Here is a 57,671-nt window from a genome sequence, read left to right on the forward strand (position 1 = left end):
AAGTGAAGAAGCCCCGCACGAAAGTGCGGGGCTTTTTTACGTCTGAATTACGCTTTATTTAGCAAAATTGTTAATGATTTTCCCGCTTCCTGCAGCGCTATCACCGGCCGGCTTTCTCTCATGATTGCCAGCAACTCGCTGATTTTTCGATAATTAGCGACATGGCTCACAAATATAATCTCGGATTACCCCGCCTTTACCTTCGGTAGACTTAAATGCTTTACTCACTCCTTTAAACGCTGTTGATCAGCAAGGAACAGAGGTAAGGCATGACACCCACCAATAATAAAACTCAGCCGGATGATACAAAGAAACGTATCTGGGCAATCGTCGGCGCGTCATCGGGCAACCTGGTTGAATGGTTCGACTTCTATGTCTATTCATTCTTCTCGCTCTACTTTGCGCACATCTTCTTCCCAAAGGGTGACACCACAACGCAGTTATTGCAGACAGCGGGCGTTTTTGCAGCAGGATTTTTAATGCGTCCGATTGGCGGCTGGTTATTTGGCTATATTGGCGACAAGCACGGCCGAAAAAATTCGATGCTGGTTTCGGTCTGCATGATGTGTTTTGGTTCGCTGGTGATCGCCTGCCTGCCCGGTTATGCAACGATTGGCGTAGCCGCTCCCGTCATTCTGCTGCTGGCGCGTATGTTTCAGGGATTATCGGTGGGTGGGGAGTATGGGACCAGCGCAACCTACATGAGTGAAGTCGCCCTGGAAGGACGCAAGGGATTCTATGCCTCTTTCCAGTACGTCACGCTGATTGGCGGTCAGTTAGCGGCGGTGCTGACCGTGGTGGTCCTGCAATTTGTGCTCACTGATGCAGAGCTGCGCAGCTGGGGCTGGCGCATTCCGTTCTTCCTCGGCGCACTGCTCGCCGTTGTCGCATTATGGCTACGACGCTCTCTGGAAGAAACGTCAGATAAAGCCAGCCGCGAACATCGTGATGCGGGTAGCGTCATCGGGTTACTGCGCAATCATACCCGTCCCTTCCTGATGGTGCTGGGTTTCACCGCGGGTGGATCCCTGAGTTTTTACACCTTCACCACCTACATGCAAAAGTATCTGGTTAACACATCAGGCATGGATCCAAAAACGGCCAGCGGGCTGATGACCGGGGCACTGCTGGTCTTCATGCTGATTCAGCCAATAATCGGTGCGCTGTCAGATAAAATCGGTCGTCGCACTTCGATGATGATCTTTGGTGCGGGGGCGGCAATCTGTACAGTACCCATTCTGACCCTGCTGCAAAACGTGCAGAGCCCTGGCGTAGCTTTCCTGTTAATCATGCTGGCCTTGTTGATTACCAGCTTCTACACCGCCATCAGCGGCATTCTTAAAGCCGAAATGTTTCCGCCGCAGGTGCGTGCTCTGGGTGTCGGGCTATCATACGCAGTCGCGAATGCGCTGTTCGGTGGGTCGGCGGAGTATGTGGCGTTGCTGATGAAGCAGCAGGGGATTGAGACCACCTTCTTCTGGTATGTTTCAGCCATGGGTGCGGTAGCCTTTCTGGTGTCGCTGTTGCTGCACAGACGCGGCAAAGGGATTACGCTTTAACAAGGCGACTGACTCAGATTCCACAGGGCAATGCCGCGGGTTGCATCCGCGGCATCCCACACGAACGCTTTCCAGCGCCAGCCGCTGCCATTCGGGCGGCTGTCATACCACTCTTTTCCCGCCTCAATATTTAATGAAAACAGGATGCCGATAGTCTGGTTTTGACGGCCAGAAAGAGGCTGGCGCTGCCCATATTTATTGCCTGCAGCAGCCAGCGCGGCAGAAGCGAAAACATGTTCCGCTTTATCCCGTCCGGTTCGCTGATCTTCCGCCATATCGACGCAGCCACTGCACAGCAGCACAGCAGCACAGCAACAGGATACTTCGCGTAATGAATGCCTCTATGGCCGCAGCGATTAAAGAATACGGCTGATCAGGCGATCGATACGTATCCGGCGCAGACGGCGAATCAGTTTCCGCACTTTAGCCGGGTAATCGGCAATACTTTCAAGCTCACGGAAATGCGTCACTATCGTCGTGTTCTGACGGATTAACGTAAGCTCTTTCTCACGCTGAGCCGCTAACTCCTGATGAGGATCGTGAATCAGCACCGCATTTTCCAGATCAAGCCGCCATGCACGCGGGTTGAGGTTATTACCGGTAATCAGCTGCCATTCGTCATCAACCCACATCCCTTTAAGGTGATAACTGTTTTCACCATCCTTCCAGAGTCTCACGACCAGTTGATCGGTCGTAACATAGTAGTGCAGACGGCTCATGAAGCGACGCAGATTGATTTCATACAGGTAAGGCAGCGCGCCGATAATTTTGAATGGCTCATCAGGCGCAATGTAGAAATCATTGGCGGTTTTATCACCGACGATGATCTCGACTTTTTTCCCCTGGCGCAGCAGATGAATGATATTACGCACCAGCAGGGCGGGCATGTTGAAGTAAGGGGTACAGATGATCAGCTTCTGTTCCGCACAGGGCATCAGATGGAAAATGGTTTTATTGAGCAGGCTATGCTTGCCCAGACCGACCAGTGGCGTGACCGTCAGTTCATCATTGCCGGCATTGCCTTCAAACTGGTAATTGAAACCCCGGAGATCCTGACGGAACTGGCGTGTCTCATTTTTGATTTCAGGACTTGAAGGGCGTTCTGCAAAATCGAGCCGGTTGACGGCTTCTGCAGGCTTAAGATTCAGCGTGATCCACTCATACATGGCATCGGTCAGCTGGGGATTCCGGATAACCTGATAGCGATCATACCGATACTTATCATGCTGATGCAGGTAGACGTCATTGATGCTGGCACCGCTATAGAGCAGCATATCATCAATAATGAAGCCTTTTAGATGAAGCACGCCCAGCGCTTCACGCGTATTAACCGGAATGCCATAAACCGGGATGGCAATATCCGGATAGCGTGTGGCCATTTCGCAATACCAGTCAGCATTGGTTACGCCTCGTGCTGCGCCAATTCGGCCACGTTGCGCGCGGTGCCAGTCGACCAGAATGGAGATATCCAGCGTTGGCCGCGCCTGCTTCGCACTATAGAGCGCATCCATAACGGCACGTCCGGCGTCATCATTTTCCAGATAAAGCGCAACAATACAGATGCGTGTCTGTGCGGTCGCTATTTTCTCCAGCAACGTCTGGCGAAACTCAGCAGGCGAATAAAGTGTCGACACATCCGCAACGGATTGTGACAGTTTAGGCAGCTGTGCGAGGTGTTGTTGGTGTTTGTTACGTTTGAATTTAGACAACATCACAGTGCACTTCTTCTCTGTTCATTGCATGGCCTTTTGCCATCAAATCAGGGTTATAACCACAAATAATAACATCAACTCCGTCAATTCGAACGTTTTTTACCTTTCTCTACAAGGTGGGTTGATCTCATTCTGTAAGGACAATTTCAGGCTGACAATACCGTCATCCAGTTGAATATCAACATGAAAGTTAAGTTTACGGGCCAGCGTAATCATGCCGCGATTATGGGGCATGGTGATACCGTTCAATTGTTGCAAGCCGTGATGTCGGGTGTAGCGGATCATCTTTTCCAGCAGACGACGGCCCATCCCTAACCCTTTCAGGTCAGAACGGACCAGCACCGAAAACTCCGCATCAATGTTATCCGCATCAGAGATAGCGCGGGTTACACCGATGATCTCAGGTCGTCCCTGATGCTGACGCACCGCTACTATCGCCATCTCACGGTCATAATCGATCTGGGTCATATTGGCGAGATCATCATGGGTGAATTCATTGATTTCACTGAAGTAGCGGTAGTAAAGGTCTTCTTTGGTCACCTGACTGATGAAATCGCGCAGCAAAGGTTCATCTTCTGGCAGGATCGGCCGGAACAGGCAGAATTGCCCATTCTTTAATTCCACCTGCTCCTCAAGATGCTGAGGATAAGGACGAATTGCCAGTCGCGCTTCGTTATCGCCATCGAACGGAGCCAGCGTCAGGGTGACATCCAGCAGGGTAAAATCATTACCCGCTGCCAGTAGCGGATGAATATCCAGTCGCTGGATCTCCGGGCAATCCACCACCAGGTTAGAGACCTGCACCAGCAACTGGCTTAAACCGGGGATATCCAGCGGATTCAGGGCGCTACGGCTGCGGATTTTTCCGCTCTTGATTGCCTGAATCACCAGATAGCGTGCCAGTGTCATATTCAGGGGAGGCAAGGCAACCGCAGCCTGTTTATCGGCCTGCCATTCAACGCCGCCTTCGCCCAGCATAATGATTGGGCCAAACAGGGCATCCTGTTCGACCACGACCCGCAATTCCTGCGCGCCCGCACGGCTGGCCATGCTCTGAACCAGCAGCCCTTCAATACGCGCCTGCGGCAGCGTCTGTCTGACCCGATCAAAAATGGCCTCAGCGGCATGCTCTACTTCGCTGGCATTGCGCAGATAGAGCATTACACCCTGAACCTCCGACTTATGGGCGATATCGGGTGAACGCAGTTTCAGCGCCACCGGATAGCCAATCTGATCGGCAATCGCCACAGCCGATGTGCTTTCGCTGGCGATCCAGGTCGGCAGTGTCGCCAGCCCGTATGCCTGCAATACTGGCTGCACTTCGTGAGTATCCAGCGCGGTAACGCCGCGCGACAGCGCCTGTGACAGCAACTGGTGAGCCTGAGCGCTATCCTGCTTCAGTGTTGTGGGCAGGGCAGGGGTTTCACGCAGCTGCTTCTGGTTACGGCGATACTCAACCTGATGCATAAAGGCGGTGACGGTGCCTTCCGGCGTGCGCCAGGTCGGGATGCCCGCCTGCGTGAAGGCACGACGTGCAGCCTGTGAAGAGAACTCGCCGCTCCAGTTGGTCAGCAGCGTCACCAGCTTACCGCGCGGGTGACGGGCAATGGTGTCGATCAGATGTGCGGCCGTTTCAGTTGCGGGCGCGACCGCGCTTGGCGCATGAATAATCATTAATGCATCAAGTTCATGACTGTTGAGCAGAATCTCCACACAGGCGGCATAACGTTCCGCTGTGGCGTCATCTTTCAAATCCAGCGGATTACCGCGACCTGCACCCGCGGGTAGCAGCGCCTCCAGTTGCTGACGTGTCTCATCGCTGAGCTGCGCCAGTTTTCCGTTACGGGCATAGAGTTCATCCAGCGCCAGCGCGGCAGGTGCGGCTCCATTGCTGATGATCATCAGCCTGTCGCCTCGCAGCGGGCGCATATGGCTTAGCGACTCAACGGCGGAGAACAGCTCATGGGTATCCTGGACCCGCAGCAACCCGGCGCGCTGAATGGCCGCATCCCAGGCGGCGTCAAGGCCGCTGTGGGTGCCAAGCAGCGCCTGGGCTTCGCGGCTGCGACCACTCTTGATGATCAATATCGGTTTATTCCGCGAGGCACTGCGGGAAGCGGAAACAAAACGACGCGCATCGCTGAGGTGCTCAAGATAGAGCAGGATGGCGCTGGTCTTGCCGTCACGCGCCAGGAAGTCGAGCAGGTCATCGACATCGGTATCCAGACTGTCACCCAGCGCAATAAACCAGGAGAAACCGAGATTACGCTGCTGCGCCCAGTCGAGAATGGTATTAGAGACGGCGGCGGACTGAGAAATAAACGCGATGCGGCCTTTCTCAATTGGCACCGGCGAGAAGCTGGCATTCAATCCCTGCCAGGGCGCCAGCAGGCCCAGACTGTTCGGTCCCAGCAGACGTATCTGCCATTTACCTGCGCAGGCTTTGAGCTCGGCCGACTGGCTGGCGGGCGCGGAGAGGATAATGCAGGCCTTGCAGCCTTTTTCGCCGAGCTGTTGCAGCAACTCGAGGTTACGTTTCGAGTGGGTACAGATCACCGCCAGGTCGGGCGCGAAAGGTAGGCTGTCGATGGTGGGCCAGGCCAGCACGCCGCTGACTGCTTTATATTTGGGCGTCACCGGCAAAACCGGCCCGCTAAAACCGCCCGCCAGCAGGTTACGCATCATAAAGTATCCGGCACGCCCGGGCATGACCGAGGCACCAATCACCGCAATTGATTTAGGTCGTAACAGCGCTTCCAGTCCGCGTTGGCTCATCTCGCCCTCCAGAGATCGGGATTTGCGTGATTGTAAACGCTTTTTGCTGGCAGTGCTTCCGGGCAGATCGCAGGCTGAAGATCAGGATCTTCGGATCGGTCAGCCCAGGCGCTCGCCTGCCGGAAGAAGAGGGATGCGGCTAAGCCTGTCCGGCGTGATGCGGTTTCCCTGCCAGGTAGGCCGCACGGAACTGATCAAAATGATGAGATAGTGCTTCTGCCGCCAGCCGATCGCCCGCCTGCGCCAGCAGCGCCGCGGCCACTTCAGCGGTACAGTGCTGACCTTCGCCGTGCGCCTCCCGCAGTGTATAGCGCGAAGGGGTGCTCACATCCAGCGACATCACCGGCAGGGCGTCGAGCCAGGGGCTTTTGCGGAACATCTTGCGTGCTTCGGTCCAGGTGCCATCCAGCATAATAAACAGCGGCGGCTTGCCACTGGTGGGTGGCGTTGTCAGCACCTCGCGACCAGGATCCGCATAGGCGGCCGGAAAGACGACAAGCGGCTGATAATCAGGATTGCGCACGGCCGCCAGCAGCAGCGGATCCGGCTCGGTGCGTGACCAGCCAAACGCCTGGGTATCCGGCAGAATATCGGCAATCAGACGCCCGGTATTGCTCGGTTTCATCGGCTCGGTATCAAACATCACCAGGCAGAAGCGGCTACGGGCAGACGCAGGCACGATCTGACTGCAAAGACAGTTGGCTTCTGGCAGCAGACAACCCTGGCAGCGAATGACACGATTTCCACGCGCAAGGAAAGGACGGGTGGCACGCGCCAGGCGTTGGGTGCGCAAGCGCAAAACAGCATTATCAGACATGAGGTTTCAGGGCAGGAAAAAACGTCAGTGTAATCGAAGCGCAGGCGAAAAGGAAAAGGCCAGACTGGCTGGCCTCTGAATATTACAGTGATTCATCCAGCCATTCGTTAAACGGTGCCTTGGGCATGGCACCATTCAGCATGTCCACCCGCTCGCCGTTCTTGAACAGCATGATGGTAGGAATACTGCGAATGTTGAAACGGGCGCTCAGGGCCGGTTCCGCTTCGGTGTTCACTTTAATAAAGCGGACTTTCCCGCTGCGCTCGCTGGCGACATCTTTAAACACGGGCGCAAAATTGACGCAGGGACCGCACCAGGGCGCCCAGAAATCGATCACCACCGGCAGATCGTCCTGCAGATATTTGTCAAAGTTAGCGCTGGTGGCATTGACCACCTCGCCATCAAACAACGCATTTCCGCAGCGGCCGCATTTCGCCGCATCGGCAAGGCGTTCTTCAGGAACGCGATTGGTTGCCTGGCAGGAAGCGCATACCGTATTCATAGGAACCTCTGAGGTTTAAAAGTGTCAGTCTGGTAATTGTTGTCCATTATGAAAGAGGGCGGATTCCTGCTCAATCTGGATTGCTCTATAGGTTCAATAGTTGATAGCTAAGCGCCAGCACATCAGGTAATCTGCGCGCTCTCAATGCAGGAGGAAGATATGAACGACGAATTTAAAGGCAAGAGCGGCAAGGTTAAGGTGATGTACGTGCGTGGCGAGGACGATAAAAGTGCGCGTGCGCCGAATCCTCGTACAGGCAAAGGTGGTCACGCTGCTGCCCGCCAGGATGATAATCGTCGTTCATCTGGCCCCCGTACAGAACGCAGTCAGGAAGGTGGTCGCTCCGCGGGGCGTCGCAGCGACGACACTGGTCGCAGCAGTTCACCGCGCCGTGACGAAGGCGGACGTGGCGCGCCACGCCGTTCAGACGAGGGTGCAGGTCGCCGCAACGATCGTGGCGATGATAGCCGTGGCGCCTATGGCAGCAGCGACTCCCCATGGCGCACCGTATCACGCGCGCCATCAGCAGACCGTGCTGCATCGCCTGAGAGTGATAAGCCCGATCATGGCGGCATCAGCGGCAAGAGCTTTGTTGATCCTGAGCAGATCCGTCGTCAGCGTAACGAAGAAACCCGCGTTTATGGTGAGAACGCCTGTCAGGCACTGTTCCAGAGTCGTCCGGAAGCGATTGTTCGCGCCTGGTTCATTCAGGAAGTGACTCCGCGTTTCCGTGAATCGCTGCGCTGGCTGGCGGCGAACCGCAAAGCCTATCACGTGGTAGAAGATGCAGAGATCACCAAAGCATCAGGCACTGAGCATCACGGTGGCGTCTGCTTCCTGATCAAAAAGCGTATGGGTATGGCGGTTTCGGAATGGCTGAGCCAGGCAACAACCAAAGATTGCGTACTGGCACTGGAAGATGTCAGTAACCCGCATAACCTGGGCGCGATTATGCGCAGCTGCGCGCACTTTGGCGTAAAAGGTTTGCTGGTAAACGATGCCTCACTGCTGGAGTCGGGTGCAGCAGTGCGCACCGCAGAAGGCGGTGCCGAGCATGTTCAGGCCATCAGCGGCGCAACTTTCAGCGAAGGTCTGGAAGCGTTCCGTAAAGCGGGTTACACCATCGTGACCACCTCCAGCCATCAGGGCACGCCGCTGGCGCAGGCTAAGCTGCCGGAGAAAATGGTGCTGGTGTTAGGTCAGGAGCGTGAAGGTCTTTCTGACACCGCGTTCAAACAGGGTGACATGAGCCTGTCGATTGGCGGCACCGGCAACGTAGAAAGTCTCAACGTTTCGGTCGCAACCGGCGTACTGCTCGCCGAATGGTGGCGTCAGAACGCATAAAAAAACGGGCCGAAAGGCCCGTTTTGCTTTGTCACGTCAGTGTGCGCCACCGCCGCCACCGCCTGCACCAAACGGCGGACGGGCAAACCAGATCAGCACCAGCAGGATCAGGAATACCCCCGCCGATGCCCAGAAAATTTCATTCGCTGAAATGATCAGTCCCTGATTGGTAATCTGCTGCGCGATATACGCAGACGCCTGCTGCTGCGTCATTCCCAGGCTCTCCAGCTGGCTATACATCTGCTGTGAATTAACGTTGTACGGGGTAATCGACTCGGTCATATAGCTATGATGCATCGACTCGCGATTCGTCCACATCGTGGTTGTAATCGACGTGCCTACCGAGCCAGCAAACGTACGCATAAAGTTCGACAGGCTGGATGCTGCGGCCATGCGCTCCGGCGGCAGTCCCGACAGCGTAATGGTCGTCAGTGGCATAAAGAAGCAGGCCACGGCAAAGCCCTGGATAAACTGCGGCCAGGCTGAGGCACCAAAGTCCATCCCCGGTTCAAATGTATACGCGCGCCAGTAGAAGCAGATGGCATACATAATGAAGCTGAATGTGACCAGCCGTCGCATGTCGAGCTTATGCGCAAAGCGACCAATAATCGGCGACAGGATCACCGGTATGATGCCTACCGGTGCCGACGCCAGGCCTGCCCAGGTTGCGGTATAACCGTAAACCTCCTGCAGCAGCTGCGGTAACAGGACTATCGAGCCGAAGTAGAGCATGTACGCCAGACTGATCGACAGACAGCCAATGGTAAAATTGCGCGACTTAAACAGGGAGAGGTCGATGATCGGGTGATCGTCCGTCAGCTCCCAGACCAGCAGGACTGTGAGCGCAATCAATGCCACGACCCCTAACACGATAATCTCGACCGAGTTAAACCAGTCGAGCTCCTTTCCGCGATCCAGCATGACCTGTAAACAGCCGATCCCCACGACCAGCAGCACCAGCCCGACCATGTCGATCCGCCGGATTTCGGTTTTAGTTTCCCGGCCACGCAGCGTTTGCAGCGTCAGTATGACCACGGCCACACCAATCGGCACGTTGATAAAGAAGATCCAGCCCCAGTGATAGTTATCGCTGATCCAGCCGCCCAGTATCGGGCCACAGATCGGCGCGACGATCACCGTCATCGCCCACAGCGACAGTGCCAGACTGCGCTTAGCGGGCGGATAGTTGTTGAGCAGCAGACTTTGCGACAGCGGGATCAATGGACCTGCAACAATCCCCTGAATGACACGGAAAAAGATCAGCATCTCCAGGCTATCTGACATACCACACGCCCAGGAGGCGATGGCAAACAGAATGGTCGACCAGGTGAACAACTTCACTTCACCAATGCGCTTTGCCAGCCAGCCGGTCAGCGGGATCGAGATCGCATTCGCGACACCAAACGAGGTGATTACCCATGTACCCTGAGAGTTCGACGCGCCCAGGTTCCCGGCAATCGTAGGGATGGCCACGTTGGCGATGGTCGAGTCCAGCACCTGCATGAACGTCGCCAGCGACAGCGCAACGGTCATCAGGACCAGCGGCATCCCTTCAAGCGGTTTTTGTGCCATTACAGCCTCCGCGTCATCATCCGGCGTTGGCGCGGACAATATCGGTGATCAGCTGATTGACCGGCGCAAGGTCAATCGCCAGGGCATTGCTGCTGTAAGCGGCCTGCTGGCGGACGCTGGTAGCCAGCACACTGCCTTCGTTGCTGGTGGTATCGATTTTGACCAGCGTGGAGAGGCCGATGCGCAGTGGATGTCTGGCGATATCTTCCTGATTCAGTTCGATACGAACCGGCAGGCGCTGAACCACTTTGATCCAGTTACCGGTAGCATTCTGTGCAGGCAGCAGAGAGAAGGCGCTGCCGGTGCCCATATCCAGTCCTGCGACTTTGCCATGATAAACGACGTCGTCACCGTAAATGTCGGCAACCACGGTGGCAGGCTGACCAATGCGTACGCCAGCCAGCTGGGTCTCTTTGAAATTGGCATCGACCCACAGATTCGTTGCAGGCACGACAGCCAGCAGCGGGGTGCTGGTGGAGATTTGTGAACCGACCTGCACGCTGCGACGTGAAACAAAACCATCCATCGGGCTGCGGATCTCGGTGCGCTGCAGTGCCAGCCAGGCATCACGCAACTCAGCTGCGCTCTGTTGCACAGCTGGCTGATTCTCCAGCGAGGTATTAAGGATCATCGCCTGATTAGCATTATATTGCTGAATCGCGACATCCAGCTGCGCTTTAGCCGTCGCGACAGCGTCCCGGGCGTGCTGCAACTCTTCACGGCCAATCAGGTTAGCTGCACCCAATGGCTCACGACGTTTCAGGTCTGCCTGTGCCTGCGCCAGCGCAGTTTGCTGCAACGTAATGCTGGCCTGGTACTGTTTGCCATTGATCATCAGCTGATGCGTCTGACGCACGCTGGTGGCCAGTGCTGTCTGCGCTTTTTCAAACGCCTGTTCAGCATCCGTCTTATCGAGTGAAACCAGCACATCGCCCTTTTTAACGAAATCGGTATCTTCAAACCAGACTTTGTTCACGCTACCGGAAACCTGTGCCATCACCTGCACCTGATTACCTGCAACGTAGGCGTCATCGGTCTCCTGAAAATGGCGCAGGACCAGGAACCAGTAAACCCCCCAGGCAATACCAATCAGCACAAAGATCAGCGCCAGCACAATGAGCACACTTTTGCGCTTCTTCTTTTTACTGGCTGACGGTTGCGGACTTTGTGCTTCTGCCGTTGCACTCATGACTTTCTCCACGTTTTCCATTTAGACGGGCAGCAGAAATCCATTTCTGCCAGCGCCCGAGTCGAAAAAGCCAGCGACTAGGCGCTGGCCAGATAAAAAAGGAAGTTAAAATAACGATTTCGACGGGTGATTGTGTCGCACTTATTGCTATTAGCGGGACAGCGAGGCGATCAGCTGATCTTCATCCATTTTATCAAGACGATTAAGCAGCTTACGGGTAATACCTTCCAGCTGGGATTTCTCATCGACTGACAGCGACGACCAGAGATACTGCAGGCTCTGATGCTGAGGGGGCAGCAACTGACGCAGGAACTCCATGCCTTTATCGGTCAGATGCAGGTGCAGGCAGCGACGGTCGTGATCGCTTTCGCGACGCTCAATCCAGCCGCGCTTCTCCAGCTCATCGGCAATGCGCGTCGCATTGGTGCGCGAAGAGCCAAGGGCTGAACTGAGTTCAGAAGGCTGAATGCTGTGGTTTTCCTGCGCATCCAGCGTAATCAACGCCATGAACAGGGTTTCATTAATCCCCTGTGCTTTCAGCATCTTATTACGGTTGTCCAGCAGTTTACCCTGCATATGCATACAGAGACGCGTCAGAATAATTTCCTGTAACGGAAAATCCTTATGGCGATTGGCACGGATGTTTAGCATCTGCTCAATGGGAGTAAACGAACTTTCCATTAAAAAAAACCTCACTAATTGCAACTTGTATAATAACTATGGTGACAGGGTAAGCGTAGTCACTTTTTGGCAGGTGATCGCTCTCAGACCCGCACTCTGTACCATCAAAGGTATTCCAGGCCACTCCCTGGCCCTGGGTCAAAAACCCGTACACCCGGCGGCAGCGCTGAGCCGGGACGTTTTCAAAAGAGGGCAAATTTAATAATATCGCGAGGAAAAATAACCGAAGTGAATAGCTTTGTTACTAACCATAACAAACCTAACCATTTGTGACCAGACCCTTGCACTGTCGGGCCAGGATTCAGTTGATTATTTCCGGCTCAAAGCGCGATCCCTTTGCCCAGATCAGCAGATTAGTCAGCGTAAGCAGTGCGCCAGCGCCACAGACGCCATGCCAGCCCCACAGATGATAAGCGGTGGCGGAGAGCAGCGAACCCGCCGCACCACCTATAAAGTAGCTGGTCATGTAACCTGCATTGAGACGGTTACGCGCCTCCGGCATCTGCGCATAGATCACGCTTTGATTGGTGATATGGACAGCCTGCACCGCCAGATCCAGCAGCAGAATGCCAATAATAAGCGGCACCAGCTGCGCTGCGCCCCATGCAATAGCGGCCCAGGAGAGCAACATGAGCAGCAGGCCGAGTCGGGTCGTCAGCTTCGCTTTACCCCTGTCAGCCAGTGAGCCCGCCTGACGAGCGGCCAGCGCCCCTGCGGCACCGACCAGCCCCAGCAGGCCGATCTCACCTTCTGAGAAGTGATAAGGCGCGCCAGAAAGCAGAAACGCCATTGAGGTCCACAGCAGGCTGAAATTGGCAAACGCGAGACAGCCGGTCCACGCGCGGGTGCGGATCACGCGATTACCTGCATACAGGCGAAAGATAGAGGCCAGCAGTTGTGGATAGCTCATTGGCACGGACTGCTTAACACGTGGCAGCGCTCGCCACAGCGCCAGCGCCATCACGACCATCAGCAAACTGGCTGTCCAGTAGACCGTACGCCAGCCGCCAAGCTGTGCGAGACCGCCTGCCACGGTGCGCGCCAGCAGAATCCCCAGCAGCAAACCGCTCATGACGGTACCAACGATTTTGCCGCGCCGCTCCGGCTCGGCCAGTGTGGCAGCCAGCGGCACCAGGATTTGCGCAGCGACCGAAAACAGGCCAGTCATGACTGTGCCCAGCAGTAAAAACAGGAAGGAGTGTGAAAGGGCGATGATGACCATGCCCGCCGCAGCCAGCAGGATCATCGTCACAATCAGGCTGCGTCGTTCAAAGCGATCGCCTAACGGCACCAGCAACAGCAATCCGCAGGCATAGCCGAGTTGCGCCGTGGTGACAATAAACCCGGCTAGGCTCACAGAGAGATCAAACTGTTGGGCGATGGTATTAAGCAGTGGCTGAACGTAGTAGTTACTGGCTACGCAGAGGCCGGTTGCTACCGACATCAGAACCACTAAAGCAGGCGTCAGACCCTGGCGAGTCGCATTCATAAACAGCATCGGTCGCTAATAATCATTTAAGGTTAATAATAACTCAAAAAACTATTTCACACGCATGTTTATTAACAGGCCATACCAGTCGGGATAGCAGGCATAAAAAAGGGCAGAAATGTTTCCGCCCTTAATCACTGTCCGACTTAAGGCGTATGCTCCCTGAGCCAGCACTTTTACCAACCACCCTGGGGTGGACATGTTTTCATGTTATTGCGCGGCGGCCTGAGCCTCGCTGATCCATTTATCGAACTCAGCCTGATGCGCTTTAATCCAGCCATCAACATGACGGTTAATCGCCTCTTCTGAGTTTTGTCCGGCATGCATCGCTGAGTTTTCAGCATTGATATCGGTAATAGGCAGCTTCATGACCGCAAACAGACGGGCCGCCGCCGGATTTTTCGCCGCCCAGGCTTTGTTGGCGACGATGTGCATGGTATTAACCGGGAAACCGTAGTTCGCGCCGTTTGGCAGCTTAGTATCCACATCCTTCTGTTCGCCAGGCAGCGACGAGAACGGCACCTGCAGCCAGACTACATCGCGGCCCGGCTTCAGCACATCGCTCAGCCAGTAGGGCGTCCAGGTATAATAAAGGATCGGCTTACCCTGTTTGTAGCGTGCCAGCGTATCCGCCACCATCGCCGAATAGTTACCCATATTAGCGGTCACGGTATCACTGAGACCAAAGGCGCTGTTCTGATGATTAATTACCGCTTCACAGCCCCAGCCTGGCGTACAGCCGGTCATATCCGCCTTGCCATCGCCGTTGGCGTCAAACAGTCTGGCGATCTTAGGATCTTTCAGCTGTTCGATATTGGTTATGTGATATTTCTCGGCGGTCTTCTTATCAATCAGATAACCCTGGGCGGCACCGGTAACGTAGGTTCCCTGTCGATACAGCTTCTGATCGCCACCGGCAGCTTTATACATGTCGTCATGCAGCGGCTGCCAGTTCACCGCGGTAAAGGTGGCGTCGCCAGCGGCGATAGAGGTGTAGCCAACGTTGTAATCCACTTCACTCGGCTTGCTGACCTGATAGCCGAGTTTTTCCAGCGCGCGGCTGACAATCAGGGTCTGAAAAGTCTCTTCAGCGATAGTGCTCTGTATAGGTTGCACCGTAATACCTTTGCCCGGCAGATCGGCAGCGGAGACGTGTGAAACGGCCAGCGTGGTTACCACGGCGGCGAGCAGAGAGGCTCTGTTGCGCATAGTCATTCCTTATTTAAGATGTCGCGTCAGGATGGGCGGCGCGCAGGCACCGCCCGACAGATTATTTTTTACGCGAAGGAGAGAAGATCAGGCCCAGCGGGCCGGTGTGATACCAGTGACGATTACCGCGGCTGCGGCTATCGCGACCAAACGATTGGGTCAGGCGATCAAGGATAATGGCAAGAATCACAATTCCCACGCCACCCACCGTAGCCAGCCCCATATCAAGACGGCCAATACCGCGCAGGACCATCTGACCGAGCCCGCCGACGGCGATCATCGAGGCGATCACCACCATTGACAGCGCCAGCATCAGGGTCTGATTGACGCCCGCCATAATGGTGGGCATCGCCAGCGGCAACTGCACTTTGAATAGCAGCTGTCTCGGACTGGCACCAAAGGATTCGCTCGCTTCGATCAGATCGGCGGGTACCTGCTTAATGCCGAGAATAGTCAGACGCACAATCGGTGGCAGGGCGAAGATAATCGTTACCACCACGCCCGGCACGTTGCCGATACCAAACAGCATCACAATCGGCACCAGGTAGACAAAGGCGGGTGTGGTCTGCATTGCATCCAGCAGAGGTCGTACAATACGCGCTGCCCGTTCGCTACGGGCCAGCCAGATCCCCAGCGGCAGGCCGATGAGAATGCAGAACATCAGCGCGGTAAGCACCAGCGCCAGCGTCACCATCGCCTGCGACCAGGCGCCAATGGCACCTATGGCGATCAGCGATACCAGCGTGGCAATGCCCATGGCGGGGGTTGCGATCTGCCAGGCAATCAGCGCAAACACCAGAATTGCCACTGGTGCTGGCATTCCCAGCAACAGCTGCTGAAAGGCGCTGAGGATATAGTCAACCGGCACCCGGATACCCTGAAACAGCGGGCGGAAATGGTTGACCACCCAGTCGATACCGGTGGTCACCCAGTGATCAAGCGGGATCCAGGTTTTGTGGAACGGATCCATGATACTGAAATGTTCCGGTGCGGGTGCAGGGGCGCTGTTGAGCCAGTCACTGCTGCTGGCTGCATGGGTTGTCGCGCTACCATCGGGCGTGCCCCAGGCATCGGCACCGCCGCTGCTGGTGGGCGCAGCCTGAGTGCTGGCAGCGGTGCCGCTATCCCACGGATTGGTGGTGTCCTGACTCATGGCTGGGCTCCTTCACGATCTAACGCGCGCAACAGCGTGCTTTTGGAAATGAGACCGACATAGTGATTTTCTTCGCCGACCACGGGCACCGCACAGGGTGCCTGCGCGACGTGAGAGAGCAAATCGCTCAATGAGGTATCGGCGGGAACCGCCGCCGGGGTGTCGAGCAGGGCGCTGTCGATACCTTCGCCTGCTGCCAGCGCCGCTTTCAGAGAATCGGTGGAAACCACGCCGATAAATTTCTGCTTTTCCAGCACGTAGCCGTAATCGCGGTCTTCATCCTGCAGCAGTTTCATGGCGGAGCGCGGACCGAAACCAGGCGCTTTGCGGATCAATGCTCCCGCGCTACGACGGGCTATATCTTTGGCGCTGAATACGTGACTGATATCGACGCCACGGAAAAAGGTGCGGACATAGTCGTTGGCTGGGTTATTCAGGATCTCATCCGGCGTACCAACCTGTATCACTTCGCCGCCCTGCATAATGGCAATGCGATCGCCAATACGCATCGCTTCATCCAGATCGTGGGAAATAAAGACGATGGTGCGCTGATGCCTGGCTTGTAAATTAACCAGCTCATCCTGCATCTCAGTACGAATCAACGGATCCAGTGCGGAGAAGGCCTCATCCATTAATAAGATGTCAGGATTGATTGCCAGCGCGCGGGCTAATCCGACGCGCTGTCGCATTCCCCCGGAAAGTTCATCCGGGTAAGCGTGCGCATAATTCTCCAGCCCGACCTGACGTAACGCTTCCAGGGCTTTTTCCTGGCGTTCAGCCAGTGCGACGCCCGCTAATTCCATGCCAAATGCCGTATTATTTAATACATTCATGTGCGGCATCAAAGCAAATGACTGGAATACCATGCTGATTTTATTTCTGCGCACGTCACGCAGTTCGCTGGCCGATATTTTGGCAATATCGACACCATCAATAATCACCTGGCCGCGCGTCGGCTCTATCAGACGATTGAGAAGGCGAACCATGGTCGATTTTCCTGAACCAGATAACCCCATGATGACGAATATCTCGCCTTCTTCAATAGCCAGACTGGCGTTCTTTACGCCAAGAGAGAGACCGGTCTTCTCCAGAATGACATCTTTGGTCGCACCTTTTTCAATATATTTAAACGCGCGATCCGGATTGTCGCCAAATATTTTATAGAGATTTTTTACTTCGAGCTTAATAGCCATGCAGTCATTAAATCCTGGTTGAAATATCTGATATTAACCTGTCGTTCCCGCTGAAATTTAAGCAGGCCATACCGTAGCACACTGACGTTATCTGACAACCCTGAGTTGGGATGTTTGCCGGGCACGGGGCATTCAGATGTAGATTATCTTCAGTGCTCACAAGGGATAAGCGCGGATTAATTTTTTGTGAAATAATCAGGGATTTATTGGCATTTAGGTCGATTTGCTGCGTGAAAGGGAGAAAAACAGACGTCACCAACGTGAAATATTACGGAAATAATGGGGACCGATGCAGGAAAATAATCACGCCTGAAACGACCATGTTCAGTGAAATAATTGGCCGAAAAAAAGAAAATACGGGGCGGATGAACATCAATAAACAATGAAATAGTCAGGCGGTATTGCAGTAATATTTTTTTCTTATGATGAGTCGCGGTGGCGCGGCTGCTATGCCATTGCCAGTGAAAACCGGATGCTGATAAAACAGCACCCGGTAACCCTCAGAAATTCCAGTCTTCATCTTCGGTTTCGACCGCTTTACCCATCACATAGGAGGAGCCTGAACCGGAGAAGAAGTCGTGGTTCTCGTCAGCATTGGGGGACAGCGCCGACAGAATGGCCGGATTTACCGCCGTCAGCTCCGCCGGGAACAGCGCCTCGTAGCCCAGATTCATCAGCGCTTTGTTGGCGTTGTAGTGCAGGAAGGTTTTCACCTCTTCCACCCAGCCGACATCGGCATAGAGCGCCTCGGTGTAAGCCACTTCATTCTCATACAGCGCCAGCAGCAGATCATAGGCGAACTGCTGCAGCTCTTCGCGACGCAGATCGTCAGCCGTGGCCAGCGCCTGCTGATATTTGTAGCCGATGTAGTAACCGTGCACCGCTTCATCGCGAATAATCAGGCGAATCAGATCGGCAGTGTTGGTCAGCTTGCCCCGGCTCGACCAGTACATCGGCAGCCAGAAGCCGGAATAGAACAGGAACGACTCCAGAAAAACGCTGGCGATCTTCTTCTTCAGCGGATCATTCGCCCGGTAGTGTTCAAGGATGATGCGCGCCTTGTTCTGCAACGGCACATTCTCTTCGCTCCACTGATAGGCGGCATCCACATCCTGCGTATTACACAGAGTTGAGAAGATAGAACTGTAAGAGCGCGCATGGACGGCTTCCATAAAGCTGATGTTCGACAGTACCGCCTCTTCGTGTGGCGTAATAGCATCGTCCATCAGTCCCGGCGCGCCGATCACGTTCTGGATGGTATCCAGCAGCGTCAGGCCGGTGAAGACCCGGATGGTCAGTTGCTGCTGCTGTTTATCCAGCGTCTGCCAGGCGGGCAGATCGTTAGAGAGCGGCACCTTTTCTGGCAGCCAGAAGTTGCTGGTGAGACGGTTCCACACCTCAAGATCTTTCTCATCCTGAATGCGATTCCAGTTAATCGCCTGAATTTGTTTAAGTTTCATCGTTTTCATTACAGGGAGCATGAGACGCAGCCCTGAACCTCCGTGCCCTGAAGCGCCATCTGACGCAGTCGAATGTAATAAAGCGTTTTGATCCCTTTTTTCCACGCGTAAATCTGCGCTTTGTTGATGTCGCGGGTCGTGACGTCATCGCGGAAAAACAGCGTCAGTGACAGGCCCTGATCGACGTGCTGAGTCGCTTCTGCGTAGGTATCAATAATCGCTTCCGGCCCAATCTGATACGCATCCTGATAGAGGTGGAGATTCTCATTGGTCATAAACGGCGCGGGATAGTAGACGCGACCGGTTTTACCCTCTTTGCGGATCTCGATAGGGGAGACAATCGGATGGATGCTGGAGGTGGCATGATTGATGTAGGAGATCGAACCGGTCGGCGGGATCGCCTGCAGGTTCTGATTAAACAGCCCGTGCTGCATCACTGCATCACGCAGCGCCTGCCAGTCCGCCTGGGTCGGCAGTGTCAGTCCGGCATCGGCAAACAGCGTCGTCACCCGTTCAGTGCGCGGCAGCCATTCCCGCTGCAGATATTTATCGAAGTAAACGCCGCTGGCGTATTGCGAATCCGCAAAGCCCTCGAACGTCTTCTGATGCTCCTGCGCCAGTTGATTAGAGGTGCGTAGCGCATAGTAGGTAATGCAATAGAAGTAGAGATTGGTGAAATCCAGCGCTTCCGGTGAGCCGTAGGCGATGCCTTCCCGCGCCAGATAGCCGTGCAGGTTCATCTGACCCAGCCCGATGGCGTGCGAACGGCGATTGCCTTCGGCGACCGACGGCACCGAGCCAATCTCGCTCATCATCGACACCGAGGTCAGGGCGCGAACCGCCACATCCACGGTGCGCGCCAGATCGCGCGAATCCATGGCATGCGCAATATTCAGGGAGCCAAGATTACAGGAGATATCTTTGCCGATGCGGCGGTAGCTCAGGTCATCATGGTACTCGCTGGCGCTGTTCACCTGCAGAATCTCAGAGCAGAGATTACTCATATTGATGCGACCGGCAATCGGGTTGCTGCGGTTCACGCTGTCCTCATACATGATATAGGGATAGCCCGACTCAAACTGAATCTCGGCCAGCGTCTGGAAGAAGTCGCGTGGCGGAATAAAGGTTTTACGGATGCGATCGTCCGCCAGCATCTCCTCATACTTCTCGCTGATACTGATATCGCCAAAGGCCTGACCGTAAATCCGCTCAACATCATAGGGCGAGAACAGCGCCATGGGTCTGTTCTCTTTCGCCAGCTGAAAAGTGATATCAGGAATAACCACGCCCAGCGACAGCGTTTTGATGCGGATCTTCTCGTCGGCATTTTCGCGTTTGGTATCCAGAAAGCGGAAAATATCGGGATGATGCGCATTAAGCCAGACTGCGCCGGCGCCCTGACGCGCACCAAGCTGATTCGCATAGGAGAAAGCATCTTCCAGCATTTTCATTACGGGGATAACGCCCGACGATTGATTTTCAATACGTTTAATCGGCGCACCAGACTCACGCAGGTTCGACAGTAAAAAGGCGACGCCGCCGCCGCGCTTTGACAGCTGCAATGCCGAGTTCACTGCGCGACCAATCGACTCCATATTGTCTTCGATGCGCAGCAGGAAGCAGGAGACCAGCTCACCGCGCTGCTGTTTGCCGCAGTTCAGAAAGGTCGGCGTCGCGGGCTGGAAACGGCCGCTGAGGATCTCCTCCAGCAGCGCTCGCGCCAGCGTTTCATCGCCCTGAGCCAGTGTCAGTGCCACCATGCAGGCGCGCTGTTCGAAGGTTTCCAGATAGCGTTTGCCATCAAAGGTCTTCAGGGTATAGCTGGTGTAGTACTTCCAGGCGCCCAGAAAAGTTTTGAATTCAAATCCCCACGTCTCCGCCACCTCATGCAGCTCAAGCAGAAAATCAAAATCGTACTGATTCAGCACATCCGCTTCGTAATAGCTCTCCGCCACCAGATAGCGTAAACGCTCGGCGTTGCTGGAGAAGGGGACGGTATTGGGTTGCACATGCTGCAGATAAAACTGACGTGTCGCTTCGCGATCCTTGTCGAACTGGATACGGCCGTCAGCATCGTAGAGGTTCAGCATGGCATTGAGGGCGTGATAATCGAGCGTCACGCCGTTGAGGGTATCTGTTGTTGCCAAAATTGGGTTACTCCCGCTTTAACTTTCGCAATATCGTCAGGGGTTCCCATTAGCTCGAAGCGATAAAGACAAGGAACCTGACATTTTTTTGCAATGATGCTGCCCGCCAGGCAGTAACCGGCACCGAAGTTACGGTTGCCTGCTGCGATCACGCCACGAATACCACGGCGGTTCGCCTCATCATTAAGAAACTGAATCACCTGACCGGGCACTGCACCGCGACTGCTGCCACCGCCATAGCTGGGTACCACCAGAATATAGGGCTGGTCGATATGCAACTGATCACGGGCATCAAGCGGGATGCGCCAGGCGGGCAGGCCGAGGCGCGTGACAAACCGGTGGGTGTTTTCCGACTGGCTGGAAAAATAGACCAGCGGGAACATGCGCTTAGCCCCCGACGGCAGAAAGCGATCGCAGAGTGGCGATCTTGTCCGGGCGGAAGCCGCTCCAGTGATCGTTATCTGCCATCACCACCGGCACCTGGCGGTAACCCAGTGATTTCAGGTTGTCGATCGCTTCCGGCTGGCTGTCGAGATTGATTAACTGATAGGCGAGACCCTGACGGTCCATCGCATTTTTGGTCGCCGTGCACTGGACACAGTTATCTTTAGTGTAAATAATAATGCGCATGATTCGTATTTCCCTCTGTGTGCGGTTCTGATGCCCGAAAACAAAGCTGACGCGACAGGTTGCGGGCTTCATTGTGACGAACAGCAGGTGTCGTGCTGATGAGCTAAATACTAGATGTAGTAGTTTTTGTGGTCAAGCCCACCATATATAGGGTTTTATGATTTGTATTTGCGCAACAGAGGAAAAGCCAGCAGGGATGCGCCCTGCAGCCTGGAAAAATCTTTTGTAAATGTCGCTGGCCGCAAAAAAGGCAAAAAAAAGCCCCGCACAGGGCAGGGCTCAGGGGATTTCTCAGCGCTTAGCTTAGCGGCGTGAAGCCAGCAGTACGCCCACGACGATACCGAATGCGGCACCGATACCTACACCGTGCCATGGCTTGTCATGGACATAGGTATCAACCTGAGCGGAAGCATCACGCGCAACCTGTGAAACACGGTTGCTGCCGCCGTTCAGTTTAGAGCGGGTCTGTTTCAGCAGTTTCTCAGCCTGACTGCGGGCTGAGTCCACTTCGTCTTTGGCGTCACTGCCGTAAGATTTCAACAGCGCTTCCAGTGAATCGGCCAGTTCGTTAACGTCCTGATTGATATCAATGTCATCGTTTTTTACAGTGCGATTAAACATTTTTTAGCTCCCTTTGATTTAAAAACGTAATACTAGTGTAGACGACCTTGAGATTAACGAGACGCGGGAGTGTTCTTTAGGGAAAATTCCGAATGCCCACTCTGTCATGCTGTTGTAAGGTTGCGAAGCTTTTGAAAGAGGAGAGGATCGAGCATGTATTTACGACCGGATGAGGTAGCGCGCGTACTGGAAAAAGCGGGTTTCGAAGTCGATGAAATTACCCCACGGGCCTATGGCTATCGCCGTGGAGAGAACTACGTTTATGTGAATCGCGAAGCGCGCATGGGGCGCATGGCTTTAGTGATTCACCCGACACTGAAAGAGAAGAGCCAGCCGTTCGCTGAACCCGCTTCAGAAATGAAGACCTGCGATCACTACACCCAATTCCCTCTCTACCTGGCGGGTGATTCACAGGAACATTACGGCATCCCGCACGGATTCAGTTCCCGCATGGCGCTGGAACGCTATATTCAAAGCGTTTTCGGCTGACGCATCAGGCCCCGCCGCGACGGGGCTCTGAACGGCCTTTTCATCCTCCCTGTTTCCTGCCGTTGCAATTACCCGCTGTGACGCGTATAAAATTGTCCACTATAGATGTTTAGACGTCCATACGGATAAAAAAGATGAGCGAACAGCCAACTCCCTCGCAGGAACAATTTAAACGCACCATGAAAGTGCGCCATCTGGTGATGTTATCGCTGGGCGGCGTAATCGGCACTGGCCTGTTTTTTAACACCGGCTATATCATTTCTACTACCGGAGCAGCGGGGACGCTGCTTGCCTATCTGATTGGCGCGCTGGTGGTCTGGCTGGTGATGGTCTGTCTGGGTGAACTCTCTGTGGCGATGCCGGAAACCGGCGCGTTCCACGTTTACGCTGCGCGCTATCTCAGTCCGGCAACCGGCTATACCGTGGCATGGCTCTACTGGCTGACCTGGACGGTAGCCCTGGGCTCCAGCCTGACGGCGGCGGGCTTCTGTATGCAGTACTGGTTCCCGCAGATTCCGGTATGGATATGGTGCCTGGTCTTCTGCTGCGCCATCTATCTGCTGAACGTCATCTCAACCCGCTTCTTCGCCGAAGGGGAGTTCTGGTTCTCGCTGATTAAGGTGGTCACGATCGTCGCCTTTATCGTGCTGGGCGGCGCAGCGATGTTTGGCTTTATCCCGATGAAAGATGGCACGCCCGCGCCCGGTCTGAGCAATCTTACCGCGCACGGCTGGCTGCCCAATGGCGTACTGCCGATTCTGATGACGATGGTGGCGGTGAACTTCGCCTTCTCTGGCACCGAGCTGATCGGGATTGCGGCCGGTGAAACCCAGCAGCCGGAGAAAGTGCTGCCGCTGGCGATCCGCACCACCGTGGCCAGGCTGATCATCTTCTTCATCGGCACAGTCTTTGTGCTGGCGGCGCTGATTCCGATGGATCAGGCTGGCATCGTAAAAAGTCCGTTTGTGCTGGTGTTCGAAAAGATCGGCATCCCGTATGCGGCTGACATCATTAACTTTGTGATCCTGACTGCAATCCTGTCAGCAGCCAACTCCGGCCTTTACGCATCGGGCCGTATGCTCTGGTCGCTGGCCAACGAAAATACGCTGCCGCGTGCCTTTTCCCGGGTGAACAAGCGCGGCGTACCCATGCTGGCAATTACTGTCAGCATGGTGGGCGGTTTGCTGGCGCTGGTTTCCAGCGTGGTTGCGCCAGACACGGTGTTTGTGGCGCTGTCGGCTATCTCTGGCTTTGCGGTGGTCGCGGTCTGGCTCAGCATCTGCGCCTCGCATTTTGTTTTCCGTCGCCGTCACCTTCAGCAGGGCAAATCGCTGGCCGATCTGGCTTACCGCGCGCCGCTCTATCCGCTGACGCCGATTCTGGGCTTTCTGCTCTGTCTGCTGGCCTGTGTTGGTCTGGCATTCGATCCAACTCAGCGTATCGCGCTATGGTGTGGCATCCCGTTTGTCCTGTTCTGCTACGCCGCATACCATCTGACCCACAAATCATCCCCGAAGCCTGAGGAGGCCAAAGATGTCGCATAACCCTGTCGCGCAGGCTTTAACAGAGTCACCATTGCTGATTCTGGATGGCGCGCTGGCCACCGAACTGGAAGCCCGCGGCTGCCATCTGGCCGATGCGCTCTGGTCAGCAAAGGTGCTGATGGAAAATCCTGAGCTCATCTATCAGGTGCACTACGACTATTTTGTCGCCGGTGCGCGTTGTGCCATTACCGCCAGCTATCAGGCGACGCCGCAGGGCTTTGCCACACGTGGTCTTGATGAAGCGCAGTCACTGGCGTTGATCGCCCAGAGCGTCGAGCTGGCGCGCCGCGCACGTCAGGACTATCTGGCGGTCCGGCCCGATGCGAAAACGCTGCTGGTGGCGGGATCGGTGGGGCCATATGGTGCTTTCCTGGCGGATGGTTCGGAATATCGCGGTGACTATGCACTGCCGGAAGCGGAAATGATGGCGTTTCACCGTCCGCGCGTGCAGGCGCTGCTGGCGGCGGGTGCCGATCTGCTGGCCTGTGAAACCCTGCCTTCGTTTGCGGAAGCGCAGGCACTGGTGAAGCTGCTGGCTGAATTCCCGGAAGGCCGCGCGTGGTTCACGTTTACGCTGCGTGATGCCGGGCATATCAGCGACGGCACGCCGCTGTCAGAGGTGGTGAGCTGGCTGAATCAGCAGCCGCAGGTGATAGCGCTGGGGATCAACTGCGTAGCGCTGGAGAGCGTAACGCCAGCGCTGCAGCAGTTGCAGAGGCTGACCGACAAGCCGCTGGTGGTCTATCCCAACTCCGGCGAGCAGTATGATGCCAGCAGCAAAACATGGCATTCCGCGCCGTCGGGCTGCACGCTGCACGACAAGCTGGATGAGTGGCAGCAGGCGGGCGCGAAGCTGATTGGCGGCTGCTGTCGCACCTCACCCAACGACATCGCGGCTATCGCCCGCGCTTGTCAACCGCAATAAGCTGGCTGAATCGGGCGATGATAGCCCGATTGAGACAAAGAAGGCGGTCTACACTTTGAGCACTGATCACTCTGTGGACCCCTTCATGAAACAGCGAATTCTGGCTCTGGCCGCCGCGCTGCTGCTTAGCGGCTGTGCCACCATTGTCGGCACTGAAACCCAAATGGTGCGCATCGACTCTCTGCCGCAGGGCGCGCGCTTTACCGTGCAGGATGAGCGTGGCTACGCAGTTGCGCAGGGTTTCACGCCGCAGACCGTTGAGCTGGCAAAATCCACCGGCCGCTACTTCGGCAAAAAGCACTATCTGCTGATGCTGGAAAGCCCGGGCTACGTGCCGGTTACAGTGCCTATCGAGGCTCGCGCTAACCTCTGGTATCTGCTGGGCAATATCCCATTAGGTGGATTCCCCGGCTGGTTGCTGGTCGATCCTTTCTATGGCGGCATGTACGACCTCAAGCCGGAACATCCACGTCCCTTCATGAATCCGGTTGGCGCGCGCGGCTGATCACTGCGCGGTCGGCTTCACCATTCCGCCTGGCGTTTTATGGCGTTCCAGATACTGATGCTGGAAAATGCACATGCGGATGGTGTTGCGGTACTCCCCATTAATGAAAAATTCATGTTTAAGCACGCCTTCGATCTCGAAGCCGAGCTTGGTATAGATATGGATCGCTTTCTCGTTTTCCTGATCGACAATCAGGTAGAGCTTATAGAGATTGAGAACCGAAAAGCCGTAATCCATCGCCAGCTTTGCCGCCTGGGTTGCCAGCCCTTTGCCCTGATGCGCCGGATCGATAATGATCTGAAATTCAGCGCGGCGGTGCACATGGTTAATCTCCACCAGTTCCACTAATCCCGCTTTCTGCCCGCTATGCTCCACCACAAAGCGGCGTTCCGTCTGGTCATGAATGTGCTTGTTGTAGAGATCGGACAGCTCCACAAACGCTTCATAGGGCTCCTCAAACCAGTAGCGCATCACGCTGGCGTTGTTATCCAGCTGATGGACAAAGTGCAGGTCTTCCCGCTCCAGTGGACGCAGTTTTACCGTCATCGCTTTTTCCTCTCATGAAATAGTTGCCGCGAGTATACCGCATCAGCCTGGTGCTGCGTTTTGTGCAGTCGTATAGGGGCGCTGCTTTAGCGTACAACCGTCAATAGCGTAGCGTGGCAATCAAGATGGCTGTGAGAGAACCACACACCGTCCGGCAGGAGAGAAGAGGGGTTAAGGCCGATTAAGAGGCGAGTTACGAAATGCGCGACGAGTGAAACAGCGCCGGACGGCAGATTAACGCCGTCCGGCCGGGTTTCAGGCAGAGATCTGTTCGATGATGCGGCCCTGCGCCATGCGCACCGCGCGATCGCACATATGATCGATAACATCGGGATCGTGGCTGACCAGCACCATTGTCAGACCATCCTGCTGTTTCAGATCGTTGAGCAGGTTGAGGATCTCCGCCTGCACTGACATATCCAGTGCCGATGTCGGCTCATCCAGCAGCAGGATCTTTGGCTGCAGCAGCAGGGCGCGCACGATGGCGACGCGCTGACGCTGACCGCCGGAGAGCTGATGTGGATAGCGATCTGCCAGTGCAGGATCGAGTCCGACGTGACGGAAACCCTGATCGATACGATCGTTGATATTGTCGCGTTTCAGCAGCTTCAGCGGCTCCGACAGGGTGCGACGCAGCCGGTGACGCGGATGCAGCGAGGCATAAGGGTCCTGGAACACCATCTGCACTTCCTGACGCAGCGCACCGGTAAAGGCTTTGCCCGGCTGAACAGTATGACCGGCAAGCTGCATCTGGCCCTGCCAGTGTGGGTTCAGACCTGCCAGTACCCACAGCAGTGACGATTTGCCGCAGCCCGAAGGACCCACCAGACCAAAACACTCGCCCGCGTTAACCTCAAGATTAACCTCATGCACCACGGTGCGAAGGTCATAACCCTGTTTGTGGGCGACGCTGAGATTGTGTAACTCAATCATAATTCGCCTCCAGCGCAGCGCGATCCAGCACCGGTAAAGTCTGTCCGTGGGTCGCTTTACCCGGACGGCAGGCCCACAGTGTGCGGGTGTAAGGATGGGTCGCGTGAGGCAGTTCAGCGGCGGGCAGCGTATCCAGCAACCGGCCTTTGTACATCACCATCACCCGCTCGCAATGTTCCGAAACCTGCTGCAAATCGTGGCTGATCAGCAGCAGACCCATGTTACGCGCTTCCACCAGACCGCGAATCAGCGCCAGCACCTGATCGCGCATGGCATGATCCAGTGCAGAGGTGGGTTCATCAGCGATCAGGAAGTCAGGATCGGTGATCAGTGCGATTGCCAGCATCACACGCTGGCCCATGCCGCCCGAGAGCTGATGCGGATACTGCTGCATCAGACGACGCGGATCGGGCAGGCCGACCGCATCCAGCATCTCACACACTTTCTCTTTACGCTCGGCACGGCTCAGGCGGCGATGCAGGATCAGCGGTTCTTCCACCTGCCAGCCAATGGTGCGCGTCGGATTAAGGGCATATTTCGGGTCCTGCATCACCATCGCCACGCGGTTACCGCGCAGCTGGTTCCAGTGACGCTCACTCAGCGTCAGCGCATTCTCACCGGCCACCTGAAGCTGGCTGGCCTGCAGATGCAGCGCGGGCGAGAGCAGTCCCATCAGGCTGCGGGCGGTCAGCGACTTCCCGGAGCCGGACTCACCGACCAGCGCCACACGTTCGCGGCCCACGGAAAAGCTGATGTTATCGACCAGCAGTGCTTCATCACTGCGAATGGTCAGCCCTTCGGCAAGGAGCAGATTATTTTGCATGACGGGTATCCAGTCGGTCGCGCAGGCCATCGCCTGTCAGGTTAAAGGCCAGGCTGGCAAACAGAATCGCCGCACCCGGTGCAGCCGCAACCCACCACTGATCGAAGATCACTTTACTGCCTTCGGCGACCATTGAGCCCCATTCAGCCGTCGGCGGCTGAACGCCCATGCCGAGGAAACCGAGTCCGGCAGCAGCCAGGATAATCCCGCCCAGGCTTAGCGCAGCGCGGACCACCGCCGTGGGCATGCAGAGCGGCAGGATATGACCGAACATCAGGCGAAAGCCCGTAATGCCCTGCATCCGCGCGGCGGCGAGGTAATCGCTGCGGCGCAGTGCCAGCGTTTCAGCGCGTGCCTGACGGGCAAACGGCGGCCAGCTGGTCAGCGCCAGTGCCAGCGCGCCGTTCATCAGGCCAGGGCCGAGAATCGCCACCAGCGCCAGCGCGATCACCAGGTTGGGCAGCGACAGGAAGATATCGGTAATGCGCATCAGCAGGCGTTCGGTCCAGCCGCCAACGTAACCGGCGGTGATGCCGATCAGCAGTCCGGCCGGAATAGTCAGCACCAGAATCAGCGATACCAGCAGCAGCGTAGGGCGTGTGCCGTAAATCACGCGCGACAGCAGATCGCGGCCAAAGCCATCGGTGCCAAACCAGTGCTGTGCTGACGGCGCCAGCAGGCGGCTCGACATGGTCTGCACATTCGGGTCGAAAGGTGCAATCAGCGGTGCCAGCAGCGCCATCAGGATAAGAATCGCGACCAGCGTCAGGCCAACGGTTAACGAGGTCACGCGTTGACGGCGACGGCGTGGCCGTAGCGTTTCGGGTTCAGAGAGTTGTTGCGTCATCGGGTTCTCGGATCGGTTAACCAGGTTAAAACATCTGCCAGGGTGTTAATCAGGATAAAGCAGCTGCCAATCAACAGGGTTGAGCCCAGAATCGCCGGCACATCGCCGGAGAACAGCGCATTGGTCATATAGCGACCCACTCCCGGCCAGGCGAAGACGGTTTCGGTTAGCACCGAGCCTTCCAGCAGCGTGGCGTAGGAGAGGGCGATCACCGTAACCAGCGTGCCCAGCACGTTAGGGAATATATGGCGCAGCAGGATGCGCACCCGACCGGCACCTTTGGCACGCGCCAGCACCACATACTCTTTACTGCTCTCTTCCAGCAGCGCCGCACGCAGCAGGCGGGTAATGCCCGCCATCGCCAGCAGACCGAGAATCACCACCGGCAGCCAGAGGTGCGCAATCGCGTTGCGGAACATCTCCGGTTCACCTGAGAGCCAGCTGTCGATCAGCACAAAGCCGGTTTTCGGCTCAAGGGTATAGACCCAGATATCATCCAGTCGTCCCGGTCCGGCGGACCAGTGCAGCACCGCATAAAAGAGCAGCAGACCCAGCAGGCCGAGCCAGAACACCGGCACCGAGTAGCCCAGCAGCGAGATAAAGCGGGCGAGGTTATCGATCCAGCTGCCCGGTTTCCAGGCCGCCAGCAGCGCCAGCGCGACGCCAAATACCACCGCGAAGATCATCGCGCAGGTCGCCAGCTCAATGGTGGCCGGGAACGTGGACATCAGATCGCCACTCACCGACTGATTGGTCAGACGGGAGACACCCAGATCGCCGTGCGCCAGATGTTCGACATAGCGCCAGAACTGCATCAGCACCGGCTCGTCGAGACCCAGGTCATGACGCACCTGCGCGTAAGTCGCTTCACTGGCGTGATCGCCGGCAATCTGCTGCACCGGATCAATCGGCGACAGATGCGACAGCATAAAGGTGAAGGCAAGCAGGCCAAGCAACGTGACCAGCAGCGACAATACGCTACCGATCAGCCGTCCGCCACGCTGCCAAAAAAGCCGGGCGAACCCGGCTGAAGGGACAGACTGTGCCATTACTTAGTAACCTGCGAATAATACACCATGTCAGGGTTGATACCCTGCACGTAGCCTTTCAGGTTGTCGCGCAGGGCGATCAGGTTCTTCGCCTGCATCCCAATCACGTAAGGTGAATTTTTCATTACTTCACGCTGCATTGCTTCATACAGCGCCACGCGTTTTTTCGGATCGCTTTCTGCTGTCGCCGCAATCACCTGCTTGTTCAGCTCAGGAATATGCCAGTCTGAACGGTAAGCGATGGTTTTGCTGCCATCTTCCGGGTTGTAAGCAAACGAGGCGGCATTGGTATTGGGATCGAAGTAGTCAGAACCCCAGGCGTTCAGCGTCGCTTCATATTTATGCGCTTTCACATTGGTCGACACTTCTGAGCTCAGGCCCGGCACCACTTCCACTTTCACGCCTGCTTTGGCGAAGCTGCCCTGCAGCGCCTGTGCGATATCCAGATAAGGCGGCTGGTTGCTGGTAGAGAGCTTGAAGGTCACGTTGCTCAGGCCCGCTTTCTTCAGAATCGCTTTGGCTTTTTCCGGATCGTAGCTGTATGGCGTGTCGTTGATTGCGCCCAGGAAGCCCTTCGGCAGGAAGCTCTGATGCACGTCAAACTGGCCTTTCAGCAGTTCGTTGGCAATACCTTTGTAATCCCACAGGTAGCGTGCTGCTTCCCAGAAGGCCGGATTCTTCATCGTCTCGTTTGCGCCGATGTTGAACTGGATGTAGTAGAGCGACGCCATGGGAATCGCTTCCGTCTTCACGCCTTTCTTGCCGTTCAGCGCAGCGATCTGATCGGCACCCAGGTTACGGGCGATATCGGCATCGCCCTGTTCCAGCAGCAGACGACGCGCAGCCGGTTCCGGTACGTTTTTGATCAGGATATTTTTCATCTTTGGCGCGCCCGCCGGTGAGGTCGGGTTAGCGCTGAGCAGTACCACCTGATGCATCACCACTTTACGGATCTGATACGGACCGCTGCCCGCAGAGTGAGTTGCCAGCCAGGCGTTACCAAAATCGCCGTTCTTCGCGTTCGCCATCGCGGTTTTTTCATCAATGATGGAAGAAACCGGGGCAGAGAGCAGGCTCAGCACGTAGGTCGGGCTGACGTTAGCCGTCCAGCTAATCTGCACGTGATTGTCGTCGACCTTCTTCAGGAAGCCGTCGACGTTATCTTTAGTCCAGCCAAGCTGTGTCAGGATGAAAGAGGGATCGAGGTTCAGCTTTACCACGCGGCCCAGCGAGAAGATCACATCTTCCGGACGCAGTGGGTTGCCGGTAGAGAATTTCGCATCTTTGCGCAGTTCAAAGGTCAGGCTGCGGTTGTCGCTGCCGGGCTGCCATGAGGTCGCCAGAGTAGGCTTCAGGTCCACCGGGTTCTGCGGATCGGACTGGACCAGACGCTGATAGATGTTTGTAAAAGCCTGAACGCTGGTCAGTTCAAACCCTTTGGCCGGATCGAAGCTGTCGGCGTCGTCAGTAGATTGTGCAATTACCAGCGTATCTTTTGGTGTTGCGGCCTGTGCTGTGAAGGCGCCAGCCAGCGTCAGCGCCAGCAGTGATGGAATTATAGTTTTCATGAAATTTCCTTGCCTCTAAAAAGTTACGCGAGTTTACGAAAGGGCCGGTGTGAAGAATAGTCGAATATGGGCTAATCATATGCCAAAAGGTTATAAGGGTTACCTGCTGGTTATAAGAAGATCGCCACTCTGTTAACGAAGCGGTAAGCTGAGCAGAAACAAAACCTCAACGAAACCATTATTCAGGTTATTATTGCTTTACCGCAGCCAGACGCTCTTTATAATGGCTGCAGATAATTTCAGGAGAATTCAGTTGGACAGTGATACCCGATTAACTTTAATTCTGGCAAGCTGAATTTTCTTTGCTGCTTGCCAACCGGCGAGCAGCGATCCCCGCTTTAATTAACGATCGCGCTCCTTTTTTAAATCCTGTCATTCACAGGAGTGCGCGTTATGCTGCTGTTTATATTCGCTCTTTTTCCTCCGCCCCGATTGGCGTAGCGCAGGCTACGCCCGATTGACGATCTCAGACTTTCAACATGCTGCGTTTAACCGACGTCGGCTAATCCTGTGCGCATCATTATTTTGCGTGCAGGCGGAATAACGTGATTATTCCTGAAGGTCACCGCATTAAATAACCCGGCTTCGCCAGGTTTTATCCATGCACCTTATTTTGCGTGCAGGACAACTATTGCTTTAAATCAGGGAGATGTCGAAATGAGCGACATGAAACTGGAGCAGGTTGCGATCACTTCATCCGGCAACCGTAACGATAAAAAAAGTAAAAAAATGTTTGCTGTGGCACAGCAGGCAGGCCAGCACGTTGAGACGACGCTGGCAAACCTGCGCAGTCACCATCAGGGCCTGACTCAGGCTGAAGCGGCGAAACGCCTGAGCCTGTACGGCCGCAATGAAGTCGCGCATGAGAAAGCGCCACCGGCGCTGATTCAGCTGCTGATGGCGTTTAATAACCCGTTTATCTACGTATTGCTGGTCCTGGCGCTGGTGAGTTTTGTAACGGACTACTGGCTGCCGCTGCGCGCTGGTCAGGAGACCGATCTTTCCGGGGTGATCATCATCTGCACCATGGTGATGCTGAGCGGGTTGCTGCGCTTCTGGCAGGAGTTTCGCACCAACCGTGCGGCGCAGGCGCTGCAGTCACTGGTTCGTAGCCAGGTTACCGTGCTGCGGCGTGAGGCGGACAGCGAAACCGCACAGCGCCAGGATGTGGATATGAGTGAACTGGTGCCGGGCGATATCATTCTGCTCAGCACCGGCGACCAGGTGCCAGCCGATGTGCGCCTCCTGAGTTCACGTAACCTGTTTATCAGTGAAGCGGTGCTGACCGGCGAGTCGCTGCCGGTTGAGAAACACAGCAGTGATGCGGGTATTGACGGCACAGGCCAGACTGCTAAAGAGCTGCTGGCGTCAGCGAATATCTGCCTGATGGGTACCAGCGTAGCCAGCGGTACAGCCAGCGCCGTCGTCGTCGCGACCGGTGGCGAAACCTGGTTTGGCTCGCTGGCCTCATCGCTGACCGGAAGCCGTCCGCAAACTGCATTTGATCGCGGGGTGAATAGCGTCAGCAAACTGCTGATCCGCTTTATGCTGGTGATGGTGCCGGTGGTGCTGCTGATAAATGGCTTCACCAAAGGTGACTGGATGGATGCCACGCTATTTGCACTGGCGGTTGCGGTCGGGCTGACCCCGGAAATGCTGCCGATGATTGTCAGCGCCAACCTGGCCAAAGGCGCAATTGCGATGTCTCGTCGCAAAGTCATCGTTAAAAAGCTCAATGCCATTCAGAACCTTGGGGCAATGGACGTGCTCTGTACGGATAAAACCGGCACGCTGACTCAGGACACCATTCTGCTGGCGCATCATCTGGATGCACAGGGCAATGAAGATGCTCAGGTCCTGCTGCTGGCATGGCTGAACGGCAGCAGCCAGAGTGGCGCGAAAAACCTGATGGACCGCGCCGTACTCAGCGCGGGCGATAAAATCATTTCGCAGTCTCTGCGCAGCCAGTTTCAACTGGTGGATGAGTTGCCGTTTGATTTTGATCGCCGCCGGGTTTCAGTGCTGGTGGAAGATCTGGCTCAGCATCGTTCACAGCTGATCTGCAAAGGCGCAGTCAAAGAGATGCTGGCGGTAAGTATCGCCGTGCGCAAGGGCGATGCGGTCGTTGCACTGGATGCGGCGCAGCGAGCGGCGCTGCTGACACAGACCGAACACTATCATCAGCAGGGTTATCGTGTGCTGCTCGTGGCAACCCGTGATGAGGAGCTGCGCGCGCCGCTCAATGACAGTGACGAGCGCGATCTGGTTATTCAGGGCATGCTGACCTTCCGCGATCCGCCAAAAGCCAGCGCGGGTAAAGCGATTAAAGCCCTGCGCGACAGCGGTGTGGCGGTGAAAGTGCTGACCGGCGACAACCCATTGGTGACGCTGCGTGTCTGTGCCGATGTCGGACTGACCGATCCGGCGATGCTGACCGGCGATCAGATTGAGGCGATGAACGATGACGAACTGGCGCAGGAAGTGGAACGTTGCACGCTGTTTGCCCAGCTGACGCCGCTGCAGAAATCACGTCTGGTGCGGCTGATGCAGCAGAATGGTCACACCGTCGGTTTTCTGGGAGATGGCATTAATGACGCGCCTGCACTCCGGGCGGCGGATACCGGGATTTCCGTGGACAGCGCGGCAGATGTGGCGAAAGCCTCCTCGGACATCATCCTGCTGGAGAAAGATTTACAGGTACTGAATGAAGGTGTCCTCAAAGGACGCGAGACCTTTGGCAACATCATCAAGTACCTGAACATGACCGCCAGTTCCAACTTCGGCAATGTTTTCTCGCTGCTGGTGGCCAGTGCTTTTATTCCGTTTTTGCCGATGCTCTCCATTCATCTGCTGATTCAGAACCTGATGTATGACATTTCCCAGCTGGCACTGCCGTGGGACAAGGTTGACCGTGAGTTTCTGAATAAGCCGCGTAAATGGGATGCCGGCAACATTAAACGCTTCATGCTGTGGATGGGGCCGACGTCGTCAATTTTTGACGTCACGACCTTTGCGCTGATGTGGTTCGTTTTTGGCGCGAATCATGCGGGCGTGCAGTCGCTGTTCCAGTCCGGCTGGTTTATAGAGGGATTGCTGTCACAGACGCTGGTAGTGCATATGCTGCGTACCCGGAAGATTCCGTTTATCCAGAGTCGCGCCACCTTACCGGTGATGCTGACCACGCTGACGATTATGGCGCTGGGCATCCTGATTCCGTTCTCACCGCTGGGCGCGATGGTCGGTCTGGTGCCACTGCCATGGCAATACTTCCCGTGGCTGGTGCTGACGCTGTTCAGCTACTGCCTGGTGGCGCAGGGAATGAAACATGTCTACATCCGCAGGTTTGGTCAGTGGTTCTAGGGAGGAGAAGATGAAAAAAGGCAGGCTCGATAAAGTTTTTGTCGGCGTGATGATTATCGGCTTAACTCTGATTGCGCTGACGGTCGTGGTGCGATGATAGCGTTGTAAAACTGCGAACATTAAAAGGCAGCGAGGCGACTCACTGCCTTTTTTATTAATGGGCGATTACTCTTCGTCGCGCTCACGGCTGGCGCGCTGGCGTTCGTAATATTCATCCTCTGCAGTGATGATCTCATCCATCAGCGAATCCATATCAACCACGCGCTCCTCTTCCACAAACTCTCCGGTAAGCGGCGTTTCTGGTGTGAGCTTGCCATCCTCATACAGCAACCAGATCTCTTTGGCATAGCGCGTCTTAAGCAGCTGCGGAGCGAACTGACCATAGTATGAAGTGATGTTGTTTACGTCACGTTCGAACATCGACTCGGCATGGTTATTGGCCGCCGCATCAACCGCCTGGGGCAGGTCAATAATCACCGGTCCCTGATCGTCCAGCAGCACGTTGAACTCGGATAAGTCACCATGCACGATACCTGCACAGAGCATGCGAACGATGTTACGGATCATGGTGTTGAAATCGGTGATTGCCTGCTCTTCGGAGAGCATGACATCGCTGAGGCGCGGCGCAACCGCACCGTTGGCGTCAGTTACCAGCTCCATCAGTAACACACCGTCGATGCAGAGATAAGGCTGAGGTACACGAACACCGGCGTTAGCCAGGCGGAACAATGCGTCTACTTCGGCAGTCTGCCAGGACTCTTCCTGCTGCTTACGGCCAAATTTCGTGCCTTTCTGCATGGCGCGGGCGTTACGGCTGTTGCGGGTTTTACGTCCTTCCTGATACTGCACCGCCTGCTTGAAGCTACGCTGAGTCGCTTCTTTATAGACTTTGGCGCACTGCACCTTGCCGCCGCAAAGCACGGTATAGACGTCTGCTTCTTTGCCGCTTTTCAGCCGCTGCAGGACATCGTCAATCAGGCCGTCATCGACCAGTGGCTGGATTCTGTTTGGGATTTTCATGCGGCTTTATACCTTATTTCACCCACTTTTCGTATCAATTTGCGATGATGGAAATATTGGCAATGACTGAACAAAGAATCTGATTCTACCCTGGAATGTAGCTTTATGGGGATGATCCTTGATGACCAGCGCGTTTGACCTTTGTTTTTTCATAAACAATGGATTAGCTGGAAGAGCAGGGCAGTTTTGTCTGCACGAGTATCGTTTTCTGGCCACTGCGCACAGCTGGCAGGGATGATGTGTCCGGGGAAAAACCTGTAGAGCAGACCGAAGCGGTCTGTCAGGCCAGCATCCTGCTCACAGAAAACTGGCCCACCTGCGGGATTATTTCAGGCTTTTAAGCACGTTAACCGTGCTGTCGATGTCGATCTCATCTTCAGAGAAGGTCAGCGTGGTTCCCTGGAATGTGGTGACCGCCAGCTTTTTCAGCGAGCGCATTTCATTCGCTTTCGTGTCAGATTTCGGCCGGATGTTATTCAGCAACAGGCCGACTGACAGCACCGCGTTCTCTTTATCGACACCGGCATCGAGCGGGACTTCTTCGCTGTAGACCAGGTAAGATTTGATCGAGGTGATCTTCAGCCGCTCGCCTGCGATATAGATGTATTTACTTGTCGGCGCGACTTTCACCGCATAGGCAGATAAGCCTTTGTTGTTGGTGGTGGGTTCAAAGGTCACCGCCGCATCTTTTTTGATCAGGTCAGGGTTGGCGACCTTAATCACATGAAAATAGCGGTTATCGCCGTTTTCATCTTTGATAAAGCCAAAACCTTTATCTTCAAACCACGTTGTGATCGTTCCGTTCATCGCCATTTTTGCCTGCTTAATCTACTCAGTTTTTTACAGCGCGCAGTGTAAAACACAATGCCTGCACAGACTATATAAGTCTGGATGATAATTTTCAGCTGCGCCAGGGAGCGACGGTATGGCGCTCACTCGTCTGGCGATGAGTAACAGTTACTCGTTGCCCCAGCGGTTCAGGAACTCCGCGATATCATCAATACGCTGCTCATCAATGCCGGCTTCACGCGCCATATCCTGCTGCGACGCTTCACTGATCTCTTCGTTGTTCATCAAACGGGTGATCAGCAGCTGGAAGTAATGCGCCAGCGGGGTACGTTCTGCTTCGCTTACCGGCTTAGCAGACTCCGTCGCATACTCATCTGCGACATCATAATATTTGAGAGAAATTTCGTTATTCATAGGGTGTCCGCAGCGTTGAAGTTACGTTAAGGCCTCACCGTCGTTCGTGGCATGGCTCAAAAGGAGATTATTTCGTGTTTGGGCAGGAGCTGTAAAGGGGGAAGGGCGTCAGCGCACATCTTCAGGCGTTGAGCATTTTATACTGAGCAAAAAACGATTCCCCTCCTGATAACTGATCGCCGGGCTGTAACGCCATCGACACGTCGCAGCACGACGGTTTCCTGCCAGGCGCGTGAGGAGATGCCCGATGAGCACTCTCCTGAAAAGCCTCGCGCTGTTCAGCGCGAGTTCAGAGTGGAACTGATGAAGATCAGCTTGCCGGTCTGCATCACGCGATTACGCTCTCAATCGGCTCGATAATACATTCCGGGTGCGCCTGCAGCCGCGCGAAAGCCTCGGCATACGAGGGCATTGAGTCGGCTGCGCCGGCACGTTCGACACAGAGTGAGGCAAATGCCGCAGCAAATCGCGCCGCCTGGGGCAGATCCTCGCCGGACGCGAGCCGGGCGGCAAGCGCGCCATTAAACGCGTCGCCAGCACCTGTGGTATCGCGCGGCTGTGCCGGAAAAAGCGGAATACGCTGCTGCTGCGCAGGTGTAGAGAGCAGGGCGCCAGCAATGCCCAGCGTGATAATGACCTGACGCGCACCCTTACGATGCAGTACCTCAGCGGCGCGACGTGCGCTGGCAAAATCAGTAACAGTTACCCCGCTAAGCTGGCTCGCTTCCGTGCTGTTAGGCGTCAGCAAATCAACCTTTGCCAGCAGCGCATCGCTGATTTTTTGCCACGGCGCCGGGTTGAGAATCACAAAGGTGCCGCTGGCACGCGCGTTATCAACCATGCGTTGAATGGCACTCAGGTTGTTTTCCAGCTGTACCAGCAGAATATCGGCAGCGGCTACCGTAGGCTGGCAGCGCGTGACCTCTGCAGCGGTCACGGTGGTATTGGCGCCCGGATAGACAGAAATCATATTTTCAGCGTCGTCGCCTGCGACGTAAATCAGCGCGTTACCGGTGGGTTTCTCTTTACAGGTAAACAGCGTAATGGCGTCAAAGCCGGTTTTCTCCAGATGACGTCGCGCGAAAAGGCCAAAATCGTCATTGCCCACTTTACCGATGTAGTGCACCCGAGCACCAGCGCGCAGCGCCGCCGTAGCCTGATTGGCGCCTTTACCGCCCGCGCCCATCATGCTGTTGTGCGCTGTCAGCGACTCCCCTGGTAGCGGAAAGCGACGCATCACGGCAACAACATCGAGGTTAAAGGAACCGAAAACACATACTTTTCCTTTCATCCTGCGCTCCTGAACAGGCGTTCGGCGGCGAGACAGGCACCGCGACAGCCCGTGTAGTCGGTTGAGTGGCTGAAAATGATCTTCAGGTTTTCGCGCGTGACCGGTGGCCGAAGATGCTGCTGAATCTGGTTGCGCAGCAACGCCAGCGGAAAATCAGCCATCGCCAGCACACCGCCGCCGAGGATCAGATATTCCGGGTCGAGTATATTCATCTCAGTTGCAATCAGCTGCGCCAGCCGTCGCACAAATGCCTGAAGTTCAGGCTGGTCGCCGTGATGGGTAAACAGCGCAGAAATAGGCGTGTCGGCGGCGTTCAGCGTGGCCCAGTGACTCAGCCAGTGGCCTGAAGTCAGGGTCTCCGCACAGCCGCGATTACCGCACGGGCAGGGGAGATCATTGCCTGCCACCGGCACATGCCCCAGTTCGCCAGCACCGCCATGCTCGCCATGATAAAACTGCCCATTGAGCCACAGACTGTTGCCCATTCCGGTGCCGGGATAGAGGCCGACGGCGTTATCCGGCAGTTGCTCCAGCTGCAGCAGATCCCACAGCATCAGATGGTTCACATCTTTGTCCATCGCCACGGGCACACCGAGCTCCGCTGCCAGGCGTGCCGCCACAGGCTGGTGGTCCAGCGCCTGGATAAAAGGCAGCGAAATCACCTGCATTCTGTCGCGGCTGAGGATACCCGGCAGGCCCAGCATAATGCCGCTGACTGGCTGCTGTTCCAGCGTATCATCAATAAGCTGAGCCAGTGCCTGCAGCGCGTCCGGCTGCCGGGCCCAGCTGGCGGTGGGCACCTTGCGAAAGCTGCTCCAGACGCCTCCCGCTTCCATGAGCTGCAGCCGGGTACCGGTGCCGCCAATGTCGATACCGAGCCAGCGCGGTTTCATGCAGACACCTGCGCCAGCCCCTGGGCTTCATCAATGCTGTCGCGCATCATCTTCCAGGCGGTGGCTAAATCGTCATGAATGTTAAATAAGCCCGAGGTACCGACAATCAGGACTTCTGCGCCCGCGCCAATAAGCTGGTGATAAGTGCGGGTGTTACAGGAGCCATCGATTTCGATCAGATAGTGATATCCGTGCTGCTGCTTCAGTGCTTTCAGCTCACGCACCTTTTCAACCATTTCCGGGATAAAAGGCTGGCCGGCGTAGCCCGGATCCACCGTCATCACGGTGATCTTGTCGAGCAAATGGATATAGTGCTGAATATATGAGATTGGGGTGGCTGGATTGAGCACCACGCCCACTTTTTTACCATAACTGCGGATCAGATTAATGACGCGAAACGCGTCGCGGTTGATCGTCTCCGCGTGCGGACAGATATAGTCAGCCCCCGCTTTTGCAACCGCCTCGATAAAATTAGTCGGCTCTTCCACCATCAGATGCACGTCGATCGCCACGCGGGTGAAAGGACGGATCTGCTCAATGAAGAAAGGGGAGAGCGTTATATTTTTAACGTAATGACCATCCATGATATCCACATGAAGAAAGTCAGCGCGCGAGTCGAGAACCTGTAGCTGGTGCTTGATCTCCATCAGGTTCATACACATCAGTGACGGGGAGATTTGAGTACGCATCATACTTCCTTCTTTTCAGACAGAGGATTAAGCACCGCGGCCAGCCTGCTGAGCTTTACTGCACGGTGTTCGTTGAATCGGGTTTTAAATTGTTTAAAGGCGAGGACCACAATCAATACTGCGCCCCACATTGCCAGGCTGACGTGCTGACTGATGTTCATCAGATTGAAACCGGTTGAAAGTACCTGCAGCGCAATCAGTGCCAGCACCACACCGGTGACGCGACCGAATCCGCCGTTGGGATCGGTGCCGCCAAGAATAATCGCCAGTACTGTCAGTAACAGATAAGCATCGCCATAACCCATGCGCGCGGAGTTAAAGCGCGCCATCATAATCAGGCCTGCCAGTACGCAGAGCAGGCTGGAGATCACATAGACCAGCATCACCATGCGATGGGTATTGATGCCGCTGAACCAGGTGGCGTTGATATTGCTGCCGCCCATGTAAATGCATTTTCCCGCGCGGGTTTTACCGAGAAACAGTGCCAGTAGCGCGGCGGCGATCAGGAATACCCAGAGCGGCAGCGGCATACCCAGCAGCGTATCAGCACCCAGCGCCTGTACCACCGGCGGCATGCCGCTGACGGCAGCCCCTTTGGTCAGCCAGATACCGATACCGTTCAGCGTCATCATTGTTGCGAGTGTGACCAGAATCGGGTGCGCGCCGATTCGCGTTACCATCAGACCCGTTACCACGCCGATTACGGCGGCGATCAGCATGGCGCCAATGATGGCGATGAACAGCCAGAGCAATTGCAGCGCCATGCCGGCTCCGGCGGGCAGGGCGCTCATCAGCGTCCAGGCGATAAACAGCGCCGTCAGGTTAGCGGTCGCGATAATGGCAAGGTTCAGGCCGCCGCTGAGGATGGCGATAAACATCGCCAGTGTGAGTAAGCCCAGCTCCGGCAGCTGAAATGCCATACTCATAAAGGTTGAGTCGGTCAGGAAGCGACCCGGCAGCATCACCGTAAAGATGGCCAGCGCCAGCGCGATAAGCAGCATCAGGCCGATGTTGGTGCCGTCCGGGCGCAGTGCAATCAGTGATTTCATCATCAGTGCCCTCTGTCACACGAAACTGACGTCAGTTTCTTTGCGTTTTTTGTAATGGGTCACGGCGATCGCAATCATGATGACGCCGCCAACCACGATATTCATGAAGTAGTTCGATACTCCCACCAGATTGAGGCCGTTCTTCAGAATGGCGATCAGGAAAACCCCCATCAGTGTGCCGCTAACTGTGCCTTTGCCGCCCATCAGGCTGGCGCCGCCCAGCACTGTCGCCGCCAGGACATCAAGCTCACCGCCAACCAGCGCATTCGGCACCACTTCGCCCATGCGATAGACCTGTACCAGCCCGCCAATCGCCGCCATCGCGCCCAGCCAGCCATAGGCGAAAACGTGGATCAGTCCAACGCGAATACCAATACGACGGGCTGACTCCGCATCCCCTCCGACGGCGTAAAGCTGACGGCCCAGATTGGTTTTGTTCAGCAGCAGGGCCGTTACTGCAGCAATCAGCAGCATCGTGACCAGGGGCAGGCCCACCTGAAAGCTCTCTCCCTGCCAGCTGAACGGCAGCACGTTGCGCAGCGTGATCCACCACTCCGGCAGCGAATAGAGGCTGCGGCCACCGGTTACCCACATCAGCAGTCCGAACAGCAGCGATTGCATGCTGATGGTGATGATGATGGAGACCACCCGCAGCGTGGTAATCAGGAGCGCATTGATTACGCCGAACAGCGTGCCGCACATCACCGCCAGCACAATGCTGAGCAGCGCATTATCGAACTGGAACTGCACAAAGAGTGACGCAAGCAGGTACTGCACCACGGAGGCGACAGCCGCAAAGGAGATATCGATACCGCCGGTGACCAGCACCACAAACAGACCCAGTGCAAAGATGCCGGTGACGGCATAGCTCTCTGCCAGATCCAGCAGATTCTGCATGGTGAGAAACTGATCGCTGGCAACCGAGAAAAACAGAATGAATGCCAGCAGTACCCAGGCGAGCCAGCCCTGACTGGAGTGCGGACGAAAACGGGAAAAGTCAGGCATTGATCACCTCCGCCAGCTGCTGCTGCTCGACGCTATCAGGTTGGTATTCGGCATGGATCGTGCCATCGCGGAAATGCAGGATGCGGTCGCAGTTGTACCAGACCTCTGGCACTTCATCGGAGATCAGAATGATCGACAGGCCCTCTTTCGCCAGCTCATGGATCAACTGGTAAATACTGGCCTTGGCACCCACATCTACCCCAACGGTAGGCGAGTCGAGGATCAGAATTCGCGGCTGGGTCAGCACCCATTTCGCCAGCACAATTTTCTGCTGATTGCCGCCGGAGAGGGTAGAAATGGCGAGGTTCGGATCGGCCACGCGCACGCCAAGCTGCTGGATCCACTGCAGGATCAGCTTGTTCTTGCGGTATTCATCAATCAGGTGAAACCGGTTCTGGAGTTTGTCGAGGATCGGCAGCACCATGTTGTCTGCCACAGACTGCTGCTGCACCAGGCCCAGCGTCAGGCGATCTTCCGACACATAGCCGATACCCGCTTTGATTGCATCTTCATGGCCGCGAAAGCGTACCGGCTTACTGTCGAGCCAGATTTTACCACTGTCGGGACGTGTCATGCCGAATAGTGAGAGTGCCAGTTCAGTGCGTCCGGAGCCGAGCAGGCCGCACAGCCCAAGCACCTCGCCTTCATACAATTTAAAATTGACGTTGTGATACTGGCCGGCGCGGGTTAAATCCTCTATCTCCAGAATGGCGCGATTGTCGTTGCGTGTCGGCGCTTTTAGCTGGTAGTCGAGTTTCAGACCGGTCATCAGCTCTGTCAGGTGGTGCGGCGTCATCTCCTGCGCGGGCCAGCAGCCCATTTTGCGCCCGTCACGGATTACCGTAACGCGGTCAGAAATCTCCAGCACTTCATCAAGCCGGTGGCTGACAAACACCACGCAGATATTTTTGTCTTTCAGATAGCGTACGGTTCGCAGCAGCTGATTTACTTCGGTTCGGGTCAGGGAGGCGGTGGGTTCATCCATGATCACCAGCCGCGCATCGGCGACCAGGGCACGGCAGATCGCCACCTGCTGACGCTGCGCGATGGAGAGCGCTGCGACCTTTTCATCCAGATTCAGGTCGAACTTCAACTCATTAATAATGCTGCGCGCGCTTTCCTGCAGCCGCGCGCGGTGGTGCCAGCGCAGCAGGCCGTTGAGGTTATGCTCAAAGGCGATGTTCTCTGCCACGCTCAGGTTGGGAAACAGCGACAGATCCTGATAAATCACCTGGATACCGAAGTCGCGCGCCTGCCGGGTAGTAAGGCGCGGCAGTGGCGCGCCGTCGCCCAGGGTGATGCGGCTGCCGCTGTCCGGGGCGTGCACCCCGGAAATCACTTTGATCAGAGTGCTCTTGCCACAGCCGTTGGTGCCAGCGAGACAGTGCACTTCGCCTGCCAGTAAGGTCAGGGAGATATCGCTCAGCGCGCGGTTGCCACCAAATGTTTTCGACAGGTTATCGAGCGCAATCAGTGTCTGTGGAGTGACCTCTTGCATATCAAAGCCCCATTTTTACCAGTTTTGGCAGGTTTTCTTTATCCAGACTCTCTGTATTGTTACCGAGAATGGTGTGGCTCTTTTCATCCACTTTTACCTTGCCCAGCCCCTCAATCGTCATGCCGTCAGTAATCGGCTCTTTCTTCTGCATCATGTCGGCAATACGCACAAAGACTTCGCCTGCGGTCTCAGGATTCCAGATGTAGCCGCCTTTGATGGCGTTACGCTGAACCAGGGAGGCACCCTGTCCCGGACTGAAAGAGCCAAGGACACAAACCTGATCGATTTTTTTACGGTTCATGACCGCACGTCCGGCACCGATTGGCCCCTGCGAACCAAACGCCAGGATGCCTTTCAGATCCGGATATTTAGACATCAGCTCATTCGTGGTACGGATGGAGTCATCCAGTGATTCACCAACGCCAAATTTGTCGGTGACCAGCTGCATTTTGGGGTAGTGCTCTTTCTGATAAGCGAGTGCGGCGTCAGTCCACTGCTGATGCAGCGGCACCGTCAGGCTGCCCACATACATGGCGTATTTGCCTTCATCGTGCATGCACTTCGCCAGTGCTTTCATATGATTGATGCCATGGGTTGTCGCATCGACCAGTTCAAAATCCCAGTTGGCGCCCTGCTGACCGGGAGACTCATGGGTAATGACTTCGATACCGGCATCGCGTGCCCGTTTCAGCACCGGCTCCAGCACTTTTGGATCGTTGGGGACCACGCCGATGATATCGACTTTCTGCGCAATCAAATCTTCAATGGCACGCACCTGAAGTGCCGGGTCAGCGGCAGTAGGGCCGACCATCCACGCATCAATACCGCGCTTCGCTGCTTCACTTTTAATGCCGGTTTCCATGGCATTGAACCAGGGAATACCGCCAATTTTGACCACAATACCCATACGCAATTTATCAGCAGCTTGCGCGCCCGTGGCGGCAAACAGAGCAAGTAAAGAGCAGGCGATAAGATGTTTTTTCATACAGACTCCGGGTTAATTTTTAATTAGCTGCATGGATTGATAACGCTGTGAACAGACGATGACATTAACGCCATTCCACGCCAGTTCCTGTTCAAGCTCTTTATCTTTTAATTGGTCAGTAATAAGAAAATCGACATCGCGGTAATGACATATCCGGGCAAACGAGGGCCGCAGAAATTTACTGCCATCCATTAAAAGATGTTTTTTTTCGGCGGCCAGCAGCATCTGTTGTTTCAGGTGTGCATTATTCTCATTGCCTTCGCGTAAATATCCGTCGTTACCCAGACTGCTACAGGAAAAAAATATTTTATTAATCTGAAATTCCCGTAGTGGTTGCTCAGCCACCACCCCATGAAAAGCCTCATCACGATCGGAATATTCCCCGCCCAGACAGATAGTGCGAATACTGCCGCGAGCGGCAAGCGTCTGTACGATGCGCAGCGAATTGGTTAATACCGTTAATTCAATGTCTGGCAACTGTCGCGCCAGATACCAGCATGTGGTACTGCTATCCAGTAAAATACAGTCGCCGGGGCTGATAAAGTCGAGCGCGCGTTTGGCAATAATCATTTTTTCATCAACGTGCTCATTAATTCGCTGCCGAAAAGTTAATTCACTTTGGTTAGCGATTCTGCTATTTCCTTGTGTGCCAGTGTTCTGTTTTTTTATCAGAACGGCGCCGCCATGGCTGCGTTGTAATAAACCGCGCTTTTCAAGCTGGCTTAAATCACGCCGAATAGTTTCCTGTGAAACCTGACACAGAGTGACCAGTTCTGAGACAATTACCCGGCCATTTATATTAATCTCATTAATAATTCTTTGCTGTCTTTCAATCGGCAACATACTTATCCTCCGATGGATATAAAGTACTGGAAGCAGACACGGGAAAATGTGGACTGGGCAGGAGTCCACGTGGGTAAATTTCGCTGGCGTTTATAAGGTGATGAAGTCGAAATATTTCATGAAAAATATTGCGGCTCATTACATTATTTAGTGATTTTGCTCACATAATTAGCCTTGTACGGCAGGTAGCAATCACCAAAAGGGTTAATAAACTATATAGACATTGTTGCTATGGCGTGACTGTTTATGACCGTTTGTGTGGGTTTGACCGTTTAAATCCACACCTGACTTTCTCAGCGTTCCTGTTAAGTCACCTGAGGGTGAGGGAAAGAGAAAAAATAACAGACCCAGTCCTGGTGATTCAGACGAAAATCAAGCTGTTCCGGCGATGGTTCTTCCGCTGAGCGGTTTCTGCTTTTATGATCACGAGACTGCAGTAATGGAATGCGCAGCCTCGTTCACGCTATTCATCTTTCAATTTTGTGACTCTCTGATCGTTGTTTATGGGCGCTTTAGTGCGCTCAATCACCGGGCTGCGTACAAATGTAAATGTAATTGATAATAGTTATCGTTTACATTATTGTTCGTTCTTCTTCAGGGAAACGCAAAGGAATCGGAAGAAGATGAATTATCCTCAGAAATTAGTAAAAGTGCTTTCTGGTAAGCAGATATTTGCCGGATTCGCAGGCCTCACGTTCTGCTTGCTCAGTGTAACGGCACAGGCGGTCACCGTCACAGACGTTGCGGGACGCACGGTTACCGTGCCGGATGATGTTCAGCGTGTGGTACTCGGAGAAGGCCGCTTGTTCTTCGCGCTTTCGCTGCTTGAGGGCCAGAAACCGTTTGACCGAATCGTCGGCTGGCAGGGCGATTTCCGTAAACTTGACCCGCAAACCTACGCCACCTATCGGGCGAAGTTCCCGCAAATCGACAACATTCCGTTGATCGGCACGACCAGTGCCGACACCATCAGCCCTGAAAAAGTGCTGACACTGAATCCGCAGCTGGCGATTTTCGGTCTGTCGGGACATGGTCCCGGCAAAGGAAGTGAGCTGGTGAAACAGCTGCAAAACGCCGGTGTGCCCGTGGTGTTTGTGGACTTCCGCACCTCTCCGCTCAAAAACACTCTGCCGAGTATGGAACTGCTGGGGAAAGTACTGAACCGCGAGAAACAGGCGCAGGAGTACATCCGCTTCTATCAGGAGAATATTAAACGCGTCACCGATGTCACCCGCGATATCCCGATGCAGGATAAACCGAAAGTCTTTATCGAACTGCGGGCCTCCACAGCAGATGAATGTTGCCGCTCAGCCGGTAACGGCAACATGGGTGATTTTATCGATCTGGCGGGTGGCGTGAATATCGCCAAACCTCTGCTGCCGGGCGCGCTCGGTCAGGTGAATCTGGAAAAAGTCATTGCCGCGCAGCCAGATGTCTATCTGGTCAGTGGAGGTGCCAGACCACCGAAAGCGGGTGATCCGCAGCCGGTCAGTTTATTGCTGGGCGCGCAGACCACACCAGAACAGGCAAGCGGCAGCCTGAAGCCGCTGCTGGCGCGTAAAGGCATCAGCACGCTGAAAGCCGTGCAAGAGGGGCGCAGTTTTGGCATCTGGCACAACTATTACAACTCTCCCTATAACGTGCTGGCCGTTCAGTACTTTGCCAAAGCATTTTATCCGCAAAAGTTTGCCGGGCTCGATCCGCAGAAAACACAAAAACAACTTTATAAACAGTTCCTCGCTGTCGAACCGACCGGCACTTACTGGACAGAGTAAAAGGAACTTTGCCCCGGCTGCCGGGGCGTTTTACCTCTCGGAGAGAAGAAATGGTTAAGACTAAATTTACACCTGCCGTTAAAGCGGGGCTGTTTGCACAACTGATTACTGCCACGATGCCGGTGATGGCGGAAGAGGCCAGCGAGGTAAAAGAAAATGAAGATCAGATGGTGGTTACAGCCTCCTCTGTCGAACAAAATCTCAAAGATGCCCCCGCCAGTATCAGCGTAATCACTCGCGAAGATCTGCAGAGAAAACCGGTACAAAACCTCAAAGAGGTGCTGAAAGACGTTCCCGGCGTACAGCTCACCAATGAAAGCGATAACCGACAGGGTGTCAGCATTCGCGGACTGGGCAGCAGCTACACGCTGATCCTGGTCGACGGCAAACGCGTGAATTCCCGCAACGCCGTCTTCCGCCATAACGATTTTGATCTGAGCTGGATCCCGGCAGAATCGATCGAACGTATTGAAGTGGTGCGCGGGCCAATGTCCTCTTTATATGGGTCCGATGCGCTGGGCGGTGTGGTCAACATCATCACCCGTAAAGTCGGCACCCAGTGGCATGGCACGCTGAGCGCAGACACCACCGTTCAGGAACATCGCGATCGCGGTGACACCGGCAACGGCAATTTCTTTGCCAGCGGCCCGCTGGTTGACGATTTACTGGGTGTGAAAGTTTATGGTGCGCTGGGTAAACGCAATAAAGATCAGGCCAGTTCCGCCAGTGGCAGCACTGGTCAGCCGCGCATTGAAGGTTACACATCGCGTAATGCTAATGTGGAATTCTCACTGACGCCGGATAAAGATCAGGACATCACGTTCGGTTACGGGATGGATCGTCAGGATCGGGATTCCGACACCCTGGATAAAAACCGTATCGAGCGCGAAAACTACTCGCTCGGCCACGCTGGCCGCTGGGGAGTGGCGAATACCGAACTGCGTTTTTACGGTGAAAAAATCGAAAATAAAAACGCCAAAACCATTACCTCGAAAAACAATTCTCTCGACGGCAAAGTCGTGATCCCGCTGGGTGATTACACTCAATTCCTGACGTTCGGCGGTGAATACCGCAACGATAAGCTGGAAGATGCGGTAAACATGAAAAATGGCGGCAGCGTGCAGGCTAATCAGTACGCGCTGTTCCTGGAAGATGAATGGCACATCTTCGAAAACCTGACGCTGACTGGCGGCGTACGCATGGATGACCACGAGAACTACGGCGTCAACTGGAGCCCGCGTGCCTATCTGGTCTACAACGCCACCGATACGGTCACGTTGAAAGGCGGCTGGGCATCCGCTTTCAAAGCGCCTTCTCTGCTTCAGCTGAGCCCGGACTGGCTCAGTGGTTCATGCCGCGGGAGCTGCAATGTGGTGGGCAATAAGGATCTGAAAGCAGAAACCAGCGAAAGCATGGAGTTCGGACTCTATTACGCCGGTCAGAGAGGGTGGCTTGAAGATGTTACCGCCAGCGCGACGGTGTTTCAGAACGACATTGACGACATGATTACGGTTATCCGCACCGCCAACCGCAGTCTGGCGCCATCCTATCCAAACTTTGCCGGATTTGATGCCAGCGGCAATCCGATCTTCCGCTATTACAACGTGAATAAAGCACGGATCCGCGGGCTGGAAACGGAACTCGGTCTGCCGGTCGCCGACAAGCTGAATCTCCGACTGAATTACACCTACAATGACGCCCGCGATCTGAGTAACGGCGGCAATAAACCGCTATCTGAACTGCCGTTCCACACGACGAATGCGACGCTTGACTGGAAACCGCTGGAGGACTGGAGCTTCTATCTTTCCGCGAATTACAAAGGCGTGAGCCGCACCGTGACCGATGGCAATGCAACACCAGGCGGATATACCACCTGGAATACCGGCGGGTCATATCAGGTGAACAAAGCGGTGAAAATCCGTGCTGGCGTTCTGAACCTGACCGATAAAGATCTCAACCGCGACGACTACAGCTATAACGAAGATGGCCGCAGATATTTCGCGGCTGTTGATTACAGTTTCTGATCGTCAGCGCCGGCCGGGACATCAGCAGTCCCGGCTGTTTTTGCGCTTTAAGTGGTTACTACGGGTTCCATCAGAGCCTGACATCAGAATCAGTCCGTCCTGACGATGCATTGTAAGAACGCAGAAGATGCCTGTTCAGTTCTGATCTCATTCAGCGATGTCACTCACCGACAATTAATGTGCACGATTATTTTGCGCGTGCATAAAGCGTGCACGCCAGGGCTTGAGCACCCACAACGCCAGACCGGCCGTGATAAAGTCGAAGGTAATCGCGCAGCTAAAGACCAGGTGCCAGTTATGGGTGTGCTGATACATCAGCGCCGCCAGCGGACCACCAAAGATCGAGCCAATTCCCTGAGACATATAGAGCCAGCCATAATTCGTGGAGGCATTTTCACTGCCAAACGTATCGGTGAGTGTGGAGGGGAACAGCGAGAAGATTTCACCCCACCCGAAGAACACGACGCCTGAAAGCAGTACGAACAGCACGGGATCTTCACGGCAGGCGAGCCACAACGTCATCGCGACACCTTCCAGTGCGAAGGCAATAAACATGGTATTTTCGCGGCCGTAGCGGTCGGAAATAAAACCAAACAGCGGGCGCGTCAAACCATTGGTGAAACGGTCGATGGTCAGCGCCAGTGGCAGGGCGGCCATACCGAAAACGACTGCTTTGCTGATGCCAAAGTCTTCAGCAAAAATTGCCATCTGCGAAGTGACCATCAGTCCTGAGGTCGACATCATGGTCATCATCATGAACATCAGCCAGAACAGCGGCTGGCGCAGCATTTCTCTGGATTTAAACTGGCGCTGGCCTCGTACGGGTGACGATGTGTTGCTGACCGGCATCATCGCGCTGCTTTCAGGCAGCCTCAGGTTCTGGCTGGCGAGAAGTCCCACAGCGGCGAAGATGAGACCAAATGTCGTCATCGTCTGTTCCAGCCCGTAGCTATTAAGAGAAATGGAAATCGGGAAGGTGGTAAAAATTGCGCCCATGCCATAGCCCGCCGCAACGGTTCCGGCGGCAAAACCGCGTTGCTGTGGAAACCACTTCATCACCAGTCCCACTACGCCGATATACACAATCCCCGTACCCAGTCCGCCCAGGCAGCCATAGACCAGATAGAGAGCCGTCAGGCTATCGACCCGGGCCGCGATTACCCAGCTGAAGCCCGCCATCAGCGTACCGATGGAGATCAGCAAACGTGGACCAAAGCGCTCAACCAGCCGGCCCTGGAAGGGAGAAAAAAAGGTCTGCAGAATAATCAGCAGCGAGAACGTGACCTGCAGCTCCGCCAGTCCGACGCCGAGTTTGGCAATCATCGGTTTGGTTAACAGCGTCCAGACGTACTGCGGGCTGGAAATAGCCGCCATGCAAATGAGTCCAAGCAGAAGCTGCACCCACTTGCTGTGTTTCGCTATCACCACCGGTTCGCTAATTGAGGTCATTCTTATGTCTCCACATTACGCTCTGCTACACAGCTGAAAATCAGTCTGCTCTGTTTACACACTGTTCTGGCATTGCGCAGTTCCAAACCTTTGCCTGCTGCTAATGCCAGATTACTGAGACCGATATGCCGGTACATAGGTGTATGAAGAGAATTAAGCAGAAAATGTGCCAATAAAAATAACCATTAATATCAACAGGTAATGAGATGGCTTAGAGGTTTAGTGTGATGAAGTGCAAAGATTTAGTGCGCTGAGATGGTGCGTGGGAAAGCGCTGGTGGTCATAAAAGCATTGGGGTTTTGGGTTTTAAGGGCGATGTGCTGAGAGGGGCTCTCGAAAAGAGCTTAAACCGGTGGCTGAAAGATTGGGTATGGAATGGGTAGATTCTGACTCTAGGAAAAAACTGGAAACACAAATAGCCCGTAGGGTTTTCATCTTCGGGGCTTTAGGGAGTTTGATGATGGATCGGGTAATCATCAACCAGGAAAATGTACTCCTGAAAGCCTTATTTCTCTGAAGAGATCTGACGAACAGTCATCAGGAATTCATGAGCCGTGGTTTCCCAAAGTTCAGGGGCAAAATCAAACCCATATCTTCTGCTGAATTCCTTTTCGACATTGCCATCATAGGCTGAGATAAAATCGTCAACTTCTTCGACAAGATCGTTGAGCATCCAGTCTGGAACTGACTTTTTGAAAAGCCGTACTATACCTTCGATCGTATCCTCGCCATCATTGATGATGTCTGCGTCCTGATTGAAATAACCGAAAATCAGTTGGTCAAGAAAGTGGAATTTTTGCATTTTGTACCTATAAATCCGGGAATGCTGTGAGAATGTATTAGGGTTGCCGTTATATTGCTGAAACTCGATAACAACTCTCACATTTTTCATGACTATTCGCTGGCTACCTCCGCGCCGGAAACCATAGCCGATCGCTTTGCCAGATGCATTGCGAATAGTCAGCCTGCCTCCGCTCAACACCGATTTTATTACGTCACGGTTAGCGAAAAGCGCTTTCGATATAGTTTCTTCTGCTGACCGTACCTGTGTCCAGTCACTGCGTCCGGGCCTAGAGGTGAACGGCCAGCGCGTGACAAAATTGCAGCTGAACAGCGACACCATGACAATCACCTGGACGCCGCGAAACCGCACAACAAGCCATCCGGTGCTGAGTTTCTGCCAAAGTTCGACAATTGAAAAGAGTGAAAAGAATTTCAGGAATTTTTAGTAATAGGATCTCCAAAAGGAGCTAAAGAAAAACATAACTTATTTTTATAGCTTAAAATAATTCTGTTTATGTATATTTAAATGGATCGTCTTTTAGATAACATGTTTATAATTATAATCGTTAAATAACCATATAAATCAATTTTTAACATGGGGTCTAATTAGTGGTGGCGCTGGAATATAGTTCCAATGGAAATCCTGCGTCAGATTAGATATTCTCAACCCTGGACATAATTTGCTTATAAGGAAGAGTATGGACGCAAAGCAAATTGCTTATGGAATTGTGGATGGTATGTCATCGATTCCTTCGGGCATATATCAGGGGGTTATAAGAACGTAGCAGGGTTGCGGCCTTGCCGGGAGCGATCTTAAGAACCGGAATCGAAGGGAAACAGAACGATTTATGCGGTTGGTTAAGGCCACTACAGACAGGCATGAACCAATCCGACAACTGATTACTATTGTGATTTTCGATTTTTATGCAAAGCTCGATAATGAGAGTAAGCAAGCTATTGATGGTAAGCTGGGTTATGGTGCTGGCAGGCTAGGGGGAAGGGTAGGTTCACAATTTATTCTGGCCCAGTTTATAGCTAAAAAAATATTAACTCGTATCGTTACTGCTGAGACCTTCAAGCGGTTTGTGAGAGTTGGTTCGTCGCTATCGTTGAACCTTCTCATGATTCAAGGGTTAATCGAAGAGGCTTCACTCGCATCAAGACGGATGCAAAGCAGATTCCTAAAGACTTATTCTAAGGTTTCCCGACTGAATTTGGATATGGTCTATTTTCTTGTTGAGAAGCCACTTGAACCCTATCTGATGTACATCAACAGCCATACATTAATGTGTAAAGGTATACAGAATGAACTCTGCAAAATCATTTCTACTAAAATTCGGTAAGTTCATAGGTATACAAACTACTAATGTGGTTGAAGCTTTTTCCACGGGGATCTGCTCCTTCGCAGCATTTTTCTCGTTGTTTATATTTGGAGGCTGGCCATTAAAGATTGTTGGTTTTTTTGGTTTTTTCATACTGGCCTGGTTTATCGCTTATCTAATGGATAAGCTAAAAGGTGAAGCATGATTATTATGTCACATAATCTGTAAGTTATGATATTAAACGCTAAAGCCATGATACTAATCATGGCCTTTTTTATTGCGTACTTTCTCTTATCAAAACCAGCATATCTCAAGGATGTGCTCTATGGAGTAATTGCTGGTGATCCTTTAACCACTATGTGATCTGGCTGTGTGGTGAATACTGGAACGTAACCCTTTAATTTATTTGGCTGGCGAAGTCTGAATGGATTTTTTATCTTTGTGAATTTAAATGAAAATTATTGATTATAAAATTGTTGGTACACCTAAATGTATAACAATTGCTTTTGCTAAATGGTTTTTTATGCAGGGGAGGGCGATGGCTTTGCATCTATCTTCAGATACGCTTTCAGACCTGAAGAGCGTTTTACGCCACGCGGATCCGAAAAGAAAGGGATACGGAGCTTTGGTGAGTCGTTCACTTTAATTGTCCAGACAGACCCGCCAATGAAATTGAACTCAATGATTTCGTGATTGACAGACAGCGCCTCGAAAGAACCTGACGAATATGCATTGCCAACCTGCAAACTTTCAACAATACCCTGACTCAGGCTGATGAGAGTAACAGTAAGAAACTCTTCAAAGATCACATCATCCGTTGTGAAAAGAATATACCTATCATTGTCGACTTTAACGGAGGCTTCGAGTACCTGTCCTTTTATAGTGATACCCGTCGGTTTGTTATCGATTAATACTTCAGAAACGGCCTGCTGAAAATCAGTCGCTTTACTTTTCTCAATAAGCTTTACCGAGAGAGTTTTTTCCATGACTATCTCCATACTGGAAAAATTAAATAATATGAAGTTGGATAAAAATCACAATAAGTCCAGTCAGCAAACAGCATAAAAAACCAAATGCAAAAGTATAGTAAAGTGGTTTGAGAGTATTTATCTTTTTTAGATTTTGACTTTCATGTGCAAAACTATAAGCATTATCGCTCCTGTTTAAAAATAAGATTTTTTTGTTTTGTTTTAATCGCATAAAAAAATATGTCATTAGAGGTGAACCTATATATCCCATATTGCAGTGCAACAAGTAGGGGTGGGAAGTGTATGCTTTTTTTGGAAGTCTGAGATCAATTCCTGGTAACGGGATCTGTTAATCAGATACAAAAGAACACTTACTACTAAGCAAACTAAAGGAAGCATAAGCAAGACCATCAGGACCGATTTCATTTCTCAAATTCCCATGTATTCATAGATAGTATCCATTACAGAATCACTCGCTTTAGCACCTACATAGCCCGCAGCTATTGAGCCAACAGCAGCGCAGACTACCGCGCCGGTTCCTGCTGTGGCGATCCCTATTACTGCGTATACACCTAAACCTGCGAAAGCACCGGCTGCACCAGCTCCCACACCCGTTAAGGACGAAGCACCAAACTTACCATACTCTTTGAATGCGGTTCTTTTACATTCGCTCTAACGTCCTTTCACACTGGCATTGACTAGGTCTTTCATGATTCCAGCAAAGGCAAACCCCATTCCTATGTAACCACCTGATTTTAAGGATTTTACAGCTTTTGCTGTATTGCCTGCATAACTTGAATATCATGCCAGTCCTACTGTAGAGCATTCATGCACTATGGAGCGACAGGGTAGATTTTGACCTGCTCCCAGTATCAGATAAAACCTTCAGTTAGGAATATAGAAATATCGTGGTTGCCTTTTGTTTGCTTTCTTAAATTTAATATCAACTATCATTACATTTCTTTCGGATTTAAACGTTTTTATTATTGAGGGTTTTGTTGGATTGTTAATTTAAATGATTATTTTAATTCTGTCATTTTTAATAAATTTTTTAAAAACTAAATGATAAGTGGATATCTATTCTTCGATCAGGTCAAACAAAGATGATAAGCAAAACTACTGGATAATGCAGTATTCAAGAGTTATTCTGCAGGCAGCTTAACATATAACTGAGGATAGAGAATGGAAGTTATCCCTGGCGATATACAGTCAAGGCTACAGCTAGTCATCTCTAAAGCGGCAGTGCTCTTACCCTCTGACGTAGGTCAACAGCTTCTTGCTATGGTCACCCCCTCAGCATTAGCAACTATGGCGGGGGTCATCGTGGTTTGGGCTGGTGCGCACTTTTTTGGGATTGGTGAAATCGCTGATTTAGTGCTTCTCATTGTAGGTTGGGTAGCAGTAGGGGGTGTAGCGCTTGAAGCGGCTAAGAAGTTGTTTGATTTTGCCACGAAGACTAACGCAGCTCGTAGCGAAGGAGATCTTGACGTTGCTGCTAAGGATTTAGCAGACGCGATCACTCTGATAGGCGTTAATACTGTCCTCGCACTTCTTTTGAAGAAGAAGCCTGGTGATACATTTAAGACTCCTTTCAGGGGAGTAAAAATGCCCATATACAGCAGCGATATTGGAAGGAAAATGACCCTGCCTCGCAATGGAGGCTGGCGTTATACTCCTAAGATAAAAATTACAAAGCATAGTGACGTCGTTCAGGGACGCACAAAACCCTGGGGGGACGTAGAAGTAGGACGCAACTACTATCCTGGCGCAATGTCGAAAGATGACGCATATTTGCAGATGCTTTCAACTCTTTATCATGAACAGGTACACATGGCAATTGCGCCTAAGTTCTATTTATTTAGAGAACTTAGGGTTTTCATGAGACAAAGCGCATATAATAAATCATATATATTACGATACCTGGAAGAGTCACTTGCTGAAACTATTGGCTTATTAAGGGCAAGAGGGATGAGTAGGGAGTATATCATTGAAGGCTTCAAATTCCCTCTTGGAAATACTTACGAAATTACCTATACATTATTGCGGCATGAAACTGCAGGTATTCTTTTGGGTCCAGTAGTGGTTGGCGGGTTGATGTATAATGTTTGGTATGGAGTTCAGCAATGATATCGCAAAACAAAGCTGTTGAAATTGCCAAAGAATATGCAAGGGAAACAGGTTATGGTTGGGACGAACGTTTTCATGAGGCTGTGAGATCGTCTTTTAATGGCAAATCTGTTTGGGTTATTTCAACCTCAGATTTAAAATTTTCTGAAGATCTTCCATGGATGATGGAAAGTATGCCTAATCCAGTTAAATATTATATAGATGTCTCTAGTGGTGAATGTATTGCAGTAGGGGGAAGAGGCAGTGCGACTCTTCGATTAAATAAATAAATCAAAATGTTCATTATCGACTTTATAAAATATGAGAGTCTTTTCGCGAAAATTTAAATGCTTTGTATGCGGGCTTCAACGGGATAAAAATATACAGAATTGTGAAGCCTGCTAACAGTGTTAGCGAATAAGATACAAGGTTTTCTTGTGTACCGCTGCGAATGGTATAAATGAGTCCTGCGAGAAGGATAGCTATTAATATCATTGCAGCTATGAATCTTTTCTTTAACTGTGAAAGGAGCCAGGGATAAGGATAACCGTTTTTATCAGCATGCTGGCGTATCACAGAGACTTCTTTTGGTGTAAACCCTTCTTTTAAAAGCATTTCTTCGATTTGGTTTTTATTCATAATGAATGTTATTTATTTGTCTTACGATAGTCTGATTGTAACTCATTACCCAAGCTCTATACAAAACGGACAGGTATTTGTAAGGCTTCTGGTTTTTTAATTTTTAGCAATAGTTCTCTAATGCTAACATTTCCGCATTAAATATGTGCTTTTAAAATTACATGTAGCCAAAAAGCCTGGTAATTCTGAGGGAGGTAGTGCTGGCATATTTTGCTTTTTAGATTTTAGAAGGCGCTCTGCAAAGATATCAACGGGATTGAACTCAATCAGTTCCTTGGTAGCTATTCAACGAAAAATTTCATTTAGCCGGGAGATAATGCGCCTCAGGGTTTCAAGACCCCCCGCGCTGTTCGATTGGATCAAGCTGATGCTTCAAGAGTTTGGGCCGAATCTCTTTAATCGGAACATTATTCAATCCAGGGAAGACGTTACGTTCAAGGCTACGCCAGATATCAGCTACATGATCTTCTAAAATCACTGACGTTCTTTTCTTCTCTTCCAGTTACTTTCTTGCCACTACCTGCAAGGTGTGTTCAGTGGACGCTTTTAATGCATTCGCTTTGTCGGTCTTATGCGTTTGCAGATCAATCTGCTGGGCGAGTAGGGCAAGGTACTGATCTCTGAGAGAGCTATCTTGCGCGAATATAAGGTAAGGGTAAGTACCCAAACTCATTTTCGTTCGTTTCTTAGTCACAGGAGTCGCATACCTGAAGTACCAGTTTTCATGCCACCTTTCATGATCGGCGATATGCGCAAAAACAAGCTGTCATCATCAAAGAGGTTCACTTCCTTCTCGGCAGGCTTAGTGTTTTTGATTTGATTATTATTGAGTTTAGTGACGATTTTCGGCATGTTCGGCCCCTCAGATTTTGGACCCATGGGGCTGGGGCGAAAACAGGGTGTCATTTGGCGTGGATTCTAGCCACTCTCAGTGGACTGCTATGGACACAAAAAAACCCGCAAAGCTTTCACCTTGCGGGCTTTCAGGACTTCGATGATGGTTCTGGTAACCATCAACCAAGAATTTTGGTGGGCTGGCGGAGTCTGAAAAAGTCTCACAATCTTCTGAAATTAAGTGTTTTTCGCCAATTCAACTTTGACGCGTGTACCTAAACGTGTACCAATTATTGGATCTCACACCCCGTAACGGCTGAGCTAGGATATTGAATGCTCGGCGCTAAATCCAAAATGAAATGATTTTAGAGAAAAGTGTTCACACTGTTCACTTTTTGTTTTTACTGTTTAAATTCATTGGATTAGGTGGTGAAGGGCTTTAGACGAGATTTACACTAGTGTGCATTAAAGGTGATCACCTTATCTAAGATTTTCAAAAACCGGCCTAGGCCGGTTTATGTAGGTTAGAACTATAAAATTACGATGATTTAAGAAGGTCTAAAACTCTTAGTATAATTGTTTATGATATCAATTGAACGCAACTTAGATGAAATCAATCGCTGACGGATAAATTGCTCATCATGAGTCTTATC

At 53.4% G+C, this 57,671-nt stretch carries 52 protein-coding genes and 1 pseudogene (1 of these 53 running past the window's edge); 13 read left to right on the forward strand and 40 right to left on the reverse strand.

From position 1 onward, the window contains the following. Positions 1 to 269 precede the first annotated feature (269 nt). Complete coding sequence (locus NP77_RS06460; RefSeq protein WP_003850398.1) at positions 270 to 1,559, forward strand: MFS family transporter; 1,290 nt, start codon at positions 270 to 272, stop codon at positions 1,557 to 1,559. Here the strand turns inward: NP77_RS06460 and NP77_RS06465 are convergent. The 5 genes from NP77_RS06465 to trxC all read right to left on the reverse strand — a co-directional run bounded on the left by NP77_RS06465 (position 1,556) and on the right by trxC (position 7,365). Then, complete coding sequence (locus NP77_RS06465) at positions 1,556 to 1,861, reverse strand: YfiM family lipoprotein (protein ID WP_039659463.1); 306 nt, start codon at positions 1,859 to 1,861, stop codon at positions 1,556 to 1,558. The two genes, NP77_RS06460 and NP77_RS06465, sit on opposite strands and share 4 nt — an antisense overlap. A 54-nt stretch (positions 1,862 to 1,915) precedes the next feature. Continuing rightward, positions 1,916 to 3,271, reverse strand: a complete 1,356-nt coding sequence (gene pssA, locus NP77_RS06470) for a CDP-diacylglycerol--serine O-phosphatidyltransferase (protein WP_039659464.1) — start codon at positions 3,269 to 3,271, stop codon at positions 1,916 to 1,918. A gap of 99 nt (positions 3,272 to 3,370) precedes the next feature. Beyond that, the gene (locus NP77_RS06475) at positions 3,371 to 6,046 is read right to left on the reverse strand and encodes a bifunctional acetate--CoA ligase family protein/GNAT family N-acetyltransferase (protein ID WP_039659466.1); all 2,676 of its coding nucleotides are present in this window, start codon (positions 6,044 to 6,046) and stop codon (positions 3,371 to 3,373) included. 139 nt (positions 6,047 to 6,185) lie between these two features. Continuing rightward, complete coding sequence (locus NP77_RS06480) at positions 6,186 to 6,863, reverse strand: tRNA-uridine aminocarboxypropyltransferase (protein WP_003850389.1); 678 nt, start codon at positions 6,861 to 6,863, stop codon at positions 6,186 to 6,188. A gap of 82 nt (positions 6,864 to 6,945) precedes the next feature. After that, the gene (gene trxC / locus NP77_RS06485) at positions 6,946 to 7,365 is read right to left on the reverse strand and encodes a thioredoxin TrxC (protein WP_008926766.1); all 420 of its coding nucleotides are present in this window, start codon (positions 7,363 to 7,365) and stop codon (positions 6,946 to 6,948) included. 159 nt (positions 7,366 to 7,524) lie between these two features. On the opposite strand from trxC, the gene NP77_RS06490 reads away from it, so the two are divergent. After that, complete coding sequence (locus NP77_RS06490; protein ID WP_003850386.1) at positions 7,525 to 8,709, forward strand: tRNA/rRNA methyltransferase; 1,185 nt, start codon at positions 7,525 to 7,527, stop codon at positions 8,707 to 8,709. Positions 8,710 to 8,745: 36 nt separating this feature from the next. Here NP77_RS06490 and emrB read toward each other — a convergent pair whose 3' ends face one another. From emrB to NP77_RS06550, 12 genes are all read right to left on the reverse strand, one after another. Next, complete coding sequence (gene emrB, locus NP77_RS06495) at positions 8,746 to 10,281, reverse strand: multidrug efflux MFS transporter permease subunit EmrB (protein ID WP_003850384.1); 1,536 nt, start codon at positions 10,279 to 10,281, stop codon at positions 8,746 to 8,748. 16 nt (positions 10,282 to 10,297) lie between these two features. Then, the gene (emrA, locus tag NP77_RS06500; protein WP_003850382.1) at positions 10,298 to 11,470 is read right to left on the reverse strand and encodes a multidrug efflux MFS transporter periplasmic adaptor subunit EmrA; all 1,173 of its coding nucleotides are present in this window, start codon (positions 11,468 to 11,470) and stop codon (positions 10,298 to 10,300) included. A gap of 150 nt (positions 11,471 to 11,620) precedes the next feature. Further along, positions 11,621 to 12,151: a transcriptional repressor MprA gene (gene mprA, locus NP77_RS06505; RefSeq protein ID WP_003850381.1), complete on the reverse strand. Its 531-nt coding sequence runs from the start codon at positions 12,149 to 12,151 to the stop codon at positions 11,621 to 11,623. 301 nt (positions 12,152 to 12,452) lie between these two features. Continuing rightward, complete coding sequence (locus NP77_RS06510) at positions 12,453 to 13,640, reverse strand: MFS transporter (RefSeq protein ID WP_039660448.1); 1,188 nt, start codon at positions 13,638 to 13,640, stop codon at positions 12,453 to 12,455. Between the two features lie 210 nt (positions 13,641 to 13,850). Further along, positions 13,851 to 14,849, reverse strand: a complete 999-nt coding sequence (gene proX / locus NP77_RS06515; protein ID WP_003850376.1) for a glycine betaine/L-proline ABC transporter substrate-binding protein ProX — start codon at positions 14,847 to 14,849, stop codon at positions 13,851 to 13,853. A gap of 61 nt (positions 14,850 to 14,910) precedes the next feature. After that, a complete protein-coding gene (gene proW, locus NP77_RS06520) occupies positions 14,911 to 16,002 on the reverse strand; it encodes a glycine betaine/L-proline ABC transporter permease ProW (RefSeq protein ID WP_003850374.1) in 1,092 nt (363 codons plus the stop codon). Beyond that, a complete protein-coding gene (proV, locus tag NP77_RS06525; protein ID WP_003850372.1) occupies positions 15,999 to 17,195 on the reverse strand; it encodes a glycine betaine/L-proline ABC transporter ATP-binding protein ProV in 1,197 nt (398 codons plus the stop codon). The genes proW and proV overlap by 4 nt, the downstream gene beginning before the upstream one ends. 500 nt (positions 17,196 to 17,695) lie before the next feature. Beyond that, a complete protein-coding gene (nrdF, locus tag NP77_RS06530; RefSeq protein WP_033743485.1) occupies positions 17,696 to 18,655 on the reverse strand; it encodes a class 1b ribonucleoside-diphosphate reductase subunit beta in 960 nt (319 codons plus the stop codon). Between the two features lie 8 nt (positions 18,656 to 18,663). Beyond that, on the reverse strand, positions 18,664 to 20,802 hold the full coding sequence (gene nrdE / locus NP77_RS06535) for a class 1b ribonucleoside-diphosphate reductase subunit alpha (RefSeq protein WP_072040351.1): 2,139 nt from the start codon (positions 20,800 to 20,802) through the stop codon (positions 18,664 to 18,666). Next, the gene (gene nrdI, locus NP77_RS06540; protein WP_003850364.1) at positions 20,772 to 21,185 is read right to left on the reverse strand and encodes a class Ib ribonucleoside-diphosphate reductase assembly flavoprotein NrdI; all 414 of its coding nucleotides are present in this window, start codon (positions 21,183 to 21,185) and stop codon (positions 20,772 to 20,774) included. Before nrdI ends, nrdE begins: the two co-directional genes overlap by 31 nt. 4 nt (positions 21,186 to 21,189) lie before the next feature. After that, positions 21,190 to 21,432 (reverse strand): glutaredoxin-like protein NrdH, encoded by a 243-nt coding sequence (nrdH, locus tag NP77_RS06545; RefSeq protein ID WP_003850362.1) that lies wholly within the window; start codon positions 21,430 to 21,432, stop codon positions 21,190 to 21,192. Positions 21,433 to 21,735: 303 nt separating this feature from the next. Next, positions 21,736 to 22,053 carry a DUF883 family protein gene (locus tag NP77_RS06550; RefSeq protein ID WP_003850361.1) on the reverse strand — a complete coding sequence of 106 codons (318 nt, stop codon included), beginning with the start codon at positions 22,051 to 22,053 and terminating at the stop codon, positions 21,736 to 21,738. Between the two features lie 153 nt (positions 22,054 to 22,206). Here NP77_RS06550 and NP77_RS06555 point away from each other — a divergent pair, with 153 nt between their 5' ends. The 4 genes from NP77_RS06555 (at position 22,207) to NP77_RS06570 (ending at position 25,516) form a co-directional block, all read left to right on the forward strand. Then, on the forward strand, positions 22,207 to 22,542 hold the full coding sequence (locus NP77_RS06555) for a DUF2002 family protein (protein ID WP_003850360.1): 336 nt from the start codon (positions 22,207 to 22,209) through the stop codon (positions 22,540 to 22,542). Between the two features lie 134 nt (positions 22,543 to 22,676). Further along, entirely contained in the window at positions 22,677 to 24,086 is a 1,410-nt protein-coding gene (mmuP, locus tag NP77_RS06560; protein WP_008926759.1) for an S-methylmethionine permease, read from the forward strand. Further along, positions 24,076 to 25,011: a homocysteine S-methyltransferase gene (mmuM, locus tag NP77_RS06565; RefSeq protein WP_003850358.1), complete on the forward strand. Its 936-nt coding sequence runs from the start codon at positions 24,076 to 24,078 to the stop codon at positions 25,009 to 25,011. The genes mmuP and mmuM overlap by 11 nt, the downstream gene beginning before the upstream one ends. 85 nt (positions 25,012 to 25,096) lie before the next feature. Continuing rightward, complete coding sequence (locus NP77_RS06570; RefSeq protein WP_003850357.1) at positions 25,097 to 25,516, forward strand: hypothetical protein; 420 nt, start codon at positions 25,097 to 25,099, stop codon at positions 25,514 to 25,516. On the opposite strand, the gene speG is transcribed toward NP77_RS06570, so the two are convergent. The 6 genes from speG to NP77_RS06600 all read right to left on the reverse strand — a co-directional run bounded on the left by speG (position 25,517) and on the right by NP77_RS06600 (position 31,282). After that, entirely contained in the window at positions 25,517 to 26,062 is a 546-nt protein-coding gene (gene speG / locus NP77_RS06575) for a spermidine N1-acetyltransferase (RefSeq protein WP_003850356.1), read from the reverse strand. It abuts the gene before it with no gap. A 255-nt stretch (positions 26,063 to 26,317) separates the two neighbouring features. Beyond that, complete coding sequence (locus NP77_RS06580; protein ID WP_008926758.1) at positions 26,318 to 26,995, reverse strand: ABC transporter ATP-binding protein; 678 nt, start codon at positions 26,993 to 26,995, stop codon at positions 26,318 to 26,320. Then, positions 26,988 to 27,818 carry an ABC transporter ATP-binding protein gene (locus tag NP77_RS06585; RefSeq protein WP_003850354.1) on the reverse strand — a complete coding sequence of 277 codons (831 nt, stop codon included), beginning with the start codon at positions 27,816 to 27,818 and terminating at the stop codon, positions 26,988 to 26,990. Before NP77_RS06585 ends, NP77_RS06580 begins: the two co-directional genes overlap by 8 nt. Beyond that, positions 27,808 to 28,665 (reverse strand): ABC transporter permease, encoded by an 858-nt coding sequence (locus tag NP77_RS06590; protein ID WP_003850353.1) that lies wholly within the window; start codon positions 28,663 to 28,665, stop codon positions 27,808 to 27,810. The genes NP77_RS06585 and NP77_RS06590 overlap by 11 nt, the downstream gene beginning before the upstream one ends. Next, the gene (locus NP77_RS06595) at positions 28,662 to 29,714 is read right to left on the reverse strand and encodes an ABC transporter permease (protein WP_003850352.1); all 1,053 of its coding nucleotides are present in this window, start codon (positions 29,712 to 29,714) and stop codon (positions 28,662 to 28,664) included. Before NP77_RS06595 ends, NP77_RS06590 begins: the two co-directional genes overlap by 4 nt. Continuing rightward, positions 29,714 to 31,282, reverse strand: a complete 1,569-nt coding sequence (locus tag NP77_RS06600; protein ID WP_008926756.1) for an ABC transporter substrate-binding protein — start codon at positions 31,280 to 31,282, stop codon at positions 29,714 to 29,716. Before NP77_RS06600 ends, NP77_RS06595 begins: the two co-directional genes overlap by 1 nt. A 657-nt stretch (positions 31,283 to 31,939) precedes the next feature. Here NP77_RS06600 and mgtA point away from each other — a divergent pair. Both mgtA and mgtU read left to right on the forward strand, forming a co-directional pair. Continuing rightward, a complete protein-coding gene (mgtA, locus tag NP77_RS06605; RefSeq protein ID WP_039659469.1) occupies positions 31,940 to 34,642 on the forward strand; it encodes a magnesium-translocating P-type ATPase in 2,703 nt (900 codons plus the stop codon). Further along, the gene (gene mgtU / locus NP77_RS23935) at positions 34,608 to 34,739 is read left to right on the forward strand and encodes a magnesium transporter protection protein MgtU (protein ID WP_008926754.1); all 132 of its coding nucleotides are present in this window, start codon (positions 34,608 to 34,610) and stop codon (positions 34,737 to 34,739) included. The genes mgtA and mgtU overlap by 35 nt, the downstream gene beginning before the upstream one ends. A 68-nt stretch (positions 34,740 to 34,807) precedes the next feature. On the opposite strand, the gene NP77_RS06610 is transcribed toward mgtU, so the two are convergent. The 11 genes from NP77_RS06610 to NP77_RS06660 form a co-directional block, all read right to left on the reverse strand. Further along, positions 34,808 to 35,662, reverse strand: coding sequence for a PA4780 family RIO1-like protein kinase (locus NP77_RS06610; RefSeq protein WP_003850345.1), 855 nt, complete (start codon positions 35,660 to 35,662; stop codon positions 34,808 to 34,810). A gap of 324 nt (positions 35,663 to 35,986) precedes the next feature. Further along, entirely contained in the window at positions 35,987 to 36,475 is a 489-nt protein-coding gene (locus NP77_RS06615; RefSeq protein WP_039659471.1) for a cold-shock protein, read from the reverse strand. Positions 36,476 to 36,619: 144 nt separating this feature from the next. Beyond that, positions 36,620 to 36,865, reverse strand: coding sequence for a YmjA family protein (locus NP77_RS06620; RefSeq protein ID WP_003850337.1), 246 nt, complete (start codon positions 36,863 to 36,865; stop codon positions 36,620 to 36,622). A 328-nt stretch (positions 36,866 to 37,193) separates the two neighbouring features. Beyond that, on the reverse strand, positions 37,194 to 38,156 hold the full coding sequence (locus NP77_RS06625; protein ID WP_003850334.1) for a ribokinase: 963 nt from the start codon (positions 38,154 to 38,156) through the stop codon (positions 37,194 to 37,196). Further along, entirely contained in the window at positions 38,153 to 39,049 is an 897-nt protein-coding gene (gene alsK / locus NP77_RS06630; protein WP_003850333.1) for an allose kinase, read from the reverse strand. The genes NP77_RS06625 and alsK overlap by 4 nt, the downstream gene beginning before the upstream one ends. Next, positions 39,046 to 39,738 carry a D-allulose 6-phosphate 3-epimerase gene (alsE, locus tag NP77_RS06635; RefSeq protein ID WP_003850331.1) on the reverse strand — a complete coding sequence of 231 codons (693 nt, stop codon included), beginning with the start codon at positions 39,736 to 39,738 and terminating at the stop codon, positions 39,046 to 39,048. The genes alsK and alsE overlap by 4 nt, the downstream gene beginning before the upstream one ends. Then, positions 39,738 to 40,787, reverse strand: coding sequence for an ABC transporter permease (locus NP77_RS06640; protein ID WP_033743482.1), 1,050 nt, complete (start codon positions 40,785 to 40,787; stop codon positions 39,738 to 39,740). Before NP77_RS06640 ends, alsE begins: the two co-directional genes overlap by 1 nt. A gap of 15 nt (positions 40,788 to 40,802) precedes the next feature. Further along, complete coding sequence (locus NP77_RS06645) at positions 40,803 to 41,792, reverse strand: ABC transporter permease (protein ID WP_008926751.1); 990 nt, start codon at positions 41,790 to 41,792, stop codon at positions 40,803 to 40,805. Then, complete coding sequence (locus NP77_RS06650) at positions 41,785 to 43,290, reverse strand: sugar ABC transporter ATP-binding protein (protein WP_039659473.1); 1,506 nt, start codon at positions 43,288 to 43,290, stop codon at positions 41,785 to 41,787. The genes NP77_RS06645 and NP77_RS06650 overlap by 8 nt, the downstream gene beginning before the upstream one ends. Position 43,291: 1 nt before the next feature. Further along, positions 43,292 to 44,275, reverse strand: coding sequence for a substrate-binding domain-containing protein (locus tag NP77_RS06655; RefSeq protein WP_003850327.1), 984 nt, complete (start codon positions 44,273 to 44,275; stop codon positions 43,292 to 43,294). A gap of 12 nt (positions 44,276 to 44,287) precedes the next feature. Then, a complete protein-coding gene (locus NP77_RS06660) occupies positions 44,288 to 45,118 on the reverse strand; it encodes a DeoR/GlpR family DNA-binding transcription regulator (RefSeq protein ID WP_008926749.1) in 831 nt (276 codons plus the stop codon). Positions 45,119 to 45,741: 623 nt separating this feature from the next. On the opposite strand from NP77_RS06660, the gene NP77_RS06665 reads away from it, so the two are divergent. Together NP77_RS06665 and cirA are read left to right on the forward strand one after the other, a co-directional pair. After that, positions 45,742 to 46,893 (forward strand): ABC transporter substrate-binding protein, encoded by a 1,152-nt coding sequence (locus tag NP77_RS06665; RefSeq protein ID WP_039659475.1) that lies wholly within the window; start codon positions 45,742 to 45,744, stop codon positions 46,891 to 46,893. Between the two features lie 50 nt (positions 46,894 to 46,943). Continuing rightward, complete coding sequence (gene cirA, locus NP77_RS06670; protein WP_039659476.1) at positions 46,944 to 48,917, forward strand: catecholate siderophore receptor CirA; 1,974 nt, start codon at positions 46,944 to 46,946, stop codon at positions 48,915 to 48,917. Positions 48,918 to 49,091: 174 nt separating this feature from the next. On the opposite strand, the gene oxlT is transcribed toward cirA, so the two are convergent. After that, positions 49,092 to 50,366: an oxalate/formate MFS antiporter gene (oxlT, locus tag NP77_RS06675; RefSeq protein ID WP_039659478.1), complete on the reverse strand. Its 1,275-nt coding sequence runs from the start codon at positions 50,364 to 50,366 to the stop codon at positions 49,092 to 49,094. A gap of 505 nt (positions 50,367 to 50,871) precedes the next feature. After that, on the reverse strand, positions 50,872 to 51,489 hold the full coding sequence (locus NP77_RS23625) for a contact-dependent growth inhibition system immunity protein (protein WP_197066360.1): 618 nt from the start codon (positions 51,487 to 51,489) through the stop codon (positions 50,872 to 50,874). Between the two features lie 508 nt (positions 51,490 to 51,997). On the opposite strand from NP77_RS23625, the gene NP77_RS06685 reads away from it, so the two are divergent. Next, a complete protein-coding gene (locus tag NP77_RS06685) occupies positions 51,998 to 52,492 on the forward strand; it encodes a hypothetical protein (RefSeq protein ID WP_039659479.1) in 495 nt (164 codons plus the stop codon). Between the two features lie 500 nt (positions 52,493 to 52,992). On the opposite strand, the gene NP77_RS06690 is transcribed toward NP77_RS06685, so the two are convergent. Next, the gene (locus tag NP77_RS06690; protein ID WP_039659481.1) at positions 52,993 to 53,457 is read right to left on the reverse strand and encodes a hypothetical protein; all 465 of its coding nucleotides are present in this window, start codon (positions 53,455 to 53,457) and stop codon (positions 52,993 to 52,995) included. 1,164 nt (positions 53,458 to 54,621) lie between these two features. Here NP77_RS06690 and NP77_RS06695 point away from each other — a divergent pair. Together NP77_RS06695 and NP77_RS23380 are read left to right on the forward strand one after the other, a co-directional pair. After that, entirely contained in the window at positions 54,622 to 55,566 is a 945-nt protein-coding gene (locus NP77_RS06695; protein ID WP_039659483.1) for a hypothetical protein, read from the forward strand. Continuing rightward, positions 55,563 to 55,835 (forward strand): hypothetical protein, encoded by a 273-nt coding sequence (locus tag NP77_RS23380; protein ID WP_156137290.1) that lies wholly within the window; start codon positions 55,563 to 55,565, stop codon positions 55,833 to 55,835. Before NP77_RS06695 ends, NP77_RS23380 begins: the two co-directional genes overlap by 4 nt. Before the next feature lie 22 nt (positions 55,836 to 55,857). Here the strand turns inward: NP77_RS23380 and NP77_RS06700 are convergent, their stop codons facing one another. The 3 genes and pseudogenes from NP77_RS06700 to NP77_RS06710 all read right to left on the reverse strand — a co-directional run. Beyond that, positions 55,858 to 56,184 carry a hypothetical protein gene (locus tag NP77_RS06700; protein ID WP_039659485.1) on the reverse strand — a complete coding sequence of 109 codons (327 nt, stop codon included), beginning with the start codon at positions 56,182 to 56,184 and terminating at the stop codon, positions 55,858 to 55,860. Between the two features lie 168 nt (positions 56,185 to 56,352). Beyond that, a pseudogene (locus NP77_RS23630) lies at positions 56,353 to 57,036 on the reverse strand (integrase arm-type DNA-binding domain-containing protein); the annotation flags it as partial. Positions 57,037 to 57,566: 530 nt separating this feature from the next. After that, positions 57,567 to 57,671, reverse strand: the 3' end of a protein-coding gene (locus tag NP77_RS06710) for a DEAD/DEAH box helicase family protein (RefSeq protein WP_039659487.1). Its footprint extends 2,385 nt past the window's final position; 105 of the gene's 2,490 nt are visible here — the last part of the coding sequence; its start codon lies beyond the right edge, outside the window — the gene reads right to left on this strand; the stop codon is at positions 57,567 to 57,569.

The sequence above is a fragment of the Pantoea sp. MBLJ3 genome, assembly GCF_000816655.1.
GTDB lineage: Bacteria > Pseudomonadota > Gammaproteobacteria > Enterobacterales > Enterobacteriaceae > Pantoea > Pantoea eucalypti.

What these genes read in the sequence shown, in the direction of transcription:
- cirA (WP_039659476.1), top strand. Translation starts at nt 46,944, where the DNA reads ATGGTTAAGACTAAATTTACACCTGCCGTTAAAGCGGGGCTGTTTGCA.
- alsK (WP_003850333.1), bottom strand. Translation starts at nt 39,049, where the DNA reads ATGAAACCGCGCTGGCTCGGTATCGACATTGGCGGCACCGGTACCCGG.
- trxC (WP_008926766.1), bottom strand. Translation starts at nt 7,365, where the DNA reads ATGAATACGGTATGCGCTTCCTGCCAGGCAACCAATCGCGTTCCTGAA.
- nrdF (WP_033743485.1), bottom strand. Translation starts at nt 18,655, where the DNA reads ATGAAACTTAAACAAATTCAGGCGATTAACTGGAATCGCATTCAGGAT.
- NP77_RS06555 (WP_003850360.1), top strand. Translation starts at nt 22,207, where the DNA reads ATGTATTTACGACCGGATGAGGTAGCGCGCGTACTGGAAAAAGCGGGT.
- NP77_RS06695 (WP_039659483.1), top strand. Translation starts at nt 54,622, where the DNA reads ATGGAAGTTATCCCTGGCGATATACAGTCAAGGCTACAGCTAGTCATC.
- NP77_RS06590 (WP_003850353.1), bottom strand. Translation starts at nt 28,665, where the DNA reads ATGACGCAACAACTCTCTGAACCCGAAACGCTACGGCCACGCCGTCGC.
- NP77_RS06700 (WP_039659485.1), bottom strand. Translation starts at nt 56,184, where the DNA reads ATGAATAAAAACCAAATCGAAGAAATGCTTTTAAAAGAAGGGTTTACA.
- mmuM (WP_003850358.1), top strand. Translation starts at nt 24,076, where the DNA reads ATGTCGCATAACCCTGTCGCGCAGGCTTTAACAGAGTCACCATTGCTG.
- NP77_RS06610 (WP_003850345.1), bottom strand. Translation starts at nt 35,662, where the DNA reads ATGAAAATCCCAAACAGAATCCAGCCACTGGTCGATGACGGCCTGATT.
- NP77_RS06650 (WP_039659473.1), bottom strand. Translation starts at nt 43,290, where the DNA reads ATGCAAGAGGTCACTCCACAGACACTGATTGCGCTCGATAACCTGTCG.
- NP77_RS06475 (WP_039659466.1), bottom strand. Translation starts at nt 6,046, where the DNA reads ATGAGCCAACGCGGACTGGAAGCGCTGTTACGACCTAAATCAATTGCG.
- mprA (WP_003850381.1), bottom strand. Translation starts at nt 12,151, where the DNA reads ATGGAAAGTTCGTTTACTCCCATTGAGCAGATGCTAAACATCCGTGCC.
- NP77_RS06640 (WP_033743482.1), bottom strand. Translation starts at nt 40,787, where the DNA reads ATGAAATCACTGATTGCACTGCGCCCGGACGGCACCAACATCGGCCTG.
- NP77_RS06550 (WP_003850361.1), bottom strand. Translation starts at nt 22,053, where the DNA reads ATGTTTAATCGCACTGTAAAAAACGATGACATTGATATCAATCAGGAC.
- nrdI (WP_003850364.1), bottom strand. Translation starts at nt 21,185, where the DNA reads ATGTTCCCGCTGGTCTATTTTTCCAGCCAGTCGGAAAACACCCACCGG.
- NP77_RS06580 (WP_008926758.1), bottom strand. Translation starts at nt 26,995, where the DNA reads ATGATTGAGTTACACAATCTCAGCGTCGCCCACAAACAGGGTTATGAC.
- NP77_RS06690 (WP_039659481.1), bottom strand. Translation starts at nt 53,457, where the DNA reads ATGGAAAAAACTCTCTCGGTAAAGCTTATTGAGAAAAGTAAAGCGACT.
- NP77_RS06600 (WP_008926756.1), bottom strand. Translation starts at nt 31,282, where the DNA reads ATGAAAACTATAATTCCATCACTGCTGGCGCTGACGCTGGCTGGCGCC.
- NP77_RS06570 (WP_003850357.1), top strand. Translation starts at nt 25,097, where the DNA reads ATGAAACAGCGAATTCTGGCTCTGGCCGCCGCGCTGCTGCTTAGCGGC.
- NP77_RS06480 (WP_003850389.1), bottom strand. Translation starts at nt 6,863, where the DNA reads ATGTCTGATAATGCTGTTTTGCGCTTGCGCACCCAACGCCTGGCGCGT.
- NP77_RS06490 (WP_003850386.1), top strand. Translation starts at nt 7,525, where the DNA reads ATGAACGACGAATTTAAAGGCAAGAGCGGCAAGGTTAAGGTGATGTAC.
- emrB (WP_003850384.1), bottom strand. Translation starts at nt 10,281, where the DNA reads ATGGCACAAAAACCGCTTGAAGGGATGCCGCTGGTCCTGATGACCGTT.
- nrdH (WP_003850362.1), bottom strand. Translation starts at nt 21,432, where the DNA reads ATGCGCATTATTATTTACACTAAAGATAACTGTGTCCAGTGCACGGCG.
- oxlT (WP_039659478.1), bottom strand. Translation starts at nt 50,366, where the DNA reads ATGACCTCAATTAGCGAACCGGTGGTGATAGCGAAACACAGCAAGTGG.
- NP77_RS23380 (WP_156137290.1), top strand. Translation starts at nt 55,563, where the DNA reads ATGATATCGCAAAACAAAGCTGTTGAAATTGCCAAAGAATATGCAAGG.
- NP77_RS06685 (WP_039659479.1), top strand. Translation starts at nt 51,998, where the DNA reads ATGCGGTTGGTTAAGGCCACTACAGACAGGCATGAACCAATCCGACAA.
- NP77_RS06625 (WP_003850334.1), bottom strand. Translation starts at nt 38,156, where the DNA reads ATGAAAGGAAAAGTATGTGTTTTCGGTTCCTTTAACCTCGATGTTGTT.
- NP77_RS06615 (WP_039659471.1), bottom strand. Translation starts at nt 36,475, where the DNA reads ATGGCGATGAACGGAACGATCACAACGTGGTTTGAAGATAAAGGTTTT.
- NP77_RS23625 (WP_197066360.1), bottom strand. Translation starts at nt 51,489, where the DNA reads ATGGTGTCGCTGTTCAGCTGCAATTTTGTCACGCGCTGGCCGTTCACC.
- alsE (WP_003850331.1), bottom strand. Translation starts at nt 39,738, where the DNA reads ATGCGTACTCAAATCTCCCCGTCACTGATGTGTATGAACCTGATGGAG.
- NP77_RS06645 (WP_008926751.1), bottom strand. Translation starts at nt 41,792, where the DNA reads ATGCCTGACTTTTCCCGTTTTCGTCCGCACTCCAGTCAGGGCTGGCTC.
- NP77_RS06660 (WP_008926749.1), bottom strand. Translation starts at nt 45,118, where the DNA reads ATGTTGCCGATTGAAAGACAGCAAAGAATTATTAATGAGATTAATATA.
- emrA (WP_003850382.1), bottom strand. Translation starts at nt 11,470, where the DNA reads ATGAGTGCAACGGCAGAAGCACAAAGTCCGCAACCGTCAGCCAGTAAA.
- speG (WP_003850356.1), bottom strand. Translation starts at nt 26,062, where the DNA reads ATGACGGTAAAACTGCGTCCACTGGAGCGGGAAGACCTGCACTTTGTC.
- proX (WP_003850376.1), bottom strand. Translation starts at nt 14,849, where the DNA reads ATGCGCAACAGAGCCTCTCTGCTCGCCGCCGTGGTAACCACGCTGGCC.
- NP77_RS06595 (WP_003850352.1), bottom strand. Translation starts at nt 29,714, where the DNA reads ATGGCACAGTCTGTCCCTTCAGCCGGGTTCGCCCGGCTTTTTTGGCAG.
- NP77_RS06655 (WP_003850327.1), bottom strand. Translation starts at nt 44,275, where the DNA reads ATGAAAAAACATCTTATCGCCTGCTCTTTACTTGCTCTGTTTGCCGCC.
- NP77_RS06620 (WP_003850337.1), bottom strand. Translation starts at nt 36,865, where the DNA reads ATGAATAACGAAATTTCTCTCAAATATTATGATGTCGCAGATGAGTAT.
- NP77_RS06585 (WP_003850354.1), bottom strand. Translation starts at nt 27,818, where the DNA reads ATGCAAAATAATCTGCTCCTTGCCGAAGGGCTGACCATTCGCAGTGAT.
- NP77_RS06665 (WP_039659475.1), top strand. Translation starts at nt 45,742, where the DNA reads ATGAATTATCCTCAGAAATTAGTAAAAGTGCTTTCTGGTAAGCAGATA.
- mmuP (WP_008926759.1), top strand. Translation starts at nt 22,677, where the DNA reads ATGAGCGAACAGCCAACTCCCTCGCAGGAACAATTTAAACGCACCATG.
- mgtA (WP_039659469.1), top strand. Translation starts at nt 31,940, where the DNA reads ATGAGCGACATGAAACTGGAGCAGGTTGCGATCACTTCATCCGGCAAC.
- mgtU (WP_008926754.1), top strand. Translation starts at nt 34,608, where the DNA reads ATGTCTACATCCGCAGGTTTGGTCAGTGGTTCTAGGGAGGAGAAGATG.
- pssA (WP_039659464.1), bottom strand. Translation starts at nt 3,271, where the DNA reads ATGTTGTCTAAATTCAAACGTAACAAACACCAACAACACCTCGCACAG.
- NP77_RS06510 (WP_039660448.1), bottom strand. Translation starts at nt 13,640, where the DNA reads ATGAATGCGACTCGCCAGGGTCTGACGCCTGCTTTAGTGGTTCTGATG.
- proV (WP_003850372.1), bottom strand. Translation starts at nt 17,195, where the DNA reads ATGGCTATTAAGCTCGAAGTAAAAAATCTCTATAAAATATTTGGCGAC.
- NP77_RS06460 (WP_003850398.1), top strand. Translation starts at nt 270, where the DNA reads ATGACACCCACCAATAATAAAACTCAGCCGGATGATACAAAGAAACGT.
- proW (WP_003850374.1), bottom strand. Translation starts at nt 16,002, where the DNA reads ATGAGTCAGGACACCACCAATCCGTGGGATAGCGGCACCGCTGCCAGC.